General features: G+C 66.3%; 40 protein-coding genes, 1 tRNA gene and 3 pseudogenes (1 of these 44 running past the window's edge). 24 read left to right on the forward strand and 20 right to left on the reverse strand.

The genetic code is table 11. From position 1 onward, the window contains the following. Window positions 1-320 precede the first annotated feature (320 nt). The 3 genes from MFF26_RS24095 to MFF26_RS24105 all read left to right on the forward strand — a co-directional run bounded on the left by MFF26_RS24095 (window position 321) and on the right by MFF26_RS24105 (window position 6,403). The gene (locus tag MFF26_RS24095) at window positions 321-1,847 is read left to right on the forward strand and encodes a tripartite tricarboxylate transporter permease (protein WP_137829884.1); all 1,527 of its coding nucleotides are present in this window, start codon (window positions 321-323) and stop codon (window positions 1,845-1,847) included. Window positions 1,848-2,158: 311 nt separating this feature from the next. Continuing rightward, on the forward strand, window positions 2,159-4,573 hold the full coding sequence (locus tag MFF26_RS24100; RefSeq protein ID WP_137829885.1) for an EAL domain-containing protein: 2,415 nt from the start codon (window positions 2,159-2,161) through the stop codon (window positions 4,571-4,573). Between the two features lie 1,056 nt (window positions 4,574-5,629). After that, window positions 5,630-6,403, forward strand: coding sequence for a pirin family protein (locus tag MFF26_RS24105; protein WP_137829886.1), 774 nt, complete (start codon window positions 5,630-5,632; stop codon window positions 6,401-6,403). A gap of 206 nt (window positions 6,404-6,609) precedes the next feature. Here the strand turns inward: MFF26_RS24105 and MFF26_RS24110 are convergent, their stop codons facing one another. Further along, the gene (locus MFF26_RS24110) at window positions 6,610-7,107 is read right to left on the reverse strand and encodes a hypothetical protein (protein WP_137829887.1); all 498 of its coding nucleotides are present in this window, start codon (window positions 7,105-7,107) and stop codon (window positions 6,610-6,612) included. A gap of 347 nt (window positions 7,108-7,454) precedes the next feature. Here MFF26_RS24110 and MFF26_RS24115 point away from each other — a divergent pair, with 347 nt between their 5' ends. Genes MFF26_RS24115 through MFF26_RS24125 form a run of 3 tightly spaced genes read left to right on the forward strand, consistent with a single transcriptional unit; the run spans window position 7,455 to window position 11,239 of the window. Next, a complete protein-coding gene (locus MFF26_RS24115) occupies window positions 7,455-8,348 on the forward strand; it encodes an SMP-30/gluconolactonase/LRE family protein (RefSeq protein WP_137829888.1) in 894 nt (297 codons plus the stop codon). A gap of 57 nt (window positions 8,349-8,405) precedes the next feature. Beyond that, window positions 8,406-10,259, forward strand: a complete 1,854-nt coding sequence (locus MFF26_RS24120) for a glycoside hydrolase family 15 protein (protein WP_238308760.1) — start codon at window positions 8,406-8,408, stop codon at window positions 10,257-10,259. 17 nt (window positions 10,260-10,276) lie between these two features. Next, window positions 10,277-11,239, forward strand: a complete 963-nt coding sequence (locus MFF26_RS24125; protein WP_137829890.1) for a TIGR03885 family FMN-dependent LLM class oxidoreductase — start codon at window positions 10,277-10,279, stop codon at window positions 11,237-11,239. A 90-nt stretch (window positions 11,240-11,329) separates the two neighbouring features. Here MFF26_RS24125 and MFF26_RS24130 read toward each other — a convergent pair whose 3' ends face one another. From MFF26_RS24130 to MFF26_RS24150, 5 genes are all read right to left on the reverse strand, one after another. Then, the gene (locus MFF26_RS24130) at window positions 11,330-11,512 is read right to left on the reverse strand and encodes a hypothetical protein (protein ID WP_137829891.1); all 183 of its coding nucleotides are present in this window, start codon (window positions 11,510-11,512) and stop codon (window positions 11,330-11,332) included. Between the two features lie 241 nt (window positions 11,513-11,753). Beyond that, a complete protein-coding gene (locus MFF26_RS24135) occupies window positions 11,754-14,954 on the reverse strand; it encodes a helicase HerA domain-containing protein (RefSeq protein ID WP_137829892.1) in 3,201 nt (1,066 codons plus the stop codon). Further along, window positions 14,951-15,604, reverse strand: a complete 654-nt coding sequence (locus tag MFF26_RS24140; RefSeq protein ID WP_137829893.1) for a hypothetical protein — start codon at window positions 15,602-15,604, stop codon at window positions 14,951-14,953. The genes MFF26_RS24135 and MFF26_RS24140 overlap by 4 nt, the downstream gene beginning before the upstream one ends. Beyond that, the gene (locus MFF26_RS24145; RefSeq protein ID WP_238308761.1) at window positions 15,601-16,545 is read right to left on the reverse strand and encodes an endonuclease domain-containing protein; all 945 of its coding nucleotides are present in this window, start codon (window positions 16,543-16,545) and stop codon (window positions 15,601-15,603) included. Before MFF26_RS24145 ends, MFF26_RS24140 begins: the two co-directional genes overlap by 4 nt. A gap of 1,067 nt (window positions 16,546-17,612) precedes the next feature. Beyond that, window positions 17,613-18,287: a Crp/Fnr family transcriptional regulator gene (locus tag MFF26_RS24150; RefSeq protein WP_093568230.1), complete on the reverse strand. Its 675-nt coding sequence runs from the start codon at window positions 18,285-18,287 to the stop codon at window positions 17,613-17,615. Window positions 18,288-18,472: 185 nt separating this feature from the next. Here MFF26_RS24150 and MFF26_RS24155 point away from each other — a divergent pair, with 185 nt between their 5' ends. From MFF26_RS24155 to MFF26_RS24165, 3 genes are all read left to right on the forward strand, one after another. Further along, the gene (locus MFF26_RS24155) at window positions 18,473-19,273 is read left to right on the forward strand and encodes a pentapeptide repeat-containing protein (protein WP_091950948.1); all 801 of its coding nucleotides are present in this window, start codon (window positions 18,473-18,475) and stop codon (window positions 19,271-19,273) included. 277 nt (window positions 19,274-19,550) lie between these two features. Further along, the gene (locus tag MFF26_RS24160; RefSeq protein WP_091950946.1) at window positions 19,551-20,633 is read left to right on the forward strand and encodes a YeiH family protein; all 1,083 of its coding nucleotides are present in this window, start codon (window positions 19,551-19,553) and stop codon (window positions 20,631-20,633) included. Between the two features lie 64 nt (window positions 20,634-20,697). Further along, window positions 20,698-21,789 carry a molybdopterin-dependent oxidoreductase gene (locus MFF26_RS24165; RefSeq protein WP_091950944.1) on the forward strand — a complete coding sequence of 364 codons (1,092 nt, stop codon included), beginning with the start codon at window positions 20,698-20,700 and terminating at the stop codon, window positions 21,787-21,789. A gap of 14 nt (window positions 21,790-21,803) precedes the next feature. Here MFF26_RS24165 and MFF26_RS24170 read toward each other — a convergent pair whose 3' ends face one another. The 3 genes from MFF26_RS24170 to MFF26_RS24180 form a co-directional block, all read right to left on the reverse strand. Further along, entirely contained in the window at window positions 21,804-22,688 is an 885-nt protein-coding gene (locus MFF26_RS24170; protein ID WP_091950942.1) for a LysR substrate-binding domain-containing protein, read from the reverse strand. A 61-nt stretch (window positions 22,689-22,749) separates the two neighbouring features. Continuing rightward, window positions 22,750-23,547, reverse strand: coding sequence for an anti-sigma factor family protein (locus tag MFF26_RS24175; RefSeq protein ID WP_091950940.1), 798 nt, complete (start codon window positions 23,545-23,547; stop codon window positions 22,750-22,752). Further along, window positions 23,544-24,053 carry a sigma-70 family RNA polymerase sigma factor gene (locus tag MFF26_RS24180; RefSeq protein ID WP_091950938.1) on the reverse strand — a complete coding sequence of 170 codons (510 nt, stop codon included), beginning with the start codon at window positions 24,051-24,053 and terminating at the stop codon, window positions 23,544-23,546. Before MFF26_RS24180 ends, MFF26_RS24175 begins: the two co-directional genes overlap by 4 nt. A 197-nt stretch (window positions 24,054-24,250) precedes the next feature. On the opposite strand from MFF26_RS24180, the gene copM reads away from it, so the two are divergent. After that, on the forward strand, window positions 24,251-24,649 hold the full coding sequence (gene copM, locus MFF26_RS24185; protein WP_093568229.1) for a CopM family metallochaperone: 399 nt from the start codon (window positions 24,251-24,253) through the stop codon (window positions 24,647-24,649). A gap of 49 nt (window positions 24,650-24,698) precedes the next feature. After that, window positions 24,699-26,138, forward strand: coding sequence for a YncE family protein (locus MFF26_RS24190; protein ID WP_091950973.1), 1,440 nt, complete (start codon window positions 24,699-24,701; stop codon window positions 26,136-26,138). Between the two features lie 49 nt (window positions 26,139-26,187). Here MFF26_RS24190 and sorB read toward each other — a convergent pair whose 3' ends face one another. The 4 genes from sorB to MFF26_RS24210 form a co-directional block, all read right to left on the reverse strand. Then, window positions 26,188-26,508, reverse strand: a complete 321-nt coding sequence (gene sorB, locus MFF26_RS24195; protein WP_174804894.1) for a SorB family sulfite dehydrogenase c-type cytochrome subunit — start codon at window positions 26,506-26,508, stop codon at window positions 26,188-26,190. Between the two features lie 13 nt (window positions 26,509-26,521). Further along, the gene (gene sorA, locus MFF26_RS24200) at window positions 26,522-27,733 is read right to left on the reverse strand and encodes a SorA family sulfite dehydrogenase catalytic subunit (protein WP_091950930.1); all 1,212 of its coding nucleotides are present in this window, start codon (window positions 27,731-27,733) and stop codon (window positions 26,522-26,524) included. Between the two features lie 123 nt (window positions 27,734-27,856). Beyond that, window positions 27,857-28,573, reverse strand: a complete 717-nt coding sequence (locus MFF26_RS24205) for an anti-sigma factor family protein (RefSeq protein WP_238308763.1) — start codon at window positions 28,571-28,573, stop codon at window positions 27,857-27,859. Beyond that, complete coding sequence (locus MFF26_RS24210) at window positions 28,573-29,061, reverse strand: RNA polymerase sigma factor (RefSeq protein ID WP_091950927.1); 489 nt, start codon at window positions 29,059-29,061, stop codon at window positions 28,573-28,575. The genes MFF26_RS24205 and MFF26_RS24210 overlap by 1 nt, the downstream gene beginning before the upstream one ends. A gap of 860 nt (window positions 29,062-29,921) precedes the next feature. Here MFF26_RS24210 and MFF26_RS24215 point away from each other — a divergent pair. From MFF26_RS24215 to MFF26_RS24265, 11 genes are all read left to right on the forward strand, one after another. Beyond that, window positions 29,922-30,863 (forward strand): site-specific integrase, encoded by a 942-nt coding sequence (locus MFF26_RS24215; protein ID WP_308447769.1) that lies wholly within the window; start codon window positions 29,922-29,924, stop codon window positions 30,861-30,863. A 312-nt stretch (window positions 30,864-31,175) separates the two neighbouring features. Then, the gene (locus tag MFF26_RS24220; protein WP_238308765.1) at window positions 31,176-31,628 is read left to right on the forward strand and encodes a hypothetical protein; all 453 of its coding nucleotides are present in this window, start codon (window positions 31,176-31,178) and stop codon (window positions 31,626-31,628) included. A 348-nt stretch (window positions 31,629-31,976) separates the two neighbouring features. Further along, window positions 31,977-32,840, forward strand: a complete 864-nt coding sequence (locus MFF26_RS24225; protein ID WP_238308767.1) for a hypothetical protein — start codon at window positions 31,977-31,979, stop codon at window positions 32,838-32,840. An 818-nt stretch (window positions 32,841-33,658) separates the two neighbouring features. Further along, on the forward strand, window positions 33,659-33,850 hold the full coding sequence (locus tag MFF26_RS24230) for a hypothetical protein (RefSeq protein WP_238308768.1): 192 nt from the start codon (window positions 33,659-33,661) through the stop codon (window positions 33,848-33,850). A 140-nt stretch (window positions 33,851-33,990) separates the two neighbouring features. Next, window positions 33,991-35,868, forward strand: a complete 1,878-nt coding sequence (locus MFF26_RS24235) for an AAA family ATPase (RefSeq protein WP_238308769.1) — start codon at window positions 33,991-33,993, stop codon at window positions 35,866-35,868. Then, window positions 35,868-36,509 (forward strand): 4Fe-4S single cluster domain-containing protein, encoded by a 642-nt coding sequence (locus MFF26_RS24240; protein WP_238308771.1) that lies wholly within the window; start codon window positions 35,868-35,870, stop codon window positions 36,507-36,509. The genes MFF26_RS24235 and MFF26_RS24240 overlap by 1 nt, the downstream gene beginning before the upstream one ends. 23 nt (window positions 36,510-36,532) lie before the next feature. Then, window positions 36,533-42,790 carry an AAA domain-containing protein gene (locus MFF26_RS24245; RefSeq protein WP_238308772.1) on the forward strand — a complete coding sequence of 2,086 codons (6,258 nt, stop codon included), beginning with the start codon at window positions 36,533-36,535 and terminating at the stop codon, window positions 42,788-42,790. Continuing rightward, on the forward strand, window positions 42,787-44,163 hold the full coding sequence (locus MFF26_RS24250) for a coiled-coil domain-containing protein (RefSeq protein WP_238308774.1): 1,377 nt from the start codon (window positions 42,787-42,789) through the stop codon (window positions 44,161-44,163). Before MFF26_RS24245 ends, MFF26_RS24250 begins: the two co-directional genes overlap by 4 nt. Window positions 44,164-44,741: 578 nt before the next feature. Next, window positions 44,742-46,175: a tetratricopeptide repeat protein gene (locus MFF26_RS24255; RefSeq protein ID WP_238308775.1), complete on the forward strand. Its 1,434-nt coding sequence runs from the start codon at window positions 44,742-44,744 to the stop codon at window positions 46,173-46,175. A 15-nt stretch (window positions 46,176-46,190) separates the two neighbouring features. After that, the gene (locus MFF26_RS24260) at window positions 46,191-47,570 is read left to right on the forward strand and encodes a hypothetical protein (RefSeq protein ID WP_238308776.1); all 1,380 of its coding nucleotides are present in this window, start codon (window positions 46,191-46,193) and stop codon (window positions 47,568-47,570) included. Window positions 47,571-47,661: 91 nt separating this feature from the next. Then, a complete protein-coding gene (locus MFF26_RS24265) occupies window positions 47,662-48,786 on the forward strand; it encodes a DUF4236 domain-containing protein (protein ID WP_283207424.1) in 1,125 nt (374 codons plus the stop codon). Window positions 48,787-49,004: 218 nt separating this feature from the next. Here MFF26_RS24265 and MFF26_RS24270 read toward each other — a convergent pair. Next, window positions 49,005-49,220, reverse strand: a pseudogene (locus MFF26_RS24270) (transposase); the annotation flags it as partial. 687 nt (window positions 49,221-49,907) lie between these two features. On the opposite strand from MFF26_RS24270, the gene MFF26_RS24275 reads away from it, so the two are divergent. After that, window positions 49,908-49,984: transfer RNA gene (locus MFF26_RS24275), tRNA-Arg, on the forward strand. Window positions 49,985-50,170: 186 nt separating this feature from the next. Here MFF26_RS24275 and MFF26_RS24280 read toward each other — a convergent pair. The 6 genes and pseudogenes from MFF26_RS24280 to MFF26_RS24305 form a co-directional block, all read right to left on the reverse strand. Further along, a pseudogene (locus tag MFF26_RS24280) lies at window positions 50,171-50,748 on the reverse strand (transposase); the annotation flags it as partial. Further along, window positions 50,745-51,029 (reverse strand): hypothetical protein, encoded by a 285-nt coding sequence (locus tag MFF26_RS24285; RefSeq protein ID WP_137829901.1) that lies wholly within the window; start codon window positions 51,027-51,029, stop codon window positions 50,745-50,747. The gene MFF26_RS24285 and the pseudogene MFF26_RS24280, both read right to left, overlap by 4 nt. A gap of 1,066 nt (window positions 51,030-52,095) precedes the next feature. Then, complete coding sequence (locus tag MFF26_RS24290) at window positions 52,096-53,646, reverse strand: GMC family oxidoreductase (RefSeq protein ID WP_137829902.1); 1,551 nt, start codon at window positions 53,644-53,646, stop codon at window positions 52,096-52,098. Then, the gene (locus MFF26_RS24295; protein ID WP_137829903.1) at window positions 53,643-55,091 is read right to left on the reverse strand and encodes an alpha/beta hydrolase; all 1,449 of its coding nucleotides are present in this window, start codon (window positions 55,089-55,091) and stop codon (window positions 53,643-53,645) included. The genes MFF26_RS24290 and MFF26_RS24295 overlap by 4 nt, the downstream gene beginning before the upstream one ends. 20 nt (window positions 55,092-55,111) lie before the next feature. Beyond that, window positions 55,112-55,360 (reverse strand): annotated as a pseudogene (gene groEL / locus MFF26_RS24300) (chaperonin GroEL); the annotation flags it as partial. A 55-nt stretch (window positions 55,361-55,415) separates the two neighbouring features. Next, window positions 55,416-56,003, reverse strand: a complete 588-nt coding sequence (locus MFF26_RS24305; RefSeq protein ID WP_137829905.1) for a response regulator — start codon at window positions 56,001-56,003, stop codon at window positions 55,416-55,418. Window positions 56,004-57,048: 1,045 nt separating this feature from the next. Between MFF26_RS24305 and MFF26_RS24310 the strand changes: the two genes are divergently transcribed. Then, window positions 57,049-57,671: the 5' portion of an MFS transporter gene (locus MFF26_RS24310; RefSeq protein ID WP_171015480.1), read on the forward strand. It continues 562 nt past the right edge of the window; only the first 623 of its 1,185 coding nucleotides appear in the window; the start codon lies at window positions 57,049-57,051; the stop codon falls past the right edge of the window.

Here is a 57,671-nt window from a genome sequence, read left to right on the forward strand (position 1 = left end):
TCACACGAGCCTCGGTGGGCTCACCCCGAACGCGTTTGCAACCCGGTCCAAACAGGACCAGAACCAGAACGGACTCTGGTTATGAACGGGGGCAAACAGGGGGCAAGGTCAGGCCCTCCTCGGCTACTGAAGCAGCGGCCCGAAAGGTGGGCGCCGGCCTTCGGAAAACAGCCGATGCGGCGACACGGCCGCGATGAAGATCGAGAGCCTCGTCATCCGAGGATCGCACCAAGACCATGCATCGACGCGACGGCACCCCGAACCGCGATGCCCTCGCCTGAAGACGTTTCGATACGGCCGGCCCGCGGCGGAGTGACCCGATGGAAGACCTCAACCAGCTCCTGCTCGGCTTCCAGGTCGCGCTGACATGGCACAACGTGCTGTTCATGGTGGTGGGCGTGCTGCTCGGCATCGTCGTCGGCGTGCTGCCGGGCCTCGGCGGGCCGAACGGCGTCGCGATCCTCTTGCCGCTGACCTTCGGGATGGACCCGACCTCGGCGATCATTCTGCTGTCGTCGATCTACTGGGGCGCGCTGTTCGGCGGCGCGATCACCTCGATCCTCTTCAATATTCCCGGCGAGGCGTGGTCGGTGGCCACAACCTTCGACGGCTACCCTCTGGCCCAGCAGGGCCGGGCCGGCGAGGCGCTGACGGCGGCGTTCACGGCCTCCTTCATCGGCGCGCTGTCGGGGGTGGTGCTGATCACCTTCGTGGCGCCGCTGGTCGCCAAGTTCGCCCTGCGCTTCGGGCCGGCCGAATTCTTCGCGGTGTTCTTCCTCACCTTCTGCTCGTTCGTCGGCATGGGCCGTGAGAACAAGGCCAAGATCGTCGTCTCCCTGTCGCTCGGCTTCCTGCTCGCGGCGGTGGGCATGGACACGATCTCGGGCGACCTGCGCCTCACCTTCGGCTCGACCGAACTGATGAAGGGGTTCGACTTCCTCGTCGTGGTGATCGGGCTGTTCGGCGTGTCCGAGATCCTGCTCACCATCGAGGAGGGGCTGCATTTCAAGGGCAAGCGGGCGGTCATGGATCTCGGCGTGGTCCTGCGCACCTGGGCCTCCCTGCCGCGCTACTGGGCGACGCTGATCCGTTCCTCCGTTGTCGGCATGTGGATGGGCGTCACCCCCGGCGGCGCGATCGCGGCCTCGTTCATGGGTTACGGGCTCGCCCGGCGCTTCTCCCGCCAGCCGGAGCAGTTCGGGCGCGGCGACATCGAGGGCGTGCTCGCCCCGGAGACCGCGGCGCACGCCGCCGGCACCTCGGCCCTGCTGCCGATGCTGGCGCTCGGCATTCCCGGCTCGGCGACCGCGGCGGTGCTGCTCGGCGGATTGATGATCTGGGGTCTCCAGCCCGGCCCGATGCTCTTCGTCGAGAAGAAGGAGTTCGTCTGGGGCCTGATCGCCTCGATGTATCTCGGCAATCTCGCCGGCCTGCTGATCGTCCTGGCGACCGTGCCGGTCTTCGCCGCGATCATGCGCATTCCCTTCGCGCTGGTCGCGCCGATCATCCTGGTCGTGTGCGCCATCGGGGCCTACACGGTGGCCTCCTCGAGCTTCGACATCTGGCTGATGCTGGCCTTCGGGGTGGTCGGCTACGTGTTCAAGAAGCTCGACTATCCGCTCGCGCCGTTGGTGCTCGCCCTCGTCCTCGGCGACCGCGCCGAGGACGCCTTCCGGCAGGCCCTGCTCGGATCGGGCGGCGACCTGTCGATCTTCTTCTCCAACGGCCTGGTCTCGACCCTCATGATCCTCGCCGTGCTCCTCCTGTTCTGGGGGCCGCTGAGCGATCTTCGCAAGCGGTTCGGGCGCAAGACCGATCTGACCCGACCCTCGCCCCTCTCCCCCTGAGGCGCGGGACCTCGCCCAGATGCGCGTCGCGGGTCCTCGTCTCGAGCCGGCGCCGCGATGGCCGAGAATCTGAGGCCGGCATGCGGAAGCGCCGCCTGCGAGGCGGCGCTCCTAGCCCGTCATCCGATCCGGATTTTCCCGCGATGGTGATCGCCGAAGCCTGTTCCTGAAAAAGGCCCCGACATCGCAGAGCAGTTGCCGCCGAACGCGCAGTTTATGTTTTTGGTTTTCACTTTTGCATTGTCCGTGGGCGCATTTCGTTAAACTTTGCCGCACGAGAGTGAAGGTCCGCGCAGGACTGCAATAAACTCATGTTCCGCACCATCGTCTGTCTGACGGAGCAGCATACCGGCTGGGTCGTGCCCCTCGCAGCCCTCGTCTGCTGGGTCTCGATCCACACCGCCCTGCGCCTCGTCCTGCAGTCCCGCGAGGGGCGCGATGTCGGCCGCTGGATGTGGCTCGCGGCGGCCGGTTTTTCCGCCGGCGCCGGTGTGTGGAGCACGCATTTCATCGGCATGCTCGGCTACGATCCGGGCGTCGTGATCGGCTACGATCTGCACCTGACGGTGGCCTCGCTGTCTGTGGGTGTCGTGACGGCGGCGGGTACGCTGACCCTGCTGAGGAGGGCCGAGGGAACGGGGCAGGCGGCGATCGCGGGGTTCTGGTTCGGGCTCGGCGTCGGGGCCATGCACTTCACCGGGATGGCCGGGGTGGACGTCCCCGGTGCCCTCGTCTGGACCTGGCCCCTCGTCCTCGCGTCCCTCCTGAGCGGAAGCGCGATCGCCGCCGCGGCCTTCACGGTTTTCGCGAGCCCGCAGATCCGGCACGCCAATGCGATCGCCGCCACTCTCCTGACCGTCGCGATCGCCGGTCTCCACTTCACCGCCATGGCAGCCGTCGAAATCGTCCCGGATTTGGCCCACCCGGGCACGGATCGAGGCCTGCCGCGCCTCACGCTCGCCTTCGGCGTCGCGGCGGTCATGCTCACCATCCTGGGATTCGCCATCCTGGCCCTGTTCGCCGATCGGATGCGCCGGGCCAACCTGGCCTTGAGCGCCAGCGAGCAACGCTTCCGGCTGCTCGCCGAGAACACCACCGACGTCATCATCTGGTGTCATCTCGACGGGACGCACAAATACGTCTCACCCGCCGCGCGGCGGCTGCTCGGCTACGAGCCCGACGAACTCATGGGAACACCGGCGCTCGACTCGGTGCATCCGGACGAGACCGAGGATTTCCGCAGGGTTCTCGATAATTTGAGGCACGGTCGCATCGAGCAGACGACGTGTCAGATGCGCTACCGACGGAAGGACGGCGGGTATGTCTGGGTCGAGGTGTCGATCAGCCGAACGAAAGGTCTCACGACCGATTGGCTGAGCGGCTGGGTCGCCTCCCTGCGCGATGTCTCCGCGCGCAAGGAAGCCGAATTGCAGATCGCGCATATGGCGATGCACGACGCGCTGACCGGCCTGCCCAACCGCCTGCTGTTCCGCGACCGGCTCAACCAGGAACTCGCCAATGCGCGGCGCTACGGCGGCAGCTTCGCGGTGCTCGCCTGCGACCTCGATCGGTTCAAGTCCGTCAACGATACGCTCGGCCATCCGGCCGGTGACGCGCTGCTGCGCATCGTCGCCGATCGGCTGATCTCGGTGGTGCGCAACGTCGATACGGTCGCCCGGCTCGGCGGCGACGAATTCGCCATCATCCTGTCCTGGCTCGACGGCCCCCAAGCCGTGAATGCCGCGGCGGAACGCATCATCGAGATCGTGGGTGCGCCGATCGATCTCGACGGCAGCCACGCTCGCATCGGTGTCAGCATCGGCATCGCCCTCGGAACCTCGGAGACGGAGGACGCCGATGGCCTGTTCAAGAACGCCGACATCGCCCTCTACCGGGCCAAAGCCGCGGGACGGAACACCCTGAGCTTCTACGAGCCCGGCATGGACGGGATCGTCGCCGACCGCACCGCCCTCGAGCGCGACCTGAGCAATGCGGTGCGGGAGGGCGGCTTCGTCCTGTACTATCAGCCGATCATCAACCTCGCCGCCGACAGGCCTTGCGGCTTCGAAGCGCTGATCCGCTGGCCGCATCCCAGCCGGGGCATGGTCTCACCGATGGATTTCATCCCGCTCGCCGAGGATACCGGGCTGATCGTGCCGCTCGGAGCTTGGATCTTGCAGGAAGCCTGCCGGGAGGCGGCGGGCTGGCCGGGTGATCTGCGCGTGTCGGTCAACGTGTCGGCGGTCCAGTTCCAGAAGCCCGGCTTCGAGCAGGCGGTCATCGGCGCGCTCGCGGCCGCCGGCCTCGCGCCGCAGCGGCTGGAGCTCGAGATCACCGAGAGCATCCTGATCGCGGATGCCGAGGCGGCGATCACCTGCCTCCACCGCCTGCGGTCGCTCGGCGTGCGCATCGCCATGGACGATTTCGGCACGGGCTATTCCTCGCTGAGCTACCTGCGCCGCTTCCCCTTCGACAAGATCAAGATCGACCGATCCTTCATCCGCGACATCGCCGATCCGGATGCGGCGGCGATCGTGAAGGCGATCGTCGGGATCGGCACACAGCGCGGCGCTGTGATCACGGCCGAGGGGGTCGAGACCGAGGAGCAACTCGCGTGCGTGCGCCAAGAGGGCTGCAGCGAGGTGCAGGGTTACTACTTCAGCAAGCCGCTCCCGGCCCAAGAGGCGCTCGATTTCGTCCGCAAGCCGGCCCGAGCCGCCGCGTAACGGCGCGTCCCCGGCAGGGCTTGGTCGTGAGGGGGGATCGGCGGGGGGACCGACTGGGCCGCAGCCTCCTGACGGTCTTTCCCCTTCAGATCTTCGTTGGACGACCCGTGCGATCCTTCATGATCCGAGGTTTGAGGCCGGCATAGGTTCGCAGAGCAGCACGCGGGCCGGTTCGCGTCCAAGATCGCTGGGTCTCTTGTACCGCCGCAGGATCAGATCGGCTGGCCGAGAATGCCGGCCACGCGCTCGGCCCTCGCAACGCTGCGGGCCGCCAGCCCCAGCATCACGTTCCCCCGGACATCGCATCAGTGATCAAGCGTTGGGTCCTGGAACACGAGGGGCCGGGACCAGTCGGGTCCGGCGACCCGCTGCTCATCGATGGCGCTGCGGCCCGCTTCCAGCGGCCCATGTCTTGCGGCGAGGCGAACCGGGGTAGGCTTGCCGCCAGGATCTTCATTTCCCCCGCTCGGCGGCGTTGCGCGAGCCGCCCAGTTGGGCCACTCACGGAACGGCTCAGCACCCGTAGCTCAGCTGGAGAGAGCGTTGCCCTCCGAAGGCCCAAGCCTCAGCTCTCCAGCCCGCGAAGTGCCTCCTGCAAAATCAAAAAATTAGCTCGATGCTGATCGACGTCTACGGCGCCGGGAGCTCTCCGCGGCGCAATTGGGCCACATCCGCGAGGCGCTGGGCGTAGGACCAGCAACCCGATCACGGCACTCCTTCGGCGTATGCGGATATGGAGTTCGCGCGCGGCACATCCGATCTGAGCTCGGACAACGCGGGTCGAAGGGTGGAGCGAAGTCTTAGAAAAACTGCCGGCCCGGCAAGGGAATGCCTTCCGCGCCCGCGAGCTTCGTCGCGCTATCCTCGGCGCATCCTCACTTCGTGACGACGAGATGGACTGGCTTCCGGTCTCATGATCGGCACGTAGCCCTGGTCGATGCGGGTCGTGACAATGCGTGCACTTCAAGTCGGCACCGGCACCCGGAGCCGTCGAGAGTGTTGTCGAGCGTAAGCATCCCGCGTGGGTGCCCGACGCTGAAAGCGACGCGAAATTCGATGATCGAAAAAGCCGAGCGGACGACCGAGGATGCCATCGACAGCGATGGGTTCGTGGCCCGGGCCTACTTTCCGGGGCACCTGAAACGAGGTCACTCGGACCACGGCCTCGGGCCCCTGGCGACGATCATGGAGTCGTTTCTGGCTCCCGGCACGCATATCAAGCTCCACGAGCACGTGCAGGACGAGATCGTCTCCTGGGTCCCTGCCGGCGTCATGCGCCACGACGATCCGCAGGGCGAACATCTGACCGTCGATGCCGATCACCTGATGGTCATGAATGCCGGGCGCGGCTTCCAGCACGAGGAGCGCACACGCACCGACGACCCACCGCTGCGGATGCTCCAGATCTTCGTGCGGCCCCACGCCGCCGATCTCGAACCGCAGATCCAACACGGGCGCCAGCCCGAGCCCGACATCAACGTGTGGCGTCACGTCTTCGGCCCGAGCGGGGGCGGAGCGCGGTTCACCGTGCGCAACGCCGTCCACTGCCACGACATCCGGATGGGGTCGGGCGACATCGCCGTCTTGCCGGCCCGGCCGGGCTGGCAGACCTACTTCTTCGTCTTCTCCGGTCGCGTCGAAGCGGACGAGCAGACGTTCGGCGAGGCCGAGAGTGGTCTCTGCCCGGACGGTGCGGAGGTCCGTCTCCACGCCACCGCGGCGTCCCTCGTCGTGGCGTTCGTCGTGGATCCCGCCGCCCCGATCTGTCGCGGCGGCACCGTCGGCGACGGCGAGACGGTTCAGCGTATGGCCGCCGGAGCCCGGTCATAGTTTGCCCGGGCGGCCGCCGATGCACGAGAGCGCATCGGCGGCCGGCGGTCTCATCACGGCGATGATTGATCGCGCACGGCCTGGAGTGTCCGACGCGTCGTGCCTTTAGAGCGTGCTGCATTTCTACGGAAACAGCGGCACGCTCTATCTCTTTGTGGTCGCACCATGATACCGGAAAACCGGATTCCACTTTTCCGCGTCGTGCTCTAACGCGGGCCGCCGCCACGGCGCCGCGCGATCTCCTGCCCTTCCTCGTTGAGTGCCCCGGACGGCGCTCTCGTGTCGTCGGCTACGGGGTGCATGCCGCGGCTCGAGGTTCGCGACATCGGGCGGTTCGCGGCGGGATCGCCCGCGGCCCGCTTCATCGAGAGGGCGCGACGCGCGTGGGACGCCGTCGTGCTGCGGCGGCGCTCGCGCTCCTTGCTGACCCGCTTCACCGCCGCGGCCAGGAGCGCCGCCTTCTCACGGGTGCCGCTGTTGTCCGAGGCCGGGCGAGCGCCCGAGGGAGCCGCCTTGCCCCGCACCTCGCGGCGCTGGCGGCGCGAGACGTCCCGGGCACGGTCGCGCCGTTCACGCAGAAGCCTGATCAACTCGGAGATCTGCGCATCATCCGCGGCCGAGAGGTCCGGCCGATGCGAGCGGGCGACCAGTTCGGCTTCGTGGGTGTCGAGAAGTCGTTGCTCACGGCGTCGCGATACGGACATGCATCCTCCATCCAGTCATGCTGATGCCTCGCCAACAGCATCATGGGCCGGATGTTGCGTTCCTTCGGCGGCCGGGCGGCACCATCGTGCCCATGCGCACGACGGCACGAGTGTGTTGGGATGAAGCGGCCCGTTCGACCGTTTATCTTCGCTCGCGCGGCATTCCACCGGAGCAATCCACTAGTATCGCGGCGGCCACCTACGGCCCAATGACGCAGGCAGGATGAATTGCGAAATCTGATCGTATGATTTCGACGGCGGCGCATGCAGTAAACGACAGTGATTTTGCTGGAACCTAAATCAAAAGCGCGCGTCAACGCTCGCAAATCCAGCAAAAGGTTGTCTCGTTGGCTTCTGCCCCGTCGATCCATGTTCTAGACCTGAGCCGTTGCCATCTCGGCGAGGGCCCGAGCTACGATCCGGCGACCGACACGGCGTGGTGGGTCGACATTCTGGACGCGCGCCTGTTCGAACGATCCCTACATGGGGATGCCGGCCCGGCGCGGATCCATACGCTGCCCTTCCTGGCCAGCGATGTCGCCGCCATCGACGCGCGGCGGCAACTGCTCTCCGCCGAGGACGGGCTCTATGTCCGCACGATCGCCGACGGCGCCCTGAGCCGCTTGTGCCCGCTCGAGGCGGAGAACACCGGCAATCGCTCCAACGACGGCCGGGTCCATCCCTCCGGCGCCCTGTGGATCGGCACCATGAGCCGAGAGGCCAAGACCGGGCGAGGCGCAATCTACCACGTCGCCGGCACGCGGGTGACGCGGCTCTACACCGGTCTCACGATCCCGAACGGCATCGCCTTCTCGCCGGACGGGGCGACGGGCTACTTCGTCGACACCGAGGAGGGCGTGCTGCGCCGCGTCGCCCTCGATCCGGCCACCGGCCTGCCCACGGGCGAGCCCGAGACCCATTACGATCACAGCGGCGGCGAGGGCGGGATCGACGGCGCCGCCGTGGATGCCGACGGGCTGATCTGGACCGCGCGCTTCGGTGCGGCCTGCCTCGACGCCTACAGCCCGGACGGCGAGCGGGTGCGCACCGTGCCGGTCCCCGTGCACCAACCGACCTGCCCGACCTTCGCCGGGCGCGCCCTCGACCGCCTCCTGGTCACCAGCGGCTACGAGGGCATGGACGCGGACGAGCGCGCGGCCGACCCCGAGCACGGCCGCACCTTCCTCGTCGATGTCGGCGTCCGCGGCCTGCTGGAGCCGGCCTTCCGCCTCGACGCCTGACCCGTCCCGAACCGACGATTGAGAAGAGCGGCCGAGCGTGCCGCCGGAGGAGCCCGCATGCCTGCCGTGGAAGACCGCCCCTACCAGCCGATCGAAGCCTACGCCCTCCTCAGCAATTGCGAGGGCTGCGCCCTCGTCGCCCGCGATGGAGCGATCGACTGGGCCTGCCTGGAGCGGTTCGACGCCGACCCGTCCTTCTCCCGCCTGCTCGACCGGCAGCGCGGCGGCCATTTCACGATCCGGCCCGAGGGACGCTTCGAGACGGCGCGGCAATACCTGAGCCGCAGCAACGTGCTGGAGACCACCTTCACCACTGAGACCGGCTTCGTCACCCTGCACGACTTCATGGTCGGCGCGGAGGGCGGCGCGGATCGGCCAAGCCTCATGCGTCTCGTCACCGGCATCTCCGGCCGCGTGGCGATGATCGCCACCTATCGCCCCCTCGCGGGCTTCGCCGAGAGCTTCGCGCCGCTCAAGGTCGATGGCGGGCGCGTCACCGCCCCGGACTGCCCCAGCCTCGTCACGAGCGTGAACCTCTCGCTCGACGGTGACCGCGCGGTGGCCCGCTTCAGCGTCGAGGCCCTGCAGGAGCAGAGCTTCGCCCTCTACCTCGCCGACAGCCCCGATGCCTTGCCCGACACTCCGCCGGACGCCCGCGCCCTGATGGAGGAGACGCGCCTCGCCTGGGCGCTGTGGACGCAGGACGCCGCCTATGTCGGGCCGCTCGCGGGCGAGCTGATGCGCTCGGCCCTCGTGCTCAAGGGCCTGACCTACGAGCCGACCGGGGCGATCGTGGCCGCGGCCACGACCTCGCTGCCGGAGGAGATCGGCGGCATCCGCAACTGGGACTACCGCTTCTGCTGGATTCGCGACGCCTGCCTGTCATTCTACGTCCTGAAGAAATTCGGCATGTCGCGCGAGGCGGAGGCCTTCTTCGGCTTCGTCTCGGCCCTGTGCGAGCGCGAGGAGGGGCAGCTCAAGCCACTCTACAGCATCGCCGGCGAGGCCGATCTCTCCGAGCGCAAGATCGCTCACTTCGAGGGCTGGCGCGGCAGTGCGCCGGTGCAGCACGGCAACGAGGCCGCCGAGCAGCATCAGGCCGACGCCTACGGGCAGGTGCTCGACCTGCTCTACCTCTACGACCGCCTCGGCGGCACGCTGTCGGACGACATGCGCCGGCACGGCGCACGGCTGGCCGACATCTCGGCGGCCCACTGGCACGAGCCGGATGCCGGGCTGTGGGAGCCGCGCAAGCCGGAAGAGCGCTACCTGCACGCCGCGATCATGAACTGGGTCGCCCTCGACCGGGCGATCCGCCTGTTCGGCGAGCGGCCGGACTGGTGCCGCGAGCGCGACCGGATCGTCGCCTTCGTCAACGGCGAGGCGGTGCACCGCGACGGCTACTATCCGCAATATCTCGGCACGGACGCGGTCGACGCCGCGCTTTTGATCGCACCGATGGTCGGCTTCCCCGTGGACGAGGCGGTGTTCGCCCACACCGTCGATGTCGTGATCGAGCGGCTCGGCCACGGCCACCTCGTCTACCGCTACCGGAACGACGACGGCTTGCCGGGCCACGAGGGCACCTTCCTGCTCTGCGCCTTCTGGCTTGTCGACGCCCTGCTCTGGCTCGGCCGCGAGGAGGACGCCCGCACCCGCTTCGAGGCGCTGCGGGCAATGCGGAACGATGTCGGCCTCTATGCCGAGGAAGCGGCGGAGGACGGGTCCTTCCTCGGGAACTTCCCCCAGGCCTTCAGCCATCTCGGCTTCATCCACAGCGCGCTGATGCTCGATCTCTACGAGCACGGCGGGCGCGCGGCGGTGCAGGGCACCTACGCCGACCGCTCCCTGCGCGAGACCGACGACCGACGCGCGCCCTGCATCGCGGGCGGCGCCGAGAGACCAGAGTGACGAGACCGGAGACGATCATGGCCCGCATCGGTTACCACGCCTCCCACGAGCAGCACGCGCCCTCGGCCCTCCTGCGCTACGTGCGGGCGGCGGAGGCGGCGGGCTTTGCCTGCGCGATGTCCTCCGAGCACTTCAAGCCGTGGAGCCGGGTGCAGGGCCATTCGGGCCATGCCTGGTCTTGGCTCGGTGCCGCGATGGCCGCGACCGGCTTACCGTTCGGCATCATCACCGCACCGGGCTACCGGCATCACCCGGCCGTGCTCGCGCAATCGGCCGCGACCCTGTCCGAGATGTTCCCCGAGCGCCTGTGGCTGGCGCTCGGCAGCGGGCAGCGCCTCAACGAGGACATCACCGGCCTGCCCTGGCCGGACAAGGCCGAGCGCAACGCCCGGCTCGCCGAGTGCGCCGGCATCGTCCGCGCCCTGTTCGAGGGCGAGAGCGTGACGCACCGCGGCCGCGTCACCGTGGTCGATGCGCGCCTCTACTCGCGCCCGCACAAGGCGCCGCTGCTATTGGGCGGCGCCGTCACCGCGGCGAGCGCCCGCGCGGTCGGCGCCTGGGCGGACGGGCTCGTCACCGTGGGGATCGAGCCGGACAAGCTGCGCCCCGTGATCGAGGCGTTCCGCGAAGGGGGTGGCGAGGGCAAGCCGGTCTTTCTCCAGACCAAGGTGTGCTGGGACCCCGATCCGGCCCGCGCGCTGGCGGAAGCCCACGCCCAGTGGGCGAGCAACGCCATCGAGGGCGACGTGAACTGGGAGCTGCGCCGCCCGGAGGAGTTCGAGACTGCCGCTCGCTTCGTCCGCCCCGAGGATATGCATGCCTGCGTGCGCATCTCGCACGATCTCGGGCAGCACGCGGCGTGGCTCGACGACCTCGCCGCCTTGGGCTTCGCCGAGATCATCGTCCATCAGGTCGGCGCGAGCCAGGAGGCTTTCATCGAGGCGTTCGGGCAACGCGTGCTGCCGCAGCTCGCTCTCTGACAGACATCAGAGCGCGACCGGGAGCTTCTATCAGGACAATCACACCCCATCGCGTATCCGGTCGATCATCGATTGGCCGATTGCGAACGTTCACTCTCGCGCCGCTGGCTCCTGAAGCCGTGACAGGGGCACGTAGGGCTCGCCATCCACTGTGTGTTCCCCGTAGGTCTGCTCGAGTGCCTTGAGCACGTCGCGGCGACACGAGAGATGATCCGGCAGCGGCTCTTGATCCGTTTCCGGTCGGCCCGGAACGGAATGCGCGTAGTAGATCATGTCGCGTGCTTCCGGAAATCATCTGCCTGCTACGGCGTCACGATTCGTGTTGCGTCCACATCCAGCCCCTGCGGCACGCTCTGCCGGCACAACAGCGGCACCCGCCGCGCGTCGCATCAGCGCCGCGACGCCTATTCTCCCATGCTCGCAACCCGTTCTCTTGATGGACCGGCGCCACCCGACACGATGCGAACGTGTGACCTCCGCCTGAGGAGGGCCACGCGTTCATCCCCTTGAGCGATCAGAGCATCTGTTCCTGCGGCGCGGATAGCTTTGCCTGCCGAACGACCTCCTCTGGCGTCGGGGGATTGGCCGGATGATAGGAGAGGCAAATCGGCGTGCGCAGTTTGGCCGGCCGTCCCGAAGCCTCGGTGGCGAAGTAGAACTCGCCCGCACCCAGCTTGCCGATATCGGCAGCCGTGCCCCCGTTGGCGGCGATAATCTCCTGGGCCGCCGCGATGGTGGCGGGCGCGCTCTGCCGACCGAAGAATTGCGTGGTGCAATTCGAGACGACCTGATTGTGGATGCCACGCGGCACCTGCGTCGCCACGATCATCCCGAGACCATACTTGCGGCCCTGCGCCACGAGTTTGATGCCGCTGCCGAGGCTCGGCGAGGCTCTCTGAGCCGGCAGGAACGTCTGGGCCTCGTCCAGCACGTAGAGCATGCCGCGCGGCGACGGGTTCTTCTTGATCCAGCCGAACAGCGTCATCTGGAGGCGGTTCACGAAGTCCTCGCGTGCCGCCTCCGAGCCGAGCCCCGACAGATTGATGACGGAAATGCGCGTGCGGGCCGGGTCCGGTCCGAAGAACAGATGGCGCGGGTCGAGCACCGTGCCTGCCACCTTCAGAAGCGGGTTCGTCGCCACGGCGGCGTGAAGCTGATCGGCCATGCCGGCCCCGAGCTTCGCCGCATTGCCGATCTGGCTGATTCCGTCGGGCAGATCCGCCAGTAGGGCGATGAAGTCGGGCAGCTTGCCGCCGCCTCGGTTGGCGAAATGCTGGAGCGCATCGGCGAGCACGCCGCGCAGCAGGTTCGTCTTGGCGCCCGCCAGCGGCCCGAGCGTCTCGGCCGCCATCTCGATCGCCTGTTGGCGCTCGTCGCGGTCCGTACCCAACTCCGAGAAGTCGGGAAGGATCGAGAGGAACAGCGGATTGCCGGCATGCACGCCCGGCGTCCACACCACGACCTCGACCGCCGCACGATAGGTGGCGGCCTTGCCCGCGTCCTCGTCGGAAAATCCCTTCGGCCGCTCGGGCCAAGGCGTGCCGAGCCGCGAGAGATCGTTGTTGGGATCGATCACGATGGCCGGGAGCCCGGCCAGCGCGGCTTCCTCGACGAGGCGGCGCAGGAGAACGGTCTTGCCCGACCCTGAGCCCGCGATGATCGCAGTGTGCCGGGGGAGCAGGCGCAGCGGCAGGCTGACGCCGGGGGCGTCGGGCGTCAGGCGGTGCCCGACCGGGATCGCCTCCGGCCTGATCGCGGGCATCGGAGATCCGGGGGAAGCGTGGGGCGCGCTGCCTGACTCGGGGCTGCGCGCCGTCGCTTTCGGCGCGCGCGGCGCGTCGGCGGAAGGGACCGGTGCGTTCTCTCGGACAGGGTCAGCCGAAGCCGGGACTTCCAGCGCCTCATCTGGCCTGCCGCCGCTCGGGCCGTGGGCGAGACCGGCGGCTCGAAACAAAGAAGTGCGCACGACCGGCTGCTCCGCGCGGAGCCAACTTTCGAACCGATCGGAGGCGCCCTCTTCCTGCGCCCGCGCTCGAAGATCGCGCAGGGCCACAAAGACCTGCAGATCTTCCTCGGACGGGTCGATCAGCAGACCGCCCGCAGCCGTGAAGGCATCGAAGAGCTGCTTCGTCTTGGCCCCGCCGGGCATCGGCCCGCGGCGCACCAGCAGCAGCGCCCGGTCGGGGATGCGGGCCGAGATGCCCGAGGCCGTCAACGCCGCGCGCAAGCGGGCCTGGAACGCGATGGCGTTCTGATGCTGGAGCGCCCGATAGCAAACGTGTCGCTCGCGGTCGTTCTGATCCCGGTGAATGAAGATCAGCCGGCCGTGCAACGGCGGGATCTTCTGGTCGGGCTCGCCCTTGCTCGCGACGTCGAGGGCATCGTCGGGGTCGTCCTCCAGGGCGTAGAGGTCGAAGGCGTCGCGCAGCACTTGCCCGAGCCAGTGGTCTTCGTCGCTGCGGATGTGGGCGATGTCGGCCCGCTCACAGGCGGCGGCAAGGTCGAATTCGGCAGTCGGGGGTAGGGGCGCCGCGGCGCCTGCTGTCTCGACCAAGCTGTTGCAGATGGACACCGTGCCTGCCGCGAGGCAGCGGCGGCGGAAGGCATCGCAGCGCATCAGCAACGTACGCGGCATCATCGCCGACTCCGACGCCTCCGCGATGGCACGCTCGCTGAACGGCCAAGTCGGGGATGGCGGCGCGAAGCTCGCCTCCGCATAGGCCGGCTGTAACCGGCCGGCGACCAGCGCGATGGCGGCGGCTTGCACGTTCATGCCGATCAGACCCGCCGCCTCGGTGAAGCGCTCGCGCATCGGTGCCATGGCCCGCGCTGTGAGACGTTGCCAGGATTCCTGAAGACAGGTCACGACGGTCATGCTGCGGTCGCAGACGACGTGGAGTTCGAGAAGGCCCGCGGCGAGCACTTCCGAGAGGCCGGCTTCCGCCTCGATCCCGTCCTCGGCCGCGAGCCGGCTCGTCTCAATGAGGCCGTCGATCTGATCGACGGAAATGAGGGTCGGCCCGCTGAGCGCCATGATCCAGCACATGCCGCGCACCAGTTCGACCGGGGCCGGCGGAGGCGTCCGGAAGCCCAGCGCGGCCCGCTCTGCCGGATCGGCCTCGTAGCCCTGCAGCCAGGCATGGGCGAGCCCGACCACACCAAAATCTTGCGACCGCAGCAGGCAGAGCGCGCGGAAGACATCGAGATGCTTGAGCGCGCGGGCCGCGTCCACGCTCATCAGCGCGCGCACCAGCACGTCGACGATCCGGCGCGCATCCATGTTCGGGGTGTTGAAGGCAGCCTCGACCTGCATCTCGACGCCGAAGCGGCGCGCCACACCGGCGAGCACCGCATCCGATTGCCGCCGCCCGTCGGGCATCGTCTGCAAAAGGGCGGTAACGAAGCTGAGTGCGGCGCTCCGCCAGAAATCCGTGAGGCCGAGGACATCGAGGGGCACGAACCAGCCGCCGCGACGCCACGCTTCCTGCCGGAGTTGCCCGACGAGATGGGTCTTGCCGACGCCGGATTGGCCGACGAGGACGCGGCCCATCGCCCGGTCGGAGGGCTGGCGGGCCTTCTCGTGCAGGTCGGCGACGATCTCCGGCACCAGCCGCTCGTTCGGGCCGCCGGTCGGCGGCGTGTCGAGCCAGATGCTGTCCAGCGTGCGCACCCAGTCGAAATCGACCCGGCGCAGGGCGTCGAGGGCGTCCGTCATGACTGGATCCAGAGGATGTGGAAGGGCTCGCCCGCCGGGCTGAACGCCGCCGCGCGCTCGGCCGCGTCAAGTGATTTCGGGTCGCTGAACTGGCTCAGCCGCGCCGTCCTGTCGCCACGCAGGATGGCCGCGAGCCCGGCATCGACCGTCGCGCGGTCGAGGTCGCCGAGATGCGCGCGCAGGGCGCTCAAGCGCACGGCCTGCGCCCGCTCTCCGCCCGTCAGCGCGAGATAGGCGTTCTCGATCCGGGCCCGGAGCTGCTTCGGAGTGGGCGGTTTTGTGCGCTTGGGGGCAGCCTTGCGCGCGGGTGCCGCCGACGGCATCTCGGGTGGGGTCCCCACGAGGTCGGCAAGCGTCCGCCCGGTCGCGGCGAGATCGGCCTGCAGCCGTTCAAGCCAATCTTGCAGCACGCGGAAGTTCGGCGGCAGGGGCTCGCCCATATGCGCGCCGGCCCAGGCCCAGCCCCGGTCGGTGACGGTCAGGAGCAGCGAGCGGCCCTGCTTCTCGGCCTCGAGGTAGCGGGCAGCGATCAACGCCTCCCGATCCGCCCGATCGATGCGCGGCACCAGGGTGCTCTGCAGGGCGCTCCCGTGCCGACCGAGGAGACACCAGAGGATCAGGGCCTGCTTGGATGTCGGCGTCCCGCTCATCGCTCCTCCTCGGTCGTGCCACGCCGCAGACGGACGACGGCGCGTATCTTCTCGATCGCCAGCGGCAGGTCGGCAGCCACCTGATCATTGGTCAAGCGCAGCACGAGATAGCCCGCGGTCAGCAACTCGTAATCGCGGTGGCGGTCGTTGCTGAACTTCGGTTCGCTCCGATGCTCAGGCCCGTCGAGTTCCACGACGACGCGATGGGTGCGGCAGAGCAAGTCGACCCGCGGTCGCACGCCCCAGTCTCCGACCGGCACCGCCGCATTGCAGGCGAACAGGCCTGCGAGTTCGGCGTCGAGTTCCAGGGCGGCAGCGACCCGCCTCTCGATGGCGCTGGCAGGGTGCGTTCCGGCCGGCGCGATGAAGCGGGCGACGGCTGCAGGCTCCGCGCGGACGAGGTCGACGGCGCCGTAGAGGATGCGGTCGTAGGGTGTCGTCTCGGCCGGTGGCACGGTCAGGGCCACCACGAGGGCCGCCCCATGCCGCGTGCACCATTCGAGCGCCTCGATCACCGGACGTGCCCGCTGGGTCGAGGCGGGATCGACCTCCCAGATCAGGACGATGCCGGCCGGATCGATCACCGTGAGCAAGCGAGTGAATTCGAGCTCCCGTGCCAACCGATGGAAACGCGGCAGCCGGCCTAGCCGGGCCCGCTTGGAGGCGGCCTTCAGCCAGGGGGCTTCTGCGATCGGCTCGGCATCCCCGACCGGGGCCGGCCAGTGTGGCCACCGAGCGAGTGCTAATTCGGCCAAATCATCGAGCAATCGGTCGATGATCGCCTGGGGAGCGAGAGGTTTCTCACCCGAGACGAGAAGCGCGCTACGGTCGCCATCGACCGCTTCCGAGACGAGGGCACCGACGCCCTCGCGGTCGATCCCCACGACGACCATGCGCTGCCCCGGCCGGAGGCGGACGATGCCTCGAACCAGATCGCTCACCGTGATCTGCGGCCGCGCCGCATCGTCAGGATAAAGGGATGGTCGCAAACCGAAGCCGTGGAGCGGAGGGCGGCTACCGTTGAGCCATCGCCGGGCAGCCATCGCTCTCGGCACTTCATCACAGGCATATGATCCTGGCTACTGAATTCGCATCCTCAGGTTGCTTCTGATGCGAGCGTTGATGAGTGCCCCAGCACTTCAGTCAGATGTCTTGGTTGATCCACCCCAACGGCGGATGGACAAACTGGAGTGCCTGGCTCGCGCTGTTCGTCGAGGGCTACTGACGGCACGATAGCGGCACACGCCGCGTGCCTCACAGCGCCGCACCGAACTTGTCTCCGCTTGAGCGTCCCCACCGCCGTCTTCCGGCGCACCCGACACGATTCGACCGTGTGACCTTTGCCTGAGGAGGGCCACGCGTTCATCCCCTTGAGCGATCGGGATCTTCATTTCCCCCGCTCAGCGGCGTTGCGCGCGCCGCCCAGTTGGGCTACTCACGGAACGGCTCAGCACCCGTAGCTCAGCTGGATAGAGCGTTGCCCTCCGAAGGCGGAGGACCCGGCTCTCCGATGAATGTGCTGCACCCAATCCTCACAATAGGTTAGTAGATCCGCTCGCGAAGTCAGCGACGCGGTCGCGTTTTGCCGGCGCAAAGGGGCCGCAACGGAATTGGATCGCGCCGGTGCGTTCCCGCTCCGACATGCTTCGAGGTGGCATTCAAGTGGTCCGTGTCACGCCTCAGCCGGCATTCTTGCTAAGCGGCAATCTTCTGGCACGGCCTGATCCGACGAAGTCCCAGAATGCGCCGCCAACTACGACGGTCTTCCCTCCTGTCACCGCGCAGTCCGGCGTCACATCCTTGGGCTTCGGCTCATGACCCATTGCAGACGGTCGAAATGTCCGCTTCCAGGCAGTTCAATGGACCCGGTTCGGCAACTTCTGGCCAGTAGTGGCCTGTCTACTCTGGGGAGGGCTTGCCAAAAGAGCAGACAAGGTCCTGCCGAACCAACCCAGTCGTAAAGCTCGATTTGCGTCGGCCTCAAAAATGGACACCAGCACGCCGCCAGTCACCGCCGCCCTGCGGCCTCCAAGCGGGTCCGGTCAACAATCTCGACCGCGCCTCGACGAAGTTCGATTAGGCCCGCCTCGGCCCATTGTGCCAGGATACGGCTCACCACCTCGCGCACGCTTCCGACATCGTCCGCGAGCTTTTGATGGGTCACCGCGGCGACGCCCCGTGAATCGGCTTCAGTGAGGAGGCGTTGCGCGAGGCGCTGCTTCAGCGGTGCGAACGCGACCTCGTCGATCAGCGTGAACAGGCCGGACATCAATCGCGTGTAGTCATCCATGACGAATCTGCGGAACGCCGCGCTGTCGCCGATCAGGTGCTGGAACGTGCCGACCGGCAGGGCCGCGAGTTCGGTCCGCTCCTCGGCCACGCTCTGCGCCGGAAAGGTGCCGCCGGACAGGAGACACTGAGTGGTGAGGGGGCAGGTGCCGCCCGGGCCAACCTTGTAGATCAGCACCTCGCGTCCGCCCTCCGACATCCGGAAGATCCGCGTGCGTCCCTCCAGGCACATCAGGTAGTTGGCACACTCGCCATTTAGTTCGTAGGCGATGGCGCCTGCATCCAGCACCGGGAAATGCACGGTTCCCCGAGCGATCTGAAGATGCGCCGGGCTGAGAGCTTGAAGAAGCGGAAACCGGTCGATCCACCGCTCGACCTTTTGGGCATCCGTCATGGCTGGCGTGGTCCCCCGGCCATGACGACGGGTTGATCGTCCGGCGCGCGTTGCGTTTTCCTCCCGCCGCGCCGGATTTGTGTGACCTGGGTCACCGACCGGGTGCAGCGGCCCGGCATAGCATCGCGACACAACGAACACGATAAGGGTGCCCGCCATGCGTGGCGCCCGCCGGGAGTAAACCGATGCGCCGCTTAGCCCTCAGCTTCATGCTCGCCGTCTTCGCTGCCGGCCCCGCCGCGGCCGAACAAGATCTGCTGCTCGGAGCCGACATGTCCTCGCCTGCCATGACGAAGGCCGAGATGAGCCGCGCCGACGTAGAGGCGATGATCCAGGCCGCGGACGGTAAGCCCATCGACCTGCACGACAAGGCGCTGTCGGGCCTCGATCTCTCCGGGTTGAATCTCCGGGGCGTCAACTTACGAACTGCGCGCCTGAACAAGGCCAATCTACGCGGCGCCGACCTCAGCGGCGCAAACCTCGAACAGGCATGGCTCCTGAAGGCAGACCTTTCCGGGGCCAAGCTCGCGGACGCGAAAATGTTCGGCATCACTGCGCGGGAGGCCAACCTCAGCGGGGCCGACCTCAGCCGGTCCATGCCCATCGGCGATTTCAAGGGCGCCAACATGAGCAGCGCCACGCTGGTCGATCTCAAGGGCGGAGCCAACATCAAGAATCAGTCCATGGGTCTGATGCGGGCGGTGTTCACCTCGGTGAACCTGTCGGGCGCGAACCTCAAGGGAGCCAACCTCGGCCGGTCACGCCTGGAGTATGCGAATCTTAAGGATGCCGATCTCACTGGCGTGGTGCTGATGGGCTCAGACTTGTCCGGGGCCAATTTGACCGGTGCTACGGTCACGGGCGCGGACTTCAAGAACGTCGATGTCAGCGGCGCTCGTCTCATCGACCTCCAAGGTCAGTCCGAGGCCAAGGACTGGGCGGAGAGGGTGAACATCGACCGTGCCGTCACTCAGGCATCCGATTGATCCGCCCGTTCACCAACCTGACGGCCCGCCTCTGACCTCAACGGTTTCTGTCTCAAGAAACCTAGTCAGCGGTAATCTACAACGTTCCCTGATATCAGCGAAGCCGCAAACTCGGGTTGCCCAATCGACAAGACTGGCTTCAAGCCAAAGCACGACGTTCGTCGTCCCCAGCCAAATCATCGCATCGCGTGATCAAAATGATCGATACGTTCCGTTGGATCGAACGAATGGACGCGGTCATGGTCGTGGCAGATCCAGTCCGCGAGGTGCACGCACCATGCCCGCAGCAGCCTTTCTCCGATCACGCGCGCTTGCTCTGTCTTCCATCCTGCCCGGCCTGAGCCTTTGCCTCGCGGTGACGGGCGCCGCCCTCGGGCTGGAGATGGTCGAGAAGCATATCTTCGGCCGTGCGTGGCTGGAGGCTCTGGTCCTCTCCATCGTGCTGGGCACGGCCGTCCGCACGGCCTGGAACCCTGGTCGGCGCTTCGCTCGCGGTATCGCGTTCGGCGCCAAGACCGTCCTGGAAATCGCCGTCGTCCTGCTCGGCGCCTCGCTCAGCCTCGGGACGCTGCTCGCGGCCGGGCCGGGGCTCCTCGTCGGCATCGCGGTGGTGGTGGCCCTCGCCATTGCGGCGAGCTACGGCATCGGCCGAGTTCTCGGGTTGACCCCGCGCCTGGCCATCCTCGTCGCCTGCGGCAACTCGATCTGTGGAAACTCGGCGATCGCGGCGGCGGCCCCGGTGATCGACGCGGACGGCGAGGACGTCGCCTCTTCCATCGCCTTCACCGCCGTGCTCGGCGTTCTCGTCGTTCTCGGGTTGCCGCTGCTCGTGCCGCTGCTCGGACTCTCACCGATGCAGTACGGTGTGCTCGCGGGGCTCACGGTCTACGCCGTGCCGCAGGTTCTCGCCGCAACCGCCCCGGTGGCCGCCCTCAGCGTCCAAGTCGGCACCCTGGTCAAGCTGGTCCGCGTGCTGATGCTTGGGCCAGTGGTCCTGGCTCTCTCGCTCGGGATTAGCTGGCTGCGCGCGGGGACGGGCGTGACCGTACCGCACCGCACGGCCGGCGAGCGCCCCGCCTCGGGCCGGATGCCGCTGCACCGGCTGGTGCCGTGGTTCATCCTCGCCTTCCTGGCCTTGACGGGTCTTCGCTCCGCGGAGCTCGTTCCCGAAGCGGCTTTGCACCCCATGGCCGCGGCGGCGAACGCGCTGACCATCGTGTCGATGGCGGCCCTCGGCCTCGGCGTCGACGTGCGCAGCGTCGCCAAGGCGGGACCACGCGTCACCCTGGCGGTAGTCGCTTCGCTCGCCGCCCTGACGGCCGTGAGCCTCGGGCTGATCCGCCTGCTCGGCATCGCCTGAAATAGGCCTGCCACCCGGCGCGTATGAGCGCGTTGGAGTCCGACCTTCTGCGATAGAGACACCCATGTCGAGCTTGACCGAGCGTATGGCGCGCCTGATCGTTCATGGGGAGCGCCCCTACAATGCCGAGCCACCGCTGACCCGCCTGCGGGCCCGTTACCGGACCCCTGCGGAAGACTTCTACGTCCGCTCCCACGGCGACCTGCCGGAGATCGACGCCGCCGCATGGCGCCTGTCCGTCGATGGCGCGCATGTCGGTCCCCTCGATCTGTCGCTGGCGGATCTGCGCGCGCGTTTTCCCGAGGCGACCGTCACGGCCACGATGCAGTGCGCCGGCAACCGCCGCGCCGATATGCGGGCGGTCGCCCCAGTCTCGGGCGATCCTTGGGACGGCGGCGCCATCGGGACGGCGGACTGGACCGGCGTCCGCCTCGGCGACGTCCTGCGTGCGGCGGGCGTAGCGCCAGGAGCGAACCTCCACTCGGACCTCCATGTGGCCTTCGAGAGCCAAGATGTGGTGGAGGGACGGCCCTACGGCGTCTCGATCCCGCTCGCCAAGGCGGTCGCCGGCGAGACACTGCTGGCCTTCGCGATGAACGGGGCATCGCTGTTGCCCGAGCACGGCTTCCCCGTGCGGGCCGTCGTGCCGGGCTTCGCGGGCGTGCGCAGCCCGAAATGGCTGAAGCGCATCACGGTGCAGGACCATCCCTCGACCAACCCGATGCAAGCCGACGACTACAAGCTGTTCCCGCCGGACGTGACGGCCGAGACCGCCAATCCCGCGAAAGGCCACACCATCGAAACGATGCCGCTTAACGCCGCGATCTGCGAGCCCGCGCGCGGAGCCCGGCTCAAGGCGGGCGAGACCACCATTCGCGGGTACGCCATCGCGGGAGATCGGGCGATCGTGCGCGTCGATGTCTCGGGCGATGGCGGTCGGTCCTGGCATCAAGCTACGCTGGAACACGAGGCCGGCGCTCCCTTCGCCTGGACGTTCTGGGAGATCGTGCTGGACCTTCCGTCCGGCGAGCGCGACCTCGTGGTGCGCGCCTGGGACAGCGCCGGGCAGACCCAGCCGGCGCGGCCGGACGAGACGTGGAACTTCAAGGGCTACCTCAGCGCCTCCTGGCACCGTGTGTGGGTCGAGGTCGCCTGAAGGGCCGCCCCCCGTCAGGGGGCGGCACGGATCAGGTCGAGCAAGGCGTCGGCGGCGCGACTGCGGTAGCGCTCCTTGTGGCGCAGGACCCGGAAGGTTCGCGTCGGCAGAGCGAAGGGCACGGCGACGAGCGCTCCGGTTCGCAGAGAGGGTCCGACCACCGCTTCGGATAGAACGCTCGCCCCGGCCCCCGCCACGACGGCGGCGAGGACAGCCTCGTTCGACGGCAGTTCGAGGGCAACCGTGAGTGCGTCCGGTGCGATGCCCAGCGCGACGATCGCCGCCTCGAAGGCGGAGCGCGTGCCCGATCCGGGTTCGCGCAGCACCCAGGAGACTGAAGCGAGGTCGGATCGTCCCGACCGCGCGCGTGCGGCCAACGGGTGATCAGGCGCGATGACGAGGATCAGCCGGTCCTCGGCGACCGGAGTGCTCGCGAGGCTGCCGTCCTCGATCGGGCCCTCCACGAAGGCGAGTTCCGCCGTCCCGGCTCGGACCGCCTCGGCGGCTTCGGCGGTGTTGCCGATGCCGAGCCGCAGGACGATGTCGGGATAGGCCGCCCGAAAGGCGACGAGGTGCCGGGGGAGCCAGTGGCTGGCGATGGTCTGGCTCGCCTGGATGGACAGCGTGCCGCGCCGCAAGCCGCTGAGGTCCGCGAGCACCTGTTCGGCCGCCTGGGCGCGGGCGAGCACCGCGCGAGCCTCGCTGAGAAAGACGCCGCCCGCTTCGGTCAGTTCGATGCCCCGGCCGACCCGGTGGAACAACTTGACGGCGTGCCGAGTCTCCAGTGCGCTGATGGCGGCGCTGACCGCCGACTGGACGAGGTTCAGCGCCTCGGCCGCCCGCGTGACGTGCTGGCGCTCGGCAACCGCCACGAAGATGCGCAACTGGTCGAGGGTCATGGCGTCTCGTGCTCGGCGGGGGCCTTGGCCGGCGTGGTCCGGCAGGGTTCGGATACGAGCATCACCGCGCGACTTCGCGCTTGCCCGAGACCTGCGCATCGACCGCCTCGGCGACCCGGAGCAGCCGCGCCTCGTCCGTGCGGGCCGTCACCACGTAGGACATCCCGGCATCGATCCACGAGAAGGCGGCCACGTCGTCGGCGCGGGCGTAGCGGAACACGCCGCGCCCGCCGGTCGGCCCGGCCCGGCTGTACAGGGTCAGGCGGGTGCCCCGGTCGTCGTCGTACATCAGCATCGCCGCCGGCTCGTCTCCGGCGGGGAGCAGGCGCCCGCCCATGAGCCGGAATCCCTGCGCCCGCAGGTCCGGCACGGTGACGGGCCGGCCCAGGCGCGCGCTGAGCCATCGCACGAGGTCGGTCGAGCCGTCGGCGCGGACCTCGACCGGATGGGCGGCCTCGACCACGTAGGTGCGGAAGGCGGAGACGGCCGCCTGCGTCATCGGTTCGGCGTGGGCGCCCGGGCCCGGCACGGCGCCGCGCCCGGCCCACCCGGCCGCGCCGCCGAGGGCGAGCAGGAGCGCCGCCGCCGCCGCGCTCGGCCACCGACGCGGGAGGCGCATCCGGCGCGAGCCTGCGAGGTTCGCGATGCGCAGGCGGGCGGGGATCGGCTCGTCCGCCACGGGCGCGAGGCGCGCCCGCAGGCGTTCCCGCACCTCCCGGTCGGCGGCGACCCGGGCGGCTGCCTCCGGATGCGCGGCGAGCCACGCCTCGACGCGGGCGCGGCGGCCCGGATCGAGCCGTCCGTCCACAAAGGCGTGCAGGTCGTCCTCGCCGACGGGACGCGGGTCGGACGCGGTCATTTCACCCTCCGCAGATGCCCGGTGACGATCGTGGGAGCCCGGTCGAGGAAGGCGCGCAACCGGCCGCGCGCCCGGCTGAGGCGCGACATCACCGTGCCGACGGGGATCGCGAGCACGGCGGCGACCTCGGCATAGGACATGTCCTCGACCGCGACGAGGAGCAGGACGGACCGCTGCTCCTCGGGAAGCGCGGCGATCCCGTCGAGCACGTCCCGCGCGCCCACGGCCGCCTCGGGATCGACCCCGACCTCCGCGATCTCCATCAGCGCCTCCGGGCCGACCTCGATGCCCCGGCGGCGGCGCACGCCTTCGAGGTAGCGGTTGCGCAGGATCGCGAACAGCCACGCCCGCAGATCGCCCTCGCGGCGCTGCGGCCAGGCGCGGATCGCCCGTTCCAGCGTGTCCTGGACGAGGTCGTCGGCTGCTTCGCGCTGCCGCAGCAGCGCGGTCGCGTAGCGCCGCAGGGCCGGAATCTGCGGTTCGATCAGGACGGCGAGGTCGTCCAAGGGTGGTCTCCGGATCGCGGCTACGGCGATGCCCGTGCCGCTGTTCGGAACAGAGATGCCGGAATTGCCCGAACTATTCCAAGCTTGGCCCCGGCGAGCCGATCACGCATCCGTGACCGCTTGACCGGGAGCGCCGGGGAATATCCCGGCCCGGCCGGCATCTCTCCCCGCGTGACCTCGACACTGCGGGAGAGACCATGCGCGGAGCACCGACGGCGATCCTCATCACCTTGTTCATGGCCGGGGGTGTCCTGGGCGGCGGCATGATGATGCGCGCCGGGCATGCGGAGACCGCCCCCGGCGGCTTCGATGCGATGATGGCCCAATCGATGGCGCGGATGCACGCGGACATGACGGTGTCGCCGTCCGGCGACCCCGACCGGGATTTCGCCGCCATGATGATCCCGCACCATCAGGGCGCGATCGAGATGGCGAAGGCCGAACTCGCATACGGCCGCGACCCGGTCCTGCGTCGGCTCGCGCAGGGCATCGTCGTCGAGCAGGCGCAGGAGATCGAGGTCATGCGCCGCGCCCTCGCCGAGCGACCGGTCGCGCAGACCCCACCGACGCAGCCGCCGGCCCGCCACCACCACTGAGCGGATCGCCGTCCCCCGTCCCGACCATCAGCGCGAAGAGACCTTCATGATGCGACACCTCATTCCGGCGACCCTGCTGCTCGCCCTCCTCGGCGGGACCGCGCTTGCGGGCCAGGCGCCGGGGCCCGCCTCGGCGCCGGACGTGCCGGTCGGCCCCCGCGACCGGTTCTACACCTCGGACCAGTTCTCCAACACGGTCTCGGTGATCGACCCAGCCGCCAATACGCTCCTAGGCGTGATCCGTCTCGGCGACACGACGCCCGCGAACCTGAGCCCGCTCTATCGCGGCCAGCTCCTGGTCCACGGCATGGGCTTCTCGCCCGACCGCAAGACCCTGCTCGCCGTCTCGATCGGCTCGAACTCGGTCAGCTTCATCGACACCGCCACCAACACTGTGCGCCGCACAACCTATGTCGGCCGCTCGCCGCACGAGGCGTTCTTCACGCCGGATGGGCGCGAGGTCTGGGTCAGCGTGCGCGGCGAGGACTACGTCGCGATCCTCGACGCGGGGACCGGCAAGGAGACGGGCCGGATCACGGTGCCAAACGGGCCCGGCATGACGATCTTCTCGCCCGACGGGCGTTACGGCTACGTCTGCTCCAGCTTCAGCCCCGAGACGGTCGCCATCGACGTGAAGAGCCGCGAGATCGTCGGGCGGATCAAGCAGGAGAGCCCGTTCTGCCCCGACATCGCGGCGACGCCCGACGGCAAGCAGGTGTGGTTCACCCTCAAGGACGTCGGCCGCGTCCAGGTGTTCGAGGCCACGCCGCCGTTCAAGGCGCTCAAGACCATCGAGACCGGACCGATCACCAACCACGTCAACATCGCGCGCACGAAGGCCGGGCAGTTCGCCTACGTGACGATCGGCGGCCTGAACCAAGTGAAGGTGTTCCGCACCGACGACTTCTCGCAGGTCGCGACGATTCCCACCGGCGCGCTCCCGCACGGCCTCTGGCCCTCGGGCGATGGTTCGCGGATCTATGTCGGCCTGGAGAATGCCGACGCGGTCGCGGTGATCGACACCGGCAGCAACGCGGTGATCGCCACCATCCCGATCGGCCAGGGGCCGCAGGGGGTGGCCTACGTCCCGGACGCGGTGTCGGAGGGAGCGGGTGCGCCGAACCTCCAGCCGCTGGGCGCGGCGGGCCAGTCGAGCACGCTGACGCTGGCCGGGCCGGATGGCAAGGCGGCCACGCAGGTCACGCTGTTCGACCAGGGCGTGTTGCAGACCCTGCAGGCGGCGGTGACGGGCCTCACGCCGAAGAAGCCCTACGTGCTGGCCCTGTCGGCCGATCCGAAGGGCGCCGGGCCGCTGGAGCCGCTGGCCGCCTTCATGACGAACCCGGCGGGCGCGGCCATCGTCAACGCCGTGGGCCCGATCCGGCAGGTGACGCAGAACGCGAACGAGGCCGCGCGGCGAAGCCTCGTCATCGTCGAGGGCAAGCCCGGCGAGACCGGCGCGACGGTCCAGACGCAGGCACCGCGCTGACGGGACGAGGGGGGCGGTCGCCGGACCGCCCCCTGTTTCCAGCCGCGCCTCAGTAGGTGTCGGCGAGGTAGGCGGCGATGGCCTTGGCCTGCGCCGCGTCGATCGGCGCGTGGTAGACCTTGACCATCTTGGTCACCTCGGACTCCCAGAAGGCCGCGCCTTTGCCGGGCGGCTGCATCGCGATGTAGTCCACCGAATGGCAGACGAGGCAGTTCGCCTGGGCCGCCTCGAAGCCCTCCGCGTGCGTGCCGGCCTTCGGCGCCCGCAGCTCCGCGGTCGGCTCCGGCACCGCGTAGGATTTCGGGGCGGCGAGGGCCGCGCCGGTGGCGAGGGCAAGCGCCGCCGTCAGGGCGAGGGTGGTGCGGGTCATCGTCGTCACTCCCTCAGGCCGCGCGCACGCGGGTGGTCTCGACCACGTTGCGCAGGTACCCGGCCGGGTTCCAGCGCGGCTCCATCGGCTGGCTCGCCCCGTCGTTGGCGGTTGCCCGCACCCGGATCGCGTGCGCCCCCTGCGACAGCTCCGCGTCGAGGGTCCAGGGCCGGAAGGCGTAGGGGCCGAGATCCTGCCCGAGCCGCGCTTCCGCCCAGGTCTTGCCGTCGTCGGTCGAGACCGCCACCGACTTGATTCCCGAGCCACCATCGAAGGCGATGCCGCGCAAGGGCGTGCGCCCGGCCTTCACGTCCGCCCCGTCGGTCAGGTTGGTGAGAAAGGAGCGCACGGTGAAGCGGTTGATCGGCACGGTCTTGTCCGCCGCCTTGCCGGGTTGCGTGCAGGCGCAGTCGTTGTCGGGGATGCGATAGGCCTTCTGCATCCAGAAGCCGTCGAAGGATTTGTCGAGCACGCTGATGCTCTCCAGGTGCTTGACCCAGTAGGTGCCGTAGAATCCTGGCACGACGAGGCGCAGGGGATAGCCGTTGAGCCAGGGCAGATCCTGCCCGTTCATGCCCCAGGCGAGCATCACCTGCCCGTCGCGGGCGTGGTCGAGCTTGAGCGACTTGGCGAAGTCCGGCGTCTCCGGGATCACCGGGCCGTCAAGGCCGGTGAAGGCGACCTCGACGGCGCCCGCCTTCACCCCGGCCTTGTCGAGCACCGCCTTCAGCGGCACGCCGGTCCATCGGGCGCAGCCCATCGCCCCGTTGGCGAGCTGCCCGCCGGCCATGCGCGGTTCGAAGAAGCCGCGAGAGTTGCCCGAGCACTGATTGACCGCGACGATCTCGGTCGTCGGCATCGCCTTCAGGTCGGCGAGCGAGAGCGAGACCTCCTTCTCGACATGGCCCTTGATCGCAACCCGGTAGGTCTCGGGGTCGATCTCGGTCGGGATGTCGGCGAGGTGGTAGCGCACGAAGAACGCGTCGTTGGGCGTGATGGCGCCCTCGTCGAACACCGAGAACGGGGTCTCCAGTTGCGGCGGGCGCGCGGTCATCTGGAGCAGCGGGCGCTTGCCCGGATAGGCCACCAGGGGCCGCTCGCCGTTGCCGAAGGGCAGCGTGGTGGTGTCGCCCGCGAGTGCCCGCAACGACGCGAAGCTGCCGCCGCCGAGGCCCGCCAGGGCGGTGAGACCCGCCCGCCTGATGAGATCGCGTCTGTCGAGCATCCGATTCCTCCCCGGTTTCGCGCGTGACTCCGGCGACCGGGCCCGCGACGTGCGGAGGAGGAGACGCACGTCGCCCCCGGTCTATTCGCGGCGGGTCGAAATAAATTCCGCGGCCCGCGCCGGTCAGCCGGTGCAGGGGCGTTCAGAGAGGCCGGTGGCCCGGTCCAGGGCGAGCCGCAGGCGGTCCGTCTTGGTCGGTTCGGTGAGGAGCACGGCCACCTCGGCCAGCAGGGCGAAGCGCTCGGCCGGCACCGTCTCGGACAGGAGGACGTAGCGGCGCCCCTTGCTGTCCCAGCGCGCCACACGCAGGTCGCGGTCCCCTTGCGCGATCTCGAGTCCGGCCTGCCCGCGCGACGGCCTGCTCCAGACGGCGAGCCGGCAGCCGTGACGCCCCTCGTAACCGGCAAGCCGGCCAGCCGAACCGTCACCCTCGGACAGGTAGACCAAGCGGAAGCCCGCCGCCACGAGATCGAGGGGGAAGCCGTTCAGGCCGCCCGCGGGCTGCATGGCGTTCGCGGGTGCGCCCGCCGCACTCCAGGCCATGAAGGCCGCGCGCGCGGCGTCGGCCGGCGGGCGAGACGACGGGGCCAGCCAGCCGGTGCCGACGAGGACGACCAGGGCCGCGGCGCACGCCCATCCGAGGGAGGCGCGGGCCATCGGCGCGCGCGGGGGCGGCACGACCGCAGCCTTCACCTCCCGTTTCACCCCCTGCTTCAGCCGGGTCAGGGTCGCGACCCGCGCGGCCAGGACCGGATCGCGGGCCAGCGTCTCCGCGACCGCGCGCCGGTCCTTCGCATCAAGTTCCCCATCGACGTAGGCATTGAGGGTCTCCCAGCGCATCACGGCCCCTCGCTCCCATCGGACGGCTCGGCGATCCGGTGCAGCATGATCCGCCTCGCCCTGTGCAGACGGCTCATGACCGTGCCGACGGGAATGCCGAGCCGTTTGGCGGTCTCCCGGTAGCTCAGGCCTTCGACGTCCACGCAGGTCACGACCTTTCGGCAGGGTGCATCGAGGGTGGCGAAAGCCTGGCGCACGGCGATGGCCTCAATCAGGCGGTCGTCGAACCCTTCGTCGGGCCAATCCACGAGATCGTCCTCGCGGCGGGTCCGGTTCCGGCGGAGCCGATCGATCCAGGCGTGGCGCACGATCCGGAACAGGTAGGCGCGGGCCGCCCGCGGTTCGCTCGGCGTCGTCCCCGTCGAGAGCGCCTTGAGGGCGCTCTGCTGCATCAGGTCGCGCGCGGCGTCGGGCTCCCGCGTCAGCGTCAGCGCGTAGCGGAACAGGCGCGGCCACGCTTCGACGAGGTGCTCACCGATGGACCGCATCCTGATGTGTCATCCTCCCCGCACTCCATAGCACATCGATGCATGTCCACACAGAGTCGCAACGGTCGTCGATGGTTGTGGATGTCGGGAGGCCTTACACCTCTGCAGCGCTACTCGGAGCGTTGCTGTTGCTGAACAATCGATTGCAAGCTCGTATGTCTGCTTTCAGGCATTGTGAGGATGCGGTTTTAAGACCGGGGTGGGCGCGAAGCTGAATGTCCGGTTCCGGGTATCGAGTTGATGTCCGCTCATGGCGCAAAGCAGCCTCGGGATAGCAGGCTTGCTGAGGTAGCGAAGTCCTAGACCTGTGCGGCTCAGGCGAGGAGTATGCGCCCTGGGTTCATGGCCTCCCGCATTACGTCCTTGGACGTCGAAGCGGTCGCTCAAGCAATTCGATTAACGCGAACAAGATATAGTTCGATTGCTGGAAATAGCTTGGAGCGCAGCACGATTGCGTCGTTCTCAGCTCTGCTGGGCGCATGCCCTTTTGTTTCGAGCTAATATTCAGCCGACAAGACTGAGACTTGCTAATCCAGGACGTGGCAAGCACTTGCCATAGCGACTGTTTTCGCTGCTCGTCGCGCTAACGGTCCTCGATCTGGCGATTAATCGTGCCTGCCGCGCCGAGATCGCGTAGTTCAGCGGCTTCAAGCTGACGGCGATACAACAATTCTACTTGGTCAAGCGCAGTCATACCAAACTGCAAGCGAGCATGCCTTGATTTCCGCTTTTTGACCGTGGCGCGCTGCTTAAAAATCCACCCTTGGCGGTTCGCTCGCGGTGTCCTTCACTCACGGCAACGCTCGTGGAGAAGGTCAGTGGCAACAATCCGGAAGCTACGTGGACGATGGCAGGCTGCGGTGCGCCGCAAAGGCATTGCACCACGTGCTAAATCGTTCGACACCAAAGCTGATGCTGAACGGTGGGCACGCAGCCTCGAGGCCGAGCTTGACCGATGTGGAGCTCTGCCGGATACGCGCTCGGCCGAGAAGACGACGCTGGCGCAGGTTCTCGAGCGCTACCGCGACACCGTCTCGCCGACGAAGCGCAGTTCCGTGACTGAGATCGCGCGCATCAACGCCATCCTGCGACGACCCATCTGCCACCGGACGATGACACTGCTCTCGAGTGCCGACCTCGCTACCTACCGTGACGAGCGCCTCAAGTCGGTTGCACCCGCAACGGTGATCCGCGAGCTGAACACGATCAGCCACGCGATCGATACTGCGCGCCGGGAGTGGGACATCCATCTCGCCCAGAACCCGTGCAAGCTTGTGCGCAGGCCCTCGCCACCGAAGGGTCGCACACGGCGCCTGGAAGGCGACGAAGAGCAGCGATTGCTTACGGCCGCTGACAAGGGGCGGGTGCCATATCTGCGCCCGCTGATCGAGCTGGCCGTCGAGACCGGCATGCGGCGCGGTGAACTGCTGAGCTTGACCTGGGAGAACGTGGACCTGGACCGACGTGTCGCTCATCTGCCGCTTACAAAGAACGGATCGAGCCGCGACGTGCCGCTCTCGACACGTGCCGTTGCGACGCTCATGAAGCTCAGGACGGGCGAGAGCGCAAAGGTGTTTACGGCTGCCCCAAACGCCGTCAGGCTCGCCTGGGAGCGTCTGAGGCGACGCGTAGGGCTCAACGATCTGCACCTGCACGATCTGCGACACGAGGCGGTGTCCCGGTTATTCGAGAAAGGCTTCAATGTTGTCGAAGTCGCCTCGATTTCTGGGCACCGAGAGCTGCGAATGCTGCAGCGCTACACACACCTACGTGCTGCAGACCTAGCCAAGCGCCTTGGATGACGAAAGCCCGTTCAGACTCAAGCAGCAATTTTATCTGCAGGTGTTTGCGATGTGGACCGCAGCCCGAAAGCGATGAAACGCGTGTGGCGATAGGCGCCATAACACCAAGGCGTGGCGCATTTGCAGGGCGAGGAGCCGATCGGCCAAAAAATCGATGATCGTGCGCGTGCCCGTCCGGCCGCCGCTACAACTTCAATCAACGCTACTTCGGCAGCCGTCCAAGGAGATAAGGCGAAGGCCAACTCACTCCGTAGACCGCATGCCCGTTGCCTCGTTGCTAGAGCTGAAACATCGATCATAAAAGAGACGCAGATGCGCAACGACATCCTTATTGACCGGGCCATGTCGAACTACTACCGCCGAGGCGGCCGCAAGCTGGTTCGCGCCAAGTACAGCTCCGTCTTGATAGGCGGTTCAGAGGAGGGACGGCAGCGCCTCTACACCTGCCTCGGTGACCACACAGGTCTTATCGCCGTCTACTCGGTGCGGAAGGGCGGGAAGCTCTTCCGGATGAGCCGCATACCGGTGTGGATCGTCGCCAACGATCGTGATCCTGGGTGGCGAGCATGGTGTGAGGAGACGGAGGCCGCACGCCTCCATGATGAGCGTGCCAGCGGCGACTATCTTACCCGGCTGACGGAGTATCGCTCTTCCGCCCCAATCTCAAGCTCAGCTCCAGTTGCCGCCGATCGCTGGGGCGACGAAAATTTTAATGATCTTGCTGCGACCCTGGCTGAGCTCGATCGGCTTCCACTAGCTGCCTGATCGGCCGTGTAGAGCTTGATGATCAAATCAAGCTCTACCGCACCGCTCCTGCCATCCTCAATGCATCCGACCCAAACATGATGGCGACTGGGCACTATCCGGCTTATTCGTATGAAAATCGACGGGTGGTTGCATCAGTAACGAAGATTGGCCTCGGCCGACAGCCCATAGAGCTCACAAAATATGTCACACTCTGATACGACGTTTTCGACAAAAAATGAAGAACAGACTACTATATCGTCGACAAGCCTTGCTTCGAGAGCAGCAGTGTCACGATTCGGTCCGCTCTTAGAGGCTGCGCGCCTAATCGATGCCAAGCGCCTAGCCGAAGAGCGAGGTATAAGCGGTGTGAAGTGGTTCGACTATCGCTTTATCTCGGCCGTGCAGGCAACCGAGCTGTTCTACGAGACATACATTCACCTCTACCGAGAGGCTTTCCGGAGAAACTTCGACGCTGGGACGGCCACGCTCAAGCGCGCCGTACCTGCCAGAGGCCTATGGGGTAACCCAGGCGAGTTCAGTGCGGCTTGGCGTGCACGGCAGGTCGCTGACGGCTTCGGCATGCCCTACGACTTCTTCATTCGTGAGTGCATGGAAGCAGCATTCCGCCGCGGCATCACCCGTGTGCCCAGACCCAATCAGCTCTACAACCTGCTCAGCATGCCTCACTTGCAGGAGCGCTGGGAGGAGCGCCGCAGAGCTTTGCCGCTGTTTTCCGAACTACCGCAGTACCGGGTCGGGGCCTTCTGCGGTCTGCCGGCACAGATCGAGCATCAGCAGTGGGTGATCGATAGCCTGAAGGCGCGGCATGCCCGGCCATTCGCCATCGCCCAGGCCTGCTTCGTGGATCGCCTATTCACGTTCGATCGTGCCAAGGCCGAGTTCGACCCGTACGTGGTCGAGCAGATGCTGTCTGAGGCGGCAGGCATGAAGGCGGATCCACCTCCAGCCCTACGGGCGACCAACTTCCTGCCGTCCTGCTTCGGCCTTCCACACGCGTGCTCACCTTCCATATCACCGTGCATCGAGTGCCACGTCCGGGAGGAGTGCAGGACCGCCGAGGCCAAAGTCCGCGAGAAGGTGGCCCAGCGCTACGGGAACGAGAAGCCCCGGGATGAGGAGAAGCTCGCGCTGAACCGGGAGCGGGTTGCCCGTCATCGCGCCAAGAAGGCTCTCGCTCGCACGGGGATGAGTAGTTCGGGATCTTCCTAAAGGCGTGCCGGAGAAGGAATAGCCGGCAGCGAACTACGAGCCGGCAGAGGGGGGTGAAGTGCTGGGGAGCTGTAACGCGTTCCATATAGATATACCTATATCTTAAAAGATAGATATATCTATATGGAACGCGTTACATGCTATCCACCGGCAATACGCTCGCGGGCTTCGCCCGCTCGCCATCTGAGTAGAGTGTCAGCCTCGAGGTGCATCTTCTTGCGTTCCCGCAGCTGAGGCTCCGGTCGCCCTCCGGGCTCCCTGCGCTGGTAGATCTACTCCGGGACACTGCTGCCTGCTTCTACCTACCCGGCCGTCGCCTTCGGCTTCATCCGGCGATCACGCCACGCCTTCTCCCTCTCACTCGGAAGCGCATGCTCTCTGCTTTCGCATTGAGAGGCTTCAGGGCAGCTTTTGGGCCAATCTATGGGCGTGGGGCTCCGGATTCTTTCTCGCCATCTCCGGCCAAGCTCGCGCATCTGAAAGGAATTTAGACGTGCTTAATAACCAGCCGCTTACAGTCAGGCACCGACGAGCGCCGCCTTCAAGCATAATAATCTCGATCAGTGCCTCATTCTTCTCAGGTCCATGTAGGCCGTGGTGGATCTCGCGTGCGGGTGCGGTGATCGACGACGAGGTCGACGAACTTGATCTGGTTGCGCGTTACGGTCCACGGGCGCGATGCCGACGGTTGCTTGAGAAACACTGTGGTCGCGCTTTCGTAAGGAGATGAACTCGCTAAACTCGCGAAGTGACGGTGAGGTTGGTATCCACGACCACAAAATGCGCGTGCCAAACGCGCTGATGAATGGATCGGGCCCGTGGCGAAGCTATTTTTCGAGCAGCCGATCCTCAACTCGCCCTACGACGCCCCGACCCTGCATCATGCGCTGGACAGTGAGGGGCAACCTCAGGATCAGCCGCCAGGTCGCCCGATCGAACTCGAGATCGCCTCGTGTGACCGTCTCGACGGTGCTGGGGATCTTGTAGAGCGGCTGGGCACCGCCGCGTAGGCACGGCTCGAACATTTGCGGTACATAGCGACGATTTCAGGTTGCCAGAAACTGTTGCTCTGCCGCCCTTGACAGAGATCCTGCCGCGCGGATGCTCACAACTATAGGTCAGACATCTCAGCGCAGCAGAGCGGGGACGAGTGACTAATCCGGTCTTGGCTCTGCCAGCGACAGAGAAAGCGCGCTGGTTACGTGACTTACGGCGCTTTCTCCCGCTCAAGCCGCAGTTCGTCGTATCCGGCAATGTCCGGGATCATCAGCTGTCGGATGTCACACCGGGAGCGCCTGTCCCTGTCTCGCTCGCGGCGGCGCTACGGAGCGAATTGCGGGAGGCGGGCTTTGCCAATGTGCTCTACTTCGACCCCGTAAACGGCTTTCGCCCTCTTCTGGCGCCTGGAGAGGAGCTCCAAACTGCTTTGAGCGCGATGGCGGCGCTGGGCCTGCAGCCGGATGCGCAGGGACATGCACCCGCTGGGATCGAACTGCTCGCGACGACACTCGCGCGGATCGCGGCGAGATCCGGTGAGCCGATCGCTCTGCTGATCGACTTCGCGTCGAGACTGATCATTCGCAACGATGCCCTGAGCGCTGCAGAGCATCAAGCCTTCATGCAGGCGCTCGTCGCCTCCCACGTCGCGCGCTCCCGGCCGATTGGAATGCCGCCGCGCCCGTTCTTCAATTCCGTTGTCTGGGTCGTCGACAAGGAAGGCGACTTGCCGGATTGGTTTTTGATCGACAATCCCCGCATCAGGCACATCCCGGTCGGCAAACCAGACAATCTCGCGCGCGGTGTTCTTGCCCGGGTCCTGCTGAGAAGCCTCGCTGGCCATGCCGATGCGCGCGCGGACGAGAAGGAGGCCGCCGTAGGTGCCTTCGTCGATGGCACGGACGGGATGCTGTTGGTCGACATGTCCGCCATAGCGCAACTCGCCCGAAGCGAGGGCATTGGCCTTGCCGCGATCGGCGATGCCGTTCGGCGTTACAAGGTGGGAGTGAGCGAAGATCCCTGGCGACGGATCGACCGCACGAAAGTTCGAAACGGCACGGCGACGCTCCAGGCGCGCGTCAAAGGCCAGGACCATGCCGTCACGCACATGCTCGATATCGTCAAACGCGCGGTCACTGGCGTGGGAGCGCCCCGGCGCGGTAGCCGCCCTCGCGGCGTAGCCTTCCTCGCTGGCCCAACTGGTGTAGGCAAGACTGAACTCGCGAAGGCTCTCACGAGCCTGCTTTTCGGCGACGAGACAGCGTATATCCGCTTCGACATGTCCGAGTTCTCAGCAGAGCACTCCGACCAGCGCCTGATCGGGGCGCCACCGGGTTATGTCGGTTACGACGTCGGTGGCGAACTCACGAACGCGATCCGCGAAAGACCGTTCTCGGTTGTGCTCTTCGATGAAATCGAGAAGGCGCATCCGCGCATCCTCGACAAGTTCTTGCAGGTGCTGGACGACGGCGTTCTCACCAGCGGCCGCGGCGATCGGGTCTATTTCTCCGAGGCGTTCATCATCTTCACGTCGAACCTCGGCATCTATCGCCTGGAAGCCGATGGATCTCGTGTGGCAAACGTCACGGCCGAGGACGCCTTCTTCGATGTCCAGTCGAAGGTGCGTGCGGAGATCGACCGGCATTTCAAGCTCGTTCTAAATCGCCCCGAAATCCTGAACAGGATCGGCGACAATGTTTTGGTCTTCGACTTCATGAGACCCGACATCGCCAAATTGATTTTCGAAGGTCAAGTCGATGACGTACTTCGCGGAATCGCTGCGGATCAGGGCATCGCTGTCACCATCACTGACGATGCCCGCGCTGCCTTGAGGCAGGCCTGTCTATCCGATCTGTCTAATGGCGGTCGTGGCATCCGCAACAAGGTCGAAAGCGGGTTGATCAGCCCGCTTGCCCGGGCCCTGTTCGATCACGATGCCGAGCCTGGAGATGCCCTCAGCATCACCGCGCTTCATGTGCACCCCGAGGGCGGGACGGTCATTGAACTCACCCGATCCGGGGGGCCGAGTTGATGACTGCCCTGGCGCTCTCCCGCATCCATTTTCCCATCACGACGCTCGGCCCCGGTCAGCGCGTCGGCGTCTGGTTCCAAGGATGCTCGATCCGGTGCCCCGGTTGCGTGTCGATGGATACCTGGGCGGTCGGCAAGGGTATGACGACGGTTGCTGAAGTGCTGGATGTGCTCGCACCAGCCGTGTCTTTGGCGGATGGTCTGACGGTATCGGGCGGCGAACCGTTCGAGCAGCCCGAAGCGCTCGCCGCGCTCCTGCGCGGCTGGCACCGGCTCGGCGGCGGGAATGTCCTCGTTTATTCCGGACGCGCCTTCGAAGACTTGAAGCCCGAGCTATCCAAACTCGGCGGCCTGATCGATGCCATCATTGCGGACCCGTTCGTGCGCGATGCCCCACAAACGCTCGCGCTTCGTGGCAGCGACAACCAACGTCTCGTGCCACTCACCGCGCGGGGCGTGGAGCTCTTCTCGGCCTATGAGGCTGCCTTGCCTGTCGGAGCACGCGCGCTCGACGTGCTCTTCGACGACGACACCGGCGACGCGTTCCTGGTCGGCATTCCGCGACCGGGCGATATGGTGAAGCTTGCTGCGGCGCTGAAAGCCGCCGGTCATTCGGCGGCGACGACAGAGGACGTGCGGTGACCAATACGACCAACGATCTTCCGGTGATCGTCCGCGTCTGCCCCTTTTGTGGCAGTGAGCGCCCTCCGTCGGAAATGACCTGCGGGAATTGCGACTACTACATCGGCGATGAAGAATTGCGCGCCGCTGGAAGTTCGCAGCCGCATCAGCCGGTCGATCTCCCGCCCTCGGAACCGCGACCTGTCGAGCCGACGCCTTGCTGCGTCAACGGTCACCCGGTGGAGCCCGGGGACCAGATGTGCATGGTCTGCGGCGGCGAGATCGCGGAGGGCCATCCTGTCGATCCAGGACCTGCTCCGGAGCCTGATCGGCCCGCTGAGGAAGGAGACGCCCCCGCCTTCGAGGGCTTTCGAGATATCCGTCGAGCGGCGGCGGGGACCGCAACAGGTCCCTGGGATGTCTACGACGCCGTGCGGGAAGCCGATGGCAGTCCGGCCCGGATCGTCCACTACCACGCGGGGAGCGAGCCCGACCCCGCGGTACACGAGGCCCTGCGGCGCCTGCCCACCGACCACGTCCCGGAGCTTCTGGCGACTGGGCGCATCACCGGGCGCACCTTCGAGGCTGTCGAGCCCATGCCCAACGGCTCGCTCGACGCCGCCGGATGGTTGGAGCCGGAAAGGCTGCGCACCGCCATCAATGAGCTTGGTCGGGCTCTGCACTCTTTCAGCGAAGCAGGATTACGGCATCGCGACCTGCGGCCGGCGACTGTGCTTATCCGCGATCCCGAAAGCCTCGACCTTGTCGTCACGGGATGGGGCTCGGCACGGCTGTCGGATTTCGATCTGGAACAGGTCGCGCCGCTCGAATTGTCCCGCTACTCCGCCCCCGAGGCCATTGTCGGCGCGGTGAGCGCCGCGTCGGATTGGTGGTCGCTGGGGATGATCGTCCTGGAACAGGCAACGCGTGGGGCGTGCTTCGCCGGGACCGAAGACCTCGCTTTCCGACTGCATGTCGTCACGCGCGGTATTTCCATCCCCGACACAATCGATGGTGAGATCAGGACGCTCCTTCGTGGATTGCTCGTCCGCGCCCCGCACCGACGTTGGGGAGGCCGGGAGGTCAGCGCCTGGCTCAATGGGGCCCCGCCTCCACTGCCCTTACCGGACCCGTCTGAAACCGATGAGCGGGCGGGGCCCGCGATCCGTCTTGCGGGTCGGAGTTTCACCGACCCGGCGACGTTCGCGCTGGCGGCAGCAGAAGCCGGCCATTGGGACGAAGCGGCGACGCTGACGGCCAACGGGACCACGGCGACGTGGCTGGCAGAGCGCAAGGAGGATGCGCGTATCCTCTCGCTGGTCAGGAGTGCTTCGACGGCTGACGGCCTCGACACGGATCTGCGGCACGCGATCGCCATGATGGCCATGAACCCCGCGCTGCCGTTGTCGGTCCGGGGCGAGATCGTCACCCCTGCTTGGCTGATGGCGCATCCCGAGCAGGGCTATGCCTTGGTGACCGGCGATGCGCCGAGACACTTGGAACGGCTCGGGCGCGAGGCATGGCTTCCCCGCCTCAGAGCCCGTGCTGCCGCCGTCCGGGAGCGCGCCCAACGTCTTGAGGTCGAACTCGACGAAGATCGGGCTCGCGTCGCGCTGCTTGCAACATCGCGGGCCAATCTGGACGCCGAGCGTGAGGCGAGACGCGTCCTGTTTCCCGACACGGACCATGCCGGCCTTGCCATGCTCGTCGAGCGGTCTCGGCTTAGCGACGAGGACGTGATCATCCTCATTAGCGCGGCTCTCCATCAGTTCGTGCCGATGGAGGCGCTGGTCGAAGCGACGCGAACGGCCGCTGCTTCGGCTGGCATACCGACGGATGAGGCCGCACTGCGCACAACGCTTGCTGCCTCTCGGCGCGAGATCTTCACGGCGGTCGATGCGCGCATCGCCAATTTCGCCCGCTGCGGCAATCCCGCGATCGATGAGTGGGCCGATGCTTATCGAGTCGAACGCAGGATGCCGCTGGCGCGGGCGGCGACCCTGCTGGCAGTGTCCGAAGACCAGTGGAAGGAGCCCCCGCGCCAGCAATACGTCGCCAAACTGATGGACGTCTTCGAGAAGCGGCTCTCCGCCACGGTGGGCCGGGGTCCACTCGTCCGCTTCGTGCTGGGTAAGACCACGCCCAGGCTCGACCTGATGGAACTCGGATCAGGCTCGCGCCCGGCCGAGGCGCTGCTGAACCAGATCCTGGCTCGGGGCGAAGCCGCGACGCCGATCGATCCCGACGCTCTGGCAGCAGATCAGAACATCGCGTACCGCCTTCGTCACCTGGTCAATTACGCCCAGACCTTCGTTCGCGATACGGGCATCGACGGACGGTATCTTGGCTTCCCGATACTGCACGCCCGCGACATGCGTCCCGGACGGTCCAACACCAAGCCGCGCATCGCGCCCATTCTGCTGTGGCCGGTGTCGATCGACCTGCCGAGCGGTGCGGGTCAGACGGCAAGTCTGGCCTTCGACCGTGGGCGAGAGGAGGTGCGGCTCAATCCAGCGCTCGAAGGGCTCCTCGGCAAAGAGGCCTTCGCGCAATGGCGTTCGGCAGCCGAAGACCTCTTGAAGCGTCCAGCTCTGCGGCTTGGCGAGGCGATGGATGGGTTTGGCCATCTCGCTGAACCGCAGGGACACTCCCTCGCCCGGTTACCCGGGAAGGATGCGGTTCCTACGGTGCCCATGGCGTTGTGTCCTTCGGCGGTGCTGTTCAACGCCGAGTTTGCCGGCCAGTCGCTCGTCGAGGATCTCCGCCAGCTGCGCGCTCAACCTGTGGCCGGGACGGCGCTCGATCCCGCTCTCAGGGTCTCCGGTACGCCCGCAGCTCCTCGACCGGAGCCCGTGCCGGAACGTGACCGCTTCGGCACGGCGGAAGGCGACCCATCGCAGGACGCGGCGGTTCTCGCATCGCGACTGGCGCCGGGCCTCCTCGTCGAGGGACCGCCCGGAACCGGCAAGAGCCAGACGATCGTCAACATCCTGGCCGACGTCATCGGGCGCGGTGAGACCGCTCTGGTCGTCTGCCAGAAGCAGGCGGCGCTCAAGGTGGTGCAAAAGCGGATGGACGCGGAGGGGCTCGGAGAGCGCCTTTTCATGGTCAACGATATCAACCGCGACCGCGAGGGCATCTTCCGTGCGCTGCGCGATCAGGTTGCGGCCCTCGGTGCCGGCGATGCCGAAGCGCTTGCCGCCCTGCGGAAACAGAGGGATGCCAAGGCGGCACGCATCGAGATCAATGAAAAGGATCTCGACCGCGGACACGAGACCCTCCACGTCGTGGATGACGCGGCGGGCCTGACCTACCGCCAGATGCTAGGCGAGCTCCTCGCAATCGAAGAAGACGGTCTCGCGATCGATGCTCCGCAACTGCGCCGAATGCTGGCGAACGGCGGAGCCGACGCCGTGGCGCGTCTCGAAGAGGAATGTGGGCCTCACGCGTCCCTGTGGCTCGCGTCGGCCTTCGAAGGCAGCGCCCTGGCAGCGTTGAAGCCGTTCCCGGTCGATCACGCGACGGTCACGGCATTCCAGGCGGCCCTCGCTAGCTTCGGTGCGGCGGAGGAAGCCCGCGAAGCCCTGCTCGCCGACTTGCCTCCCTCGTTCGAGATCGAGGATCCCACTCCCCATCGAGCCTGGCTCGATACCGGGGCTCGGCATTTGGCGGCCATGACCGACGAACGCCGTGAGAGGCTTCGTGCGTGGTTTCCGCTGTTCAAGAGCGAGACGGGAAACGAGACGCCCGGCAACCGCATCGCCCGCGATCTTGCGGCCCTCGCCTCCGACTTGCAGAATGCAGCGCCGGCCCAAGCAGAAGGCAAGCTCTTCGAGCCGGTGGCCGCGCTCTCCGATCAGGACTTGCAGGTCCGATCTGCCGAGGCGCGAGAGGCGACGGCTCCGGTCGGGTTCTTCGGCAGGCTGAGTCCGCGTCGGCGACGCCTTAGGAAGTCCTGCCGTGATTACTTGATCGGTCTCGGACAGGCGGGCGATGAATCCGGCCTCTCGACTCTCGCGGCGGCGACGGCGCGGGAAGGCATAGTCAGGCCGCTGCGCAAGCGCCTCGACAGCCTGCGCTCGACCCTCGGGCTGGCGCCAGCCTCGACACCGGCACCGCTGCAATCCCTGCGGGACGAGACAACAGCCATCGCGTCGTCTCTCAGAGAAGCTGCGAAGGATTCCGAGGCAGCCTTGTCCTGCCCGCGACGCGCAGACGCCGAGCACGTGATCGAGTCCGGCTCCGGTTCGGCCCTTCATGCTCTCGCAATCGGCTACCAGTCCGCCTTCCGACGCCACGCCGCCCGCGAGGCGAGCCTGAAGGCTCTGGAGCCGTTGGCAGCGTCGTTCAGTGACGAACTGACAACACGCTGTGTCGATGCCATCCGCCGGGGCGGCTCCATGCCGCAAACGGTGCAAGCGATCATGGCGGCTCTGCCAACGCTGTCGGCCTTCCAGCGCTTCCGGGCGTGGGCGGCGTCGCTCGACGCGGAAAGCCTCGCCGCGTTTTCTGCTCTGCGGCCGCACGCGGATGTATTGAATCGCGCCCCGGCCGGAGCACTCGACGAAGTGGTGCGAGCAACCCTTCGGCGCGAGGCTCTGCTCGGTTGGACAACGCGCATCGAGACGGAGCATCCAGAACTCTCGGTCGACATGGCCGAGACGGCGCGCAAGGTCGCCAACTTGGCGCGGCTCGACACGGAGATGCGGGATCTGAACCGAAAGGTGCTGGCTCACGGCATCGATCCGGCTTCGATCGGCACCCAAGCGGATTGGAATGTCGTCACGGCTCTTTGGGGGCCGCGCCCGATGAGCCTTCGGGGCGCCTTCGAGAGGGGTGAAGCCCTCGGGCTCATGCGCCTGCGGCCGATTTGGCTCATGGGACCCGATGTGGCGAGCCGCCTGCTTCCCCTAAAGCCCGGCATCTTCGACCTCGTGATTTTCGACGAGGCTTCACAAATCCCCGTCGAGCAGGCCGTGCCTGCCCTCTTCCGCGGGCGAAGGGTCGTCGTCGCTGGCGACGAGAAGCAGATGCCGCCGAGCGCCTTTTTCTCTGGAAGAGCGGAGGAGGAGGACGACGACGAGATCGACGAGCAGCCCGATGAAGCGGCCACCGAGGCCGAACGCTCGGCGCTCGAAGATGCCTGGAACAAGAAAGACGTCACCGCGTGCCCGGACCTCCTGCAGCTTGCGCGAGGATGCCTGCCGGCCACGACATTGCAGATCCACTACAGATCGACCTACCGCGAGCTCATCGGCTTCTCGAACGGTGCCTTCTACGGAAACTGCCTCAGCGTTCCCGCCCGGCACCCCGACGAGGAGATCCGTCGCGGCAAGCCGATCGAGGTACTCCGGGTCGACGGCGTCTATGACGCGCAGACGAACCCGGAGGAGGCGGACCGCCTGGTCGAGCTCTTGGCTGACGTTTGGTCAGCTCCCTTTGCGGAGAGGCCGAGCATCGGCATCGTGACCTTCAACAAGAAGCAGGCCGACCTCGTCACCGACAAGATCGAGGAGCGCGCCGGGGCGGACCCGACGTTCCTCGCCGCGCTGAAGGCTGAACGCGAACGGAATCAGGGCGGCGAAGACATGGGCTTCTTCGTCAAGAACGTCGAGAACGTCCAAGGCGACGAGCGCGATTGGATCGTCTTCAGCACCACGTTCGGCCGTGACCGTCGGGGAGCCTTCCGCCGGTTCTTCGGCGTCCTCGGCCAGACGGGTGGCGAGCGACGGCTCAACGTCGCGGTCACGCGCGCCCGGGAGAAGATCGTCGTCGTGACCTCGATGCCGTTCAGCGAAATCTCGGACTGGCACGCAGCCGGGCGCGTGCCACACAAGCCCCGCGACTTTCTTCAAGCCTATCTCGATTATGCGGCGAAGATGGCCTCTGGAGACGTCGCCGCCGCGCGGGCGCTCCAAACGCGCCTCGCGCCGGGCCAGGGCAAGATCAAGATCGGCACTGTCCAGCACGACGGCTTGGCTCAGGCCGTCGGGCGATACATCCGCGAACTCGGTTACGAGCCGGTGCCGTCCGCGGACGAAACCGACGTCTTCGGGTTGGACTATGCGATCGTCGATTCACGGACGGGCCTTTTCGGCCTCGGAATCGAATGCGACTCTCCGCGTCACCGTCTCCTCCAAAAGGCGAGAGCCCGCGAAGTCTGGCGGCCCAAGGTGCTAGGCCGCGCCGTGCCGCGCACGCACCGCGTCTCATCGAGCGCTTGGTACAGCCGGCCGGAAGCTGAGCGGGCAAGGCTTCGGGAGGCTCTTGCGACAGCCATTGTGAGGGAGGCGGCGGAATGAGCGGTCCCAAGGTCGTCAGGGTCGTGACCCGAGAGGAATTGGAAGCGACCTGCCAGCGCTGGCTTTTACTCGTAGGCGAGTCCGCCGCCGAACTGCTCCGCAACGCAACTCGCTTCGGACTGGCAAGCTCCGCCCTTGAGACGCAGCTAGCGACGCGACGGGCTAACCTCGAAGCATTGCTTCGCTCGGAACAATGGGTCGATCTCCAGAAGGAGGCAGCACGAGCGATCGAACATTTCCGCTTCGAAGGCGAACGCCTGAGAAGCGAAGCGATCGCCGCTGAAGCGGACCAACGCTCGAGGCGGCGGCGAACGCATGATGCGGCCCGTTCGATCGCGGCCTCGTTGGCAAAGGCCGGGCAACCGGTGCCGGAAGCCCTCACCGCTGCAATTGAGGGCGCAATGACGGCCACAGGTTCTGACTTGGATGCCATGCAGCGTACCGTAGAGGCCAGCATCGCCACGCTGGTACAAGGCCAGCCGAAGAGGCAATCCTCCGGCCAGAGTGGCCTTGCAGCCCGGCTCAATGCCGGCGGTCCTATCCCGGCTTTCGCTCAATGGCTCGAGGAGAACGCGCGACCTGACCCCCAGGCGGAACGGCTCGACGGGTTGCTCTCGGAGTTGAGCACGTGTGCGACACTTGTCGACATCACCGATCTGACTGAGCGCGCAATCTCGATTTTCGCCGAGCCTTCGGCAGACCGACGTGCCCTCCTAACAGACTCGCTTGTTCTTGAGGCCGCCCGGCGCCTGCGAGACGAACGCGCTATTGAAGCTGCGACTGCTAAAGCGATGCAAGTCCGCGCTGAGTTGGCAGCACTGTCCTCCGAGAAGGGGCGTGCATGCAGCATTCAACTTGATGCTGCGATCACCGACAGGAATGTCTCGGAGATGCGGGCGCGCATCACTGACGGGGAGACGCTGCTTGAGGAAGGGCGTCGGCAGGTCACTGCTGAAGCGCGGCGGCGGGCTGTGCTCGGGGGGCTGGCATCGCTCGGCTACGAAGTTCGGGAGGGAATGGAAGCGGCTTGGGCGAAGGAGGGTCGCATTGTCGTACGGCGCCCCGGCACTGACGATTACGGTGTCGAACTCGCGACTCCTGCCGATGCATCGCGCATGCAGGCCCGGTTAGTCGGTTCAGACCAGCCGTCCAGTCCCCGAACTGCCATGCGCGACAAAGATCAGGAAACAATCTGGTGCGGGCAATTTGACCAGCTTCGTTCGGTCCTGGCGGATCGTGGCGGCCATGTCGAGATTGAACGCGCCCTTCCCGCAGGCGAGCAAGCCGTCAAGACGATCAGTCTTCCAAGCGAATCGCCATCGGCCGAGGTCAAGATTACAAGACCGCAAACCCGCGTACTTCCCCGAAGTTGATGTGAATAGCATCGATTTTTAATTGCCCAAACCTTTCGTAAAACATGTCGCCTTATGATGTGAGAATATCATTTGTTCTGTTTTATATAGTCGATTAGACTGGTTAACAGGCTGCTGCAAAAGTCTGGCGAGGTAGAAAAATCATCTCCCAGGTCCTTAGTTTTTCCAGTCGAGGGAACCGCTCCGGCTGAAAATTGGACTATGTTTGGAGGCCCAAACCCACCGAACGCCGATATGAGGAGAACGTCTTTCTCCATCTCTGGACTTTTGCAGCAGCCTGTTGATTACGTATGATATTATTTTAGAAATTGAGGGATAGCACCTAAATTGCCGCCCGCATTTTGCATTACTACTCTACTAAAAGCCGGATCGTGGCCAACTCGTGCGCGAGTAGGGCATAGTGTAGCCATTGCAGGATCGTTGACCGTCGTTCAGGTTACCAAGGCTCAATCTGGGCAAAAGATCGATTTCGTCACGTCCATCACTGGACGGTGCGCTTCCGATCTGGAAGTAATGACGGAACTGAAAACAATCTCAACGAGTACGGCATGTGGCGGCGGAAAGTCGGAGCGCGGGCGATGACGGCCACGTCTTTTGACGCTGCGGACGGCCGTTCGCAGAGCCACCCCGAACGATCGATTGGCGAGGAGATCGCTTTCGTAGTTCTTCCCAAAAGGTCGGCAAGGCGCCTCCATGGCGCTCTCACGCCCGCGAGCTTTGCCGCACTGCTCCTGCTCCTCGGGCCAGCCTCGGCTTACGACGACAGTGACTGCGCCCGGCAAGAGACTGTTCCAGTCAGTGTCGATGAAGATTTCGGCAATTGGTCCGAGATGGACGCCGCACGAAAGCGGGCTCTCGATCGGACGAATCAACTCGCTATCAGCCAAGTCGTTGGCGTCGAGGTAAAGTCGTCCCGCGAGAACCGTGCGGAAATTGTGAACAGCGATGCCGAGCAGCGCTTTAAGCAGCTTGAGCAGACGAACCTCGCTGGCTTCGTTCGGGTGAAGATCCTGGAGGAAAACCGGAAGACCACGGAAGCGGGCGGCTCTCTCTCAATCAAGTCCGAGGTTACCGTTTGCGTACCGAAGTCCCAGACGGTCCGGAAGGAAGAGCAAGAGCGCGCTGCCCGGCAACAGCGGCCCGCTAAGCCCGTCGATCCCACGACCGTTGCTTGGTTCGATCCCGTCACTGGCCAGCCGCGAGTGTGGTACTGGCGGGAAGGCTCGAACTACGAATTTTTCGACAACTCCGGCTTCCATCCGCGGACCGGCGATAAGCTCCTCATCGTCGACCGGAAGGTCGTGACCGATTGGCGTCAAAGCGTCGAGCGGGGGAAACGCGAAGCCGTCGAGCGGGTGCAACGAGAGGCCGCCCAGCGGGAGGCCGAGGCGCAGCGGCAGGCTAAGATAGCCCGGGCCGGGGAGCTGTGTGATCAGTCTGCTGCAGGGCCTTATGACCCCGATCGGCCCAAGACCACGCCCGGCGTGGCTTGGGAGGTTCTGCGAAGCGCGGGTGGGTCAGCGGTCGAGGCCTGCGAGATGGCTGTCCGGCAGTACCCGGAGGAGCGCCGCTACCGCTACCAACTGGCCCGGGCCTACCAAGCGTCGGAGCCCAGGAAAGCCTTGCCGCTGCTGCAGGTCCTGATGCGACAGAACTATCGCGCAGCCTACGACAATTATGGCTGGGCGCTTCTCGACACCCGGGTGGGGCGCAACGATCTGGCCGGCGCCCTTGCGAGCTTCCGGCAGGGGGCCAACTTGGGCGATCCGGATGCCATGGTCAGCTTGGCGACGATGATCTCGAAGGGTCGTGTCGAGGGGGCGGGGCAGGAGGAAGCCTATCGTCTCTTCAAACGGGCCGCAGGACTGGGTCATCGCGAGGCCTCGGAGGCAGTGGACCGCCTGATGGAGGGCCAAAGGCAGGCCGAGCAGCAGCGGCTTCAGAATGAGCAGGCGGCTCGCGCCTTCATGGGACTCGTAGGTGGTGCCCTCGGGGGCATCGGTCGACGCTGAGCAAGGAAGAGTGAGATGAACGCGAAGCGTCTTGGTTCCTTCGGCGCGACCGCCGCGCTGTGCCTGGGTGTCAGTGCGGTGGCCCTGGCCCAAACGAGCGCGCCCGGCGGTGACGCCGAGGCGACGGCGGCTCTTAATGGCGGAGCACACCCTTCGGCGAGCGCGCAACCTCCGTCGGTCGAACAATGCTGGGCCGACTGGAAGACGAAAGAGAAGCTTGAGGACGGCAAAAACGAGAGGAAGAACGGATACTTCGTCTATGTCGCCCACAGCCAAGCCTCTTTGCGGGAGCCGGTGGGGTCACGGAATTGGCTCGCCGCCCGGGATGTCGCTTTCACCTATGCTGAGCTCAGCGCCCGGAAGTCGCTGGCTGAGGCGATGCGCACGACGATACGGTCGAACCGGTCCTTGACCGCTAAGCTGTTGGGCGGGGACGACGCGCCGCCCTCCTTGCGGCCGGTCATTGATCAGCTCTCGATCGTCGACAAGTCCCTGGTGCTCACGGACAAGGCTCTCGACGCAGAGATCAAGAAATTCGATCCCAAATGGTCAGGAGGGACAGAGGCCCAGAAACGAGAGGCGGTTACCACCGAGCAACTGCGGGTCAACCAGAGCATTGAACGCAGCGCCGAGATGTTCGCATCGGGCGCCTTCACCGTCATCCAGTGCGAGGGACCAAGCCAACAGGATGAAGGCCGGTACAATGTCCTGACTGGCCTGATCTGGACACCGAAGCTCGCTAGCGTCGCGGAAACCATCTGGAATCCCACGCTGACGATACAACGGGAGACGCCCCAGGCGCCCATCCGGCAACAATTCGAGGCGATCAAAGCCGAAAACGCGGATTGGTTGGCCTACACGATGGGCGCGCGCGTCTTCACGGACGAGAACGGGGAGCGGGTCGTCGTCGGCTTCGGCGTGGCACCCCAGTCCAGCCTGATGCCGGCCGATCGCAGCCGAGCGAACCTGGCAGCAGTCGCGGCTATCCAGCGGTTCGTCAGCGAGAGGGTGCTCGCGAACGAGAAACGCAAGGACGACTACGAAAGGCGGGGAAAGAGCGACGGCTCGTCCCAAGGCTACAACCTCGATTCCTTCGACCAAGAGGTCAGAGCTCAGTCAGGCGATCTTCAGTTGAGGGGAGCAACCGAGATCTTGTCGTGGCGTGGTGAACATCCCTGGTCGAAGGCGAAGATGCAGGTCGTGGCCGTGGCATGGAGCCAGCGCTGGGGGGCCGATGCCGATGCGGTCGGGCGCGCGATGGGAGCCGCCGAGCAACGCATGACGCAGCAGGGAGCCTTGCCGAAATCGCCGGGGGCGGCCGGGGAATCAGCCGGGGGCGCACCTGCGGCAGCACCGGTGAAGGCAGGCGCAGGGGTCTCTACATCGGATTTCTGAGTCGCTGAGCTGATTGGCACACACATACACTGGATGTCGCCGTAGGCCTGCTTTTTTGCGCGCGCGATACGATACGTTCCAGGCGAGCATCATGCCCTTATACTTCAGGAAGTCGGTGAGTGCCGGGCCCTTCCGGTTCAACTTCTCCAAGGGGGGCGTCGGCGCCTCGGTCGGTATCAGAGGGTTGCGCATTGGAACGGGTCCTCGCGGCCACTACGTCCACGCCGGCCGCGGCGGCTTCTCCTATCGGGCAACGATCGGACGGCCGGGCGAACGGCGGACCGATGCGGCCGTTCCCATCCCAGTGCGGCCGCGCGATCCGACGGTCGTCTATTCGGATCCCGGCGTGACTATGGTCGAGGTGGAATCCGACGACGTCCTCGCGATGCGCGACGAGTCGTTCGGCGAACTCCTCGACGAGATCAACGCGAAGCGCAAGCAGGCCAGCATGGCTTCCCTGCTTGGCTGGTCCCTGGCCGCAACCGGCATCATCGCGGCGTTCGTTCTGGGCCCTCAGGGGCTTCTGGCGTCGCTGCTGGGCGTCGTCGGATGGGTGTTCGGTCGATGGCTCGATTCTTACCGCCGGACCTGCGTGCTGTTCTATGACCTCGAGCCCGACGTGATGCGGGCCTACGAGGAGGCGATCCGCGGCTTCGATGGCCTGATGGGCTGCTCCATGAAGTGGCACGTCGCCGCCGGGGGCGCCGTGCAGGATCTGACCACGTGGAAGCGGAATGCCGGCGCGTCCCACCTCGTCGATAAGAAGCCGACGACGCTCGAATTCAAGCTGCCCCCGACCGTCTCCAGCAACATCACCCCGCCCGCGCTCCACGTCGGCAGGCAGATCATCTACTTCCTCCCCGACGTCGCGTTGATGGACGACGGCCGCAGCGTCGGTGCCATTCCGTATTCAAAGCTGAAGGTAGTCTGGCAAGATTCGAACTTCATTGAGGAAGGTCAGGTGCCGTCGGACGCACAGGTCATTAGCTATACCTGGAAGCACCCGAACAAGAGCGGTGGACCGGATCGGCGGTTCCGCGACAACCGCCAGATCCCGGTGTGCCGCTACGAGGCAATGCACCTCAGCAGCACCAGCGGCGTCAACGAACTGCTGGAGTTCTCCCGCCTTGGGATGTCGGCGCCCTTCGCACAGGCGCTGATGCGCCTACCTGTCAACGCGATCCCGGCAACGACGCTCGCCGTGGCCGCCCGCTGACGGCGCAAACGCTGCCGATAGACGACGGACGGCGCATGGTCCTCGCAGAAGACGGCGCCCTAGTCGCGTCTCGCCTCGGCCGTTAGCATCGAGGCCCGTGCAAGGCCCCAATCCAAAGGTCCCTCGGTGCGCATGCGACGGAGCGTAGGGCGGCGAGCGGCTTGCCGTGCAGGGGAAAGGGCCATGTGGCTACTGGGCGCGAATAGCCGTTGCTAGATCCCGTGCTGAGACCACCTGTTGTAGCGGTTGTAGATCGTCGCGTGGGGGCCATAAGCCGAGGGAGTGTCCTCCCAGGAGCAGCCAACCTTTAGGACGTGCAGGATACCGCTGATCACCCGCCTGTCGTCGACTCGAGACTTGCCCGGTTGGCCGTTGGGTAGGCGCGGCTTGATCCGCCCCCAGGCTTCATCGGAGAGCCAGAACAACCGTGTCATCGCTATCCTTTTGCGGTGGAAACTCCAAACTCAGGAAGAAAACACAAGCGGAAGCATATGGTTGTGTGAGTCTCCTACCTTGGCTAGCTGGCGAGCCGATCGCGGGTGCAGCCACGAGGGGAGGAACGGTTCAGGACGGCGGGGCGGCAACATGTAAAGGAACGTCGTGGTGTTGATCCCGGGGATTCTCGGGTCCGCCTTGTCGAAGAACGGCGAAGAAGTCTGAGGTTTGAGCGCAGGGGCCATGGCGCGCGGCCTCATGTCGCGAGCGGGTAGCCTCGATACGCTGTGACTCGCCGGCGACGATGCCGCTGTCGACGATCTGGGAGACGGGGTCGTCGCTACCCGTCTGTTGCCCGATGTCCAGATCGTGCCCGGCCTCTGGAAGATTGACGGCTACGACGTTGCCACCGCGACTCCTCGCGAGAAACTCGACCTGACCGGCTCGATTTGGACCTGGCTGATGGAGAGCTTGAGTCTGACCCGCACACCGCCCGCATCCGCGGATACATTGCCGGCGCTCGAGCGGCCCCTCCGCCACCCCTTGCGCACCCGACACGATTCGAGCGTGTGACCTTTGCCTGAGGAGGGCCACGCGTTCATCCCTTTGAGCGACCAGGATTTTCATTTCTCCCGCTCAGTGGCGTTGCGCGAGCCGCCCAGTTGGGCTACTCACGGAACGGCTCAGCACCCGTAGCTCAGCTGGATAGAGCGTTGCCCTCCGAAGGCAAAGGTCACACGTTCGAATCGTGTCGGGTGCGCCAATCATTTCATTGACTTAGCTGGTATCCAGCCATACCCCTGGGAAGTTTGCGGATGCGCTGCGGAAGCAGCGCGAGCCTTCACGCCAGAGTGCGGCCGAGCGACGCGTGGCGGTCGGCGGCTATACCAGCCTCGCCGCAAGCCTCATCACCATCAACCAGATCAGACGGTTCTGTTAGGCGCTCTAAGTCACGGATCTCGGTCGGTAGGCGGTTCCAGACTCGGCAGGGGCGGGATGGACGGTCGGCCCGCGCCTCGGGGCCGCCACCCTGGTCGGCGTCGTACCACCGGTAAAACGGCGCGCGGGTGATGCCGAGCTTCTCCAGGGTGGCGAGCACCAGGAGATGGGATGGCTCGACCAGCCGGATGATCTCCCGTTTCTTGTGAGCCGGATACCTCATGCCTCGTCGCACCCAAGCCCTGCTCATGCTTGTTCGAGCAGGCGGTTTTCGAGAACGAGGTCGGCCACGACCTCCTTCAGCGCACCTGCCTCACGATGCGACTCCTTGACTTCGTTGGCGGTGACGGCTTGAGTCGTGGCACCGGAAGGCCGCCTCTTGCTGGTTTCCAGAAACTCCTTGGACCAGCCGTAGTCCATCGAGCTGCCAATGCCCTCGCGCCGGCACAGTTCGGCGATGCTGTCCTCACCGCGTAGGCTTTCCAGCAGGATGCGGATCTGCTCCTCGTCCGTGAATTGCCGACGCGTGGCTCGGCGGATGTTCTTGATCACGGCTTCGACCCGCTTGCGTGCCGGAACGTCCCTCAATCCACGACCTTCAGGTCGTTTACATTCACATCACCATCCTGGGTGGTGAAGCTCGGTGCCCGGCCGTTCGATTGAGAGACGCCGCTGATGCGGTGGTCGCCGCTGTCGTAAGTGGCCAGCTTGCCGTCGGTCTCGACGAGGAGCCGCTGCTGATCGGGGAAGAACGCGTAGCGCATACCGTCCTGGCCACCGCTGGTCGAGGGTTGGCCGAGTTCCTGCGGCCACCAGGGCTTTGAGCCCTTCATCGGCTCCATCGGCTTCATGGGTTTCATCGGTTCCATCGCGCTCGGTCCTCTGGCAGGATGCCTAAAGCCAACGCTACGCTCGAAGCGCCGAAAGGTTTCCCAAAAAGCTAGGACTACGAAGTGTGCTGTTGAGCTTGTCGTCGAGGACGTTGAGATCGGCGCCGGGATCGCTGAGGAAGCGGGTGAGTTGGGTTCGGGCTTGCCTGAGGATGTTGAGGGATCGGCGTAAGGCTTGCCATTTCTCTAGGTCGAACCGTTCACCCAAGAAGCGACCTTGAAACGGCAAAGATCCACTTTCTCGGTAATTATGGTCTGATCGGTAGCTCCGTAGTCGCTCATACGGTTCGTAAGACTGCGCGGAAGCGGCCGCAGCGAGGGCCTGCTTTGAGTGGTTCGCGGACGTTACGGGGGTTGCACGTAGAGAACCGCCTGACTGTGGCTGACCCGTCATAGCGCCACATTTGTTCGATGGCGGTTTCTCGCCTGAAGCTGTTTTAACCTCAGATTGATGCCAGAGGTGTGGGGAATTTTTACTCGTAGTGGCCCCTACCTCATGGGCTTGTACGACAACGATCTTCATCCTGGTGTCACTTTATGCGTGCTGCATACAATCGCGGTACAGAAAAATGCTTTGAGATATTTTATAGCCCACATCGACGGGCTATATTTCTTTAAAAAAGAGTTTGAGAAAAATAATTGGCTTCATGCGCAGACAGGAGCGCGGTTTACGCGTTGTCTGCATGACACCTATTAAATAAGATGTGTTTCTTTACGAGTGTCATTTGGTCATGGTCAGGCAATGAATCTTAGCAAATCCGCAAACGCTTGTACGGATTGATCTGCATGCATTATTTCTTGTCATGTAAAAATGCCAAAGTGGTAGGGAGTAAAGGAATTCACTCCATCTGATACGGGTGGAAAACTGTCGCTCAACATTCAGCCCACTGAACGACCGCCACGCGCTTTTTTTTAGGAAGCTTCGTTCCCCTCTCGCGACCCCTGTTGTTGCAGTGACCACGCTCCCCCGGTGAGGAGGGGGGTACGCTGGCCCCTCGCTCGTATGTTGCAGCGATCCTTGCACAAGCGAGCGAAAGCGAACGGGCTACCGCCCCAAAGCCAGGAACCGCTCCGCCGTCCGCAGCGCCAGCGCCATGATCGTCAGGGCCGGGTTCGCGGCGAGCGAACTCGGGAAGGTTGAGCCGTCGCTGATCCAGAGGTTGTCGATCTCGAAGCTGCGCCCGTGCGGATCGACGACCGCCATGTCGCCGTCGTGGCCCATCCGACAGGTGCCGAGGGTGTGGGCGACGCGCTCCAGGACCCAGATGTCCGTGGCACCGGCCGCCTCCCAGAGGTCGCGCATGACCTTCGTGGCGTGGACGTTCAGCCGGTTCTCGTTGGTGCTGTAGCCGAAATCGATCCGCGCCTTGCGCATTCCGCGGGCGTCGGTCTCGTCGGAGAGGGTGAGCACGTTGGCGTCGCAGGGCAGCGTCTCGCCGTTGATGCCGATCCCCGCGAGGTGGTTGTAGCGCCCGAGATAGTCGAGGAGCGGCTGCCCCCACAGGCCGCGGCCGCGGGCGACGGCGTTGGCGAAGGTCACGGGAACCACCCCGAGACTCTGGATCAGGTAGCCCCCCGCGAAGTCCGCGTCCTTCGGACGGATGAAATCCTCGGTGATCAGGGAGGAGGGGTAGCCCCGGTTCATCCGCACCTCGTGATCGAAGGTGCCCCAGACCTGCGTCGCAACATGGCCCATGTAATTGCGGCCGACCTGCCCGCTGCCGTTGGCGAGGCCGGTGTGCAGCAGGAGGCGCGGCGTCTCGACGGCACCCGCACAGAGAAAGACCGCCCGGCAGCGCTGGCGGCGCTCTCGCCCGTCCTTCGTGTAGAGTACCGCCGCGATGCGGCCGTCCCGATCCCGCTCGAATCCGTGGGCAAAGCTCTCCGGCCGGATCTCGGCGCCGTGGGAGACGGCGAGCGGCAGGTAGGTGACGTCCATGCTCGCCTTGGCGCCGGTGCGGCAGCCCTGGTGGCAGAAGCCGCAATTGATGCAGCCCTGGCGCATCGGCCCGCCCTCGGACTTGAAATCCCGGGAGACGACCGCCGCCGGCGCGTCGGCCCAGCGGATGCCCTGGGCCTTGCAGGCCCCGGCCATCAGCTCGGCCGGGCCGTTGCGACGCACCGGGGGGAGAGGATACCGGCGCTCGGCATCCCACGGGTAGCTCCGCGGCCCTGATACGCCGAGGAACGCTTCCACCCGCTCGTAGAACGGCCGCAACGCGTCATGCGAGATCGGCCAATCGACGCCCTCACCGCTCTCAGTGTGCAGCCGCAGGTCCCGGGCATCGGCCCGGGGGACGAAGGCGCCCCAGTGCAGCATCGAGCCGCCGACGCCGGTGCCGCTGTTGTTGCCGCCGAACGCCTCGGGCGTGGAGCCGCCGCTGAGACGCTCCTCCGTCCAGTAGATCTCATCGGCCAGGGTCTCGTCGAAGGCGAATGTCTCCGGCGTGAAGTTCGGCCCGGCCTCCAGGGCGACGACCTTCAGGCCCGCCGCCGCGAGGATGGCGAGGACGGGCGCGCCCCCCGCCCCGGTGCCGATGACGACGGCATCGACCGTCTCGTCCTCGGAATGGATCCGCATCGTGTCGAGATTCATCGTGCGGACTCCTCGGCCAAGGTCTTCCAAGGCCCGGGCTCCCAAGGCTTTGGCTCCCAAGGCTCGGGCGTATCGAGGCTCGTATTGGCAAAGCCCGGCAGGCCCTGGGCGATGGGAGCGGGGCTGTCGCCCCCCGCCCCGATGCCGGAAAAGCCGAGCCGCGCGAGGGCGGCCGGGTGGGACAGGTAAAGGCGGGCGGCATCGGCCCGGGCATCCTCGAACCAGAACCGCATCCGGTCGGCGTCGAGCCTCCCACCGAGGGAGGGCGGCACCGTGAGCTCGCCCTTCTGCGCGAGGGTCAGAAGCGCGTCCTGCCGGTCCCCGGCGAGGACGACGAAGGGGCGCTCATGGGCGGCACGGGCGGCGGCATCGAGGGTGCGCAGGGCGGCGCGATACGCTTTGTCGTCCGCGGGCAGGGCCATGAATCGCCAGCCGTCGCCCCTTCCGGTGGCGAGGCGTGCATCGACCCGCGCCGCGACATCGAGGCCGGCGACCGGCAGGACCCGCGCGAAGACCGCCCGCAGGATGGCGAGTTCCACCGGATCGAGGGCCTGCGGGGTATAGGCCGGGTCGTCGGCCGCGGCCCGCTCGTTCAGGGCCGAGCGCAGCCGGGAATTCACCCGGTCGCTGGCGATCAGGTCGGCGTAGCCCGGGGGAATCGCGGGTGGGGCTGCGCGGGGCTCGCGAGGCTTGGCGACATGATCGAGGATCGCCCGCGCGAGCGCGTCCGGCTGTTCGAGCGGGAGCAGGTGGCCGACGCCATCGACGGTGACGAGGTGGCCGTGGGCGAGGTGGGGCAGCGTCAGCGCCGCCTGCGCGTCGGGGCCGAGATCGGCATCCTCGCTGCCGGCGAAGACCAGTGCAGGCGTACGCAGCACGCCGACCCGGCGGCAGAGATCCTCGTCGGCACCGGCGTTGAGCCACGCCTTCCAGGCCGCGGGGGCGGCCCGGAGCACATCGTCCGTCGCCAGGTTTTCGAAGTCAGACGGAAGGGAGCCGCCGACATTGGCCCGAACGAAGGTGCGGGCTTCCCTGGCACGGGTCTCGGGATCGGCATCGATCCACGACAGCATCTGGCTACGCCGGTCGTCCGGGATCGGCTCCGGACTCGGCGGCGAGCCTGAGACCAGCACGAGGCCGCTCAGCCCGGCAAGGTTTGGATCTCCATCCTCGGCCCGGCGGGCGAGGATGAGGGCAACCTTGGCGCCCATGCTGTGGCCGGCGAGACGATAGGGGCCGGATTGGGCAGCGATGGCCGCGGCGATCCTGTCGGCCATCGCATCGACGCTGTATCCGCCTTCTTCGCGGGCGTCGCCGAAGCCGGGCAGATCGAGGGGGACGACCCGCATGGTCCCGGCCAAAGCCTCGGCGAGAGGCGTCCACGTCCGGGCGCTTCCGCCGAGAAAGTGAAGGCAGAACAGTGTGTCGGGGGCGCGTTCGGTCATGCGCCGGACATCGCGCGAGCTTAACTTAGTTCAAGCCAGTGCGACATCGCAGGCGGGATGAACCGCGGCGGATACCGGTCGGCCACCAGTGCCTCCGTCGTCACGAGCAGGCCCGCGACCGAGGTGGCATCCTGGAGCGCGGTGCGCACCACCTTGGCGGGATCGACGATGCCGACCTCGACAAGGTCGCCGTGGGTCTCGGTCTGCGCGTCGCATCCAAAGGGCTTGGATGGATTTCCGAGCACCTTGGACACCACGATCGAGCCCTGTGACGAATGGCCGAAAGCATTTCCGGCATCTTGCGCGGCGCCGCCGGATGGGTCGTTACCGGTCGGCCAAAGCCGGCGCTCGCACCGCTCGATCGACTTGCCGGAAGACATCGAGCGCGCGCCAAGGTTTGCCCAGAAAGACAGCCCGGTCAGGCAGTTCGGCGATCCGATGGCCCATGCCGCCGGAGGTGACGACGAGATGAACGTTCGGCCACGCGGCGTCGGTGAGACTCGCGAGGTCGATGCCGTCCAGGGTGCCGGCCAACTGGATATCGGTGAACAGCATGGCGATCTCGTCCGCATGCTGGCGCATGATCGCGATCGCCTCCTCCGCCGAGGCGCAAGCGAGGACGTCGAGAACGGTTTCCTCCAGCATCGCCACCGTCAGCTCTCGCACCGTCGGATCATCTTCGACCACGAGGACGAGCTTCGATGGCAAGGACGACACCGTGCCGTCGCCCTGCCGCTTCCGGCTGACCGCGTCGCGCTGGTGAAGCAGGAGCACGAGCGAGGCGATGTCGTCGGGAAGATCGGCGTCGATGAGGCCGGCATAGCTGTCCGCCAACCCGTCGGCGACGCCGTGAACGGTGAAGCGGGCAGGCCCAGGGCTGCTGAGCTGAGGAGTCTGATCGGCTCGACGCATAGCTCCTCCCTGCCTGAGAGCGCGCAACATTACGGCTCAGGTTCTCGGTTAATCCATGTGAGTCGCTTGTGTTTTGAACGTAGTCGAAAGGATCTGGTTTCGGCCAAGCTGAGAAGAAATCCGTATCAGGGCGCGGATGCCCCGAATCTGTTCGGGCCATGTGCGCACCGGGCGAATGTTGTCGGCAACAACATCGTCCCATCAATGGAGATCCGTTCACGAGCGCGGGCGAAGACCGATCTTTTTCTCAAGCTGTCTTCTTGAGCGCGAGAGGGCCGACCGATGCGAGATGCCTTCTTCGCCGTCCCGGCTGGCCCAGTTGCCGACGTCGAGGGCTGCTGTGCGACACGCAGTGTTCGATGCTGCCGCCACACATCAGCAGTAAGGATGCGCCGATCAATGTAATTGAATAATTCAAATTTGTTTTTGATGATTGCAGCATGACATTTGACGAGTCGTATGATTTTGGAAGATAGTCTGATCAACCAGTATAAAGGTTGATGCGGCGCTTCTCCGCCGTGGCTTCGATCAAATTGGGCGGAGCCCTTGCGTGGAGCCCACCGCTATCGATGGCGGCGATCCCGCCGCTGCAGGGACCGACACTCGATGATCCGACATCGCGGTGCAGGCAATCGTCCGCCAGCGCTCGGCTATGGACGCGCTCGCGCAATGAGCGTGGTGATCCGCTCCGCAAGCCGATGCATGCCGCGGCGTAACGCTCGTGCCGACGGAAATCGCCCTGGTGCGGGGGCATCGTCGGCGGCCACGGGTTCCGTTCCGGCGATCCGACCATCGATCGCCGGGTCGCATCGCGCGACTGCAAGGCCCGGCCTCACAGCGTCACCGCCTGAGCTTTCCACGGGTCGGAGGCCCGGCGGGCCACCGGCAGCGTCCATCGGCGCGGTCATCCGCTCCACCGGATGCGGCGGCTCTGCCATTCGTAGAATGTTCTCGAAGGGGTTCCATGGCTGAAACGGCTTCATCTTCGACATTCGTTCGGGACGCCGACCATTCGCCTTCGCCTTCGCCTGCGGAGGCGTTCGCGATGCGGCGTGCGAAACCGATCCTCTTCCTCGGGATTTTCATCTGCTATCTCGGCATGATGGTGATCCTGCCGATTGTCTCGCCGCTGGTCCGCCAATTGGGGCTGTCGGAGAGCCAGGGCGGCTGGATGATCTCGATCGGTGCCGCCACCATGGTCCTGGCGAGTGCGCGTTGGGGCCGCCTGAGCGACAAGATCGGCCGCCGGCCGGTGATCCTCGCCGGATTTGCCGGTCTCGCAGCGAGCTATGCGGCCTACACGGCCTGCGTCATGCTCGGTCTCGCCGGCGCCTTGGCCGGGACCACATTGCTCGCGGCCCTGATCCTCGGCCGAGCCCTGATCGGCGTGTTCATTCCGGCCGTACCGACCGCGTCGCAGGCCTACATGGCGGATGTCACCGACGAGGCCGGTCGCAGTGCGGGGATGGCGCTGGTGAGCGCGGCCAACGGCATGGCGCTGATCCTCGGCCCTGCAATCGGCGGTGTGCTGCTGCTCGGAGGCCTGCTTTGGCCGCTCTATGCCGCGACAATGCTGCCGCTCATGGGCCTCGGCGCCATGCTCCTGGTGCTCCGGAGCACGCGGCCGAAATCGATGGCCGCGCAGGAGCCGCTGCGGCCCTGGCACGC

The organism is Methylorubrum suomiense, from assembly GCF_022179765.1.
Lineage (GTDB): Bacteria > Pseudomonadota > Alphaproteobacteria > Rhizobiales > Beijerinckiaceae > Methylobacterium > Methylobacterium suomiense.

Bases quoted from the DNA above. Each gene is read 5' to 3' on its own strand.
- MFF26_RS24190 (WP_091950973.1), top strand. From the start codon at position 24,699: ATGCGACACCTCATTCCGGCGACCCTGCTGCTCGCCCTCCTCGGCGGG.
- MFF26_RS24295 (WP_137829903.1), bottom strand. From the start codon at position 55,091: ATGACCGAACGCGCCCCCGACACACTGTTCTGCCTTCACTTTCTCGGC.
- MFF26_RS24155 (WP_091950948.1), top strand. From the start codon at position 18,473: ATGCGCCGCTTAGCCCTCAGCTTCATGCTCGCCGTCTTCGCTGCCGGC.
- MFF26_RS24170 (WP_091950942.1), bottom strand. From the start codon at position 22,688: ATGACCCTCGACCAGTTGCGCATCTTCGTGGCGGTTGCCGAGCGCCAG.
- MFF26_RS24240 (WP_238308771.1), top strand. From the start codon at position 35,868: ATGACTGCCCTGGCGCTCTCCCGCATCCATTTTCCCATCACGACGCTC.
- MFF26_RS24165 (WP_091950944.1), top strand. From the start codon at position 20,698: ATGTCGAGCTTGACCGAGCGTATGGCGCGCCTGATCGTTCATGGGGAG.
- MFF26_RS24140 (WP_137829893.1), bottom strand. From the start codon at position 15,604: ATGAGCGGGACGCCGACATCCAAGCAGGCCCTGATCCTCTGGTGTCTC.
- MFF26_RS24290 (WP_137829902.1), bottom strand. From the start codon at position 53,646: ATGAATCTCGACACGATGCGGATCCATTCCGAGGACGAGACGGTCGAT.
- MFF26_RS24105 (WP_137829886.1), top strand. From the start codon at position 5,630: ATGATCGAAAAAGCCGAGCGGACGACCGAGGATGCCATCGACAGCGAT.
- MFF26_RS24175 (WP_091950940.1), bottom strand. From the start codon at position 23,547: ATGACCGCGTCCGACCCGCGTCCCGTCGGCGAGGACGACCTGCACGCC.
- MFF26_RS24135 (WP_137829892.1), bottom strand. From the start codon at position 14,954: ATGACGGACGCCCTCGACGCCCTGCGCCGGGTCGATTTCGACTGGGTG.
- MFF26_RS24305 (WP_137829905.1), bottom strand. From the start codon at position 56,003: ATGCGTCGAGCCGATCAGACTCCTCAGCTCAGCAGCCCTGGGCCTGCC.
- MFF26_RS24125 (WP_137829890.1), top strand. From the start codon at position 10,277: ATGGCCCGCATCGGTTACCACGCCTCCCACGAGCAGCACGCGCCCTCG.
- MFF26_RS24265 (WP_283207424.1), top strand. From the start codon at position 47,662: ATGCCCTTATACTTCAGGAAGTCGGTGAGTGCCGGGCCCTTCCGGTTC.
- MFF26_RS24130 (WP_137829891.1), bottom strand. From the start codon at position 11,512: ATGATCTACTACGCGCATTCCGTTCCGGGCCGACCGGAAACGGATCAA.
- MFF26_RS24210 (WP_091950927.1), bottom strand. From the start codon at position 29,061: ATGCGGTCCATCGGTGAGCACCTCGTCGAAGCGTGGCCGCGCCTGTTC.
- sorA (WP_091950930.1), bottom strand. From the start codon at position 27,733: ATGCTCGACAGACGCGATCTCATCAGGCGGGCGGGTCTCACCGCCCTG.
- MFF26_RS24220 (WP_238308765.1), top strand. From the start codon at position 31,176: ATGCGCAACGACATCCTTATTGACCGGGCCATGTCGAACTACTACCGC.
- MFF26_RS24150 (WP_093568230.1), bottom strand. From the start codon at position 18,287: ATGACGGATGCCCAAAAGGTCGAGCGGTGGATCGACCGGTTTCCGCTT.
- sorB (WP_174804894.1), bottom strand. From the start codon at position 26,508: ATGACCCGCACCACCCTCGCCCTGACGGCGGCGCTTGCCCTCGCCACC.
- MFF26_RS24250 (WP_238308774.1), top strand. From the start codon at position 42,787: ATGAGCGGTCCCAAGGTCGTCAGGGTCGTGACCCGAGAGGAATTGGAA.
- MFF26_RS24095 (WP_137829884.1), top strand. From the start codon at position 321: ATGGAAGACCTCAACCAGCTCCTGCTCGGCTTCCAGGTCGCGCTGACA.
- MFF26_RS24110 (WP_137829887.1), bottom strand. From the start codon at position 7,107: ATGTCCGTATCGCGACGCCGTGAGCAACGACTTCTCGACACCCACGAA.
- MFF26_RS24260 (WP_238308776.1), top strand. From the start codon at position 46,191: ATGAACGCGAAGCGTCTTGGTTCCTTCGGCGCGACCGCCGCGCTGTGC.
- copM (WP_093568229.1), top strand. From the start codon at position 24,251: ATGCGCGGAGCACCGACGGCGATCCTCATCACCTTGTTCATGGCCGGG.
- MFF26_RS24285 (WP_137829901.1), bottom strand. From the start codon at position 51,029: ATGGAACCGATGAAACCCATGAAGCCGATGGAGCCGATGAAGGGCTCA.
- MFF26_RS24120 (WP_238308760.1), top strand. From the start codon at position 8,406: ATGCCTGCCGTGGAAGACCGCCCCTACCAGCCGATCGAAGCCTACGCC.
- MFF26_RS24255 (WP_238308775.1), top strand. From the start codon at position 44,742: ATGACGGCCACGTCTTTTGACGCTGCGGACGGCCGTTCGCAGAGCCAC.
- MFF26_RS24205 (WP_238308763.1), bottom strand. From the start codon at position 28,573: ATGCGCTGGGAGACCCTCAATGCCTACGTCGATGGGGAACTTGATGCG.
- MFF26_RS24100 (WP_137829885.1), top strand. From the start codon at position 2,159: ATGTTCCGCACCATCGTCTGTCTGACGGAGCAGCATACCGGCTGGGTC.
- MFF26_RS24160 (WP_091950946.1), top strand. From the start codon at position 19,551: ATGCCCGCAGCAGCCTTTCTCCGATCACGCGCGCTTGCTCTGTCTTCC.